Consider the following 56,261-nt stretch of genomic DNA (forward strand, 5'->3'; position numbering starts at 1 on the left):
AGGCTGAGTGGAGGGATTTATCCGGGGGTAGGCGCGTAGCGCCGTTCGACGAAGTCGAACACATCGAGAGGAGGTGCAGCGCAGCAAACCGTAGGCGATGCCCCCGGATGAATCCCGTAACGAAGGAACCCCGAGCCACAGCGAGGGGCCGTACGCCGGGGCCAAGCCTTTTGGGTTACCTTTTTGGCGTTTGAAAAAGGTGACTCGCCGTAAGGGCGAAACCACCAGCCAAAACACCCCAAAAAACGGATATTCACCCCACCCCCCCAAAGCCTGGTCGGCCCAGAGGCCGCCAAGGCACAAGCCAAACCCCACAAAGAAATGTTAGCTTGCTTGGCATATAGGAAATCGAATCCAGCCCAGAGCCGAGCCCAAAGCCAATGAAAAAAACCATCCTGGCCTTCAGCCGCATCACCCCACCCATGATCGAACGCCTGCAACAGGAATTCGACGTCATCGTCCCCAACCCCAAAACCGGTGACATCAACGCCCAATTCAACGAAGCCCTGCCACACGCCCACGGCCTGATCGGCGTCGGCCGCAAACTCGGCCGGGCACAACTGGAAAATGCCGCAAAACTCGAAGTCGTCTCCAGCGTCTCCGTCGGCTACGACAACTACGACCTCGACTACTTCAACGAACGCGGCATCATGCTCACCAACACCCCGGACGTGCTCACCGAAAGCACCGCCGACCTGGCCTTCGCGCTGATCATGAGCAGCGCCCGCCGCGTCGCCGAACTCGACGCCTGGACCAAGGCCGGCCAGTGGCAGGCCAGCGTCGGCGCCCCGCTGTTTGGCAGCGACGTCCACGGCAAGACCCTGGGCATCGTCGGCATGGGCAACATCGGCGCGGCCGTCGCCCGGCGTGGGCGCTTGGGTTTCAACATGCCGATCCTCTACAGCGGCAACAGCCGCAAGACCGAACTGGAAACGGAACTCGGCGCGCAATTTCGCAGCCTCGACCAATTGCTGGCCGAAGCCGATTTCGTCTGCCTGGTGGTGCCGCTCAGTGACAAGACCCGCCACCTGATCAGCCACCGTGAACTGGCGCTGATGAAACCGGGCGCGATCCTGGTGAACATCTCCCGTGGCCCGGTGGTCGACGAGCCGGCGCTGATCGAGGCGCTGCAAAACAACCGCATCCGTGGTGCCGGCCTCGATGTCTACGAAAAGGAACCGCTGGCCGAATCGCCGCTGTTCCAGCTGAAAAACGCCGTGACCCTGCCGCACATCGGCTCGGCCACCCACGAAACCCGCGAGGCCATGGCCAACCGGGCGCTGGCCAACCTGCGCAGCGCCTTGCTCGGCGAACGCCCGCAGGATCTGGTGAACCCGCAGGTCTGGCGCGGATAAACAAAACGGGCAAGTGCCTTGCAGCACTTGCCCGTTATCGGCCGAGCGGTTATTTGCACACAACTTGCAATTGAACCTGAAACCGAAACAAATACAACCGCTATAAACTCCCCGGAAATCAAACTCTCTGGAGAGTATTAATCTTGAAAGGCCTGACCACCAACCAACTTGTCCGTTACAGCAAAGTCATTCTCATGGCTTACATCAGTTTTTTCGGCCTGCTGGTGATGTACAGCAACTTCTCCGACTACCCGTCAAACTATGAATACGTCGGACATATCCTGAGCATGGACACCACCCAGATCAACGAGAACATCCGTTATCGGGCAATCACCTCACCCACGCTGCACCACCGGATTTACTGGCTGATCATCACACTGGAAGTGATTTACACTGTGTGCTGCCTGCTCGGCACTTATCACCTGTATCGCAAAATCAACGATTGCCCGGATACCTTTCACGAAGCCAAGAAGTTCTCGATCATCGGTCTGTTGATCGCCATGTTCGTTTATTACATATGCCTGCAAACCATCGGCGTCGAATGGTTCGACATGGATACTTCACAAGCATGGAATGCCAAGGACTGGGCCAGACATATTGTCGACTTCCTGTTTCCCTTATTGATTTACATCGTCATGAAAGTTGAGCGCTGAATATCCAGCGCTCACCGGTTCAGGCCAGTTTGCCGTGACCCGGCACGACCGGCGTGCGTGGTTTGCGGAATACCAGCACGTTGCCCAGCATCACCAGCGCCAGACCGATCAGTGCCGGCGCGGTCCATTGGTAACCCTCGACAAACGCCGAGACGTTCAGCGCCACCACCGGGAACAGCACCGTGCAATAGGCTGCGCGCTCAGGTCCCATGCGCCCGACCAGGGTCAGGTAGGCGGTGAAACCGATCACCGAACCGGGAATGACCAGATACAGCAGTGCGCCGATGTAACGCGGCGTCCATTCCATGTCGAACGGAATGCCTTTGACCAGGCACCACACCGACAGCATCGCCGCCCCGTAGGCCATGCCCCAGGCATTGGTGGTCAGCGGTTTGAGCCCGGCCTTCTGTTGCAGGCTGGAGAGCATGTTGCCGGCCGAAAAACACAGCGTCCCGCACAGCGCCAGGCCCAGGCCGAGCAAGGTCTGCGGACTGGCCTGATGCCCGGCCAGTTCCGGCCAGAACAGCAGCCCCAGGCCGCACAGGCCCAGCGCGCCGCCCATCAGTACATTGCGCGCGATGCGCTGGCCGAAGAACACCCGGGCATTGAGCGCGTTCCACAGGGTGGCAGTGGAGAACACCACGGCGACTAGGCCACTGGGAATCCACTGGCTGGCGGTCAGGAAGCACATGAAGTTGACGCAGAACAGACACAAACCCTGCGCCACGCAGATCAAGTGCCCGCGCCGGTTCATCGGTTGCAGGCGCCGGCTGAGCAGCAACAACGCAAACAGCACCAGCGCCGCGAGGCCGAAGCGATAGACGATCGACACCGGAATCGCCACCACCCCCAATTGCCATTTCAGGGCGATCCAGGTGGTGCCCCAGATCAGCACGGTCAACAGATACAGCGAAAGGTTCATGGCGGACACTCCTCAATTGGCTTTCAGTGTCCGCCCCGCCCCGCCCTTCGCGCTTGCAAAAACTTGCGCTTTTGTCGGGCCGCAGGCTGGCAGCACGACGGCTACGGAGTAGGATGCAAGGCGTTGGAGAGAACCGATCATGGCCGCAATCGATACCCTGCAAATCTTCAAGGCGCTCAACAGCTCGCCGAACTCGCGCCTGGTACACAGCGCCGAGCTGGGTGACGGCTTGTCCGCCGCCCTGTGGACCAATCATCACGACGCCCAGGAATACGAGGCGCCCAGCCACCACACCCTGTCCTGCTACATCGCCGGTGGCACCGGGACTTTTCGCCGGGATCAGCCGGGGCAAAAAGGTGGCCCCGACAAGCTGTGCATCCTGCCCGCCGAGCATGAGTCAGGCTGGGTCATCAATGGCGACATTCGCCTCGCTCACCTGTATTTCAGCGCCGAACAATTCGCCCTCGGCTGCGTCACGCTGCTCGACCGCGAACCCCGGGAATTGCAGTTGCGCGAGCAGACCTTTCTCGAAGACCCGCAACAGGCCCAGCGCTTTCGGCAGCTGCTGACGCTGAACTGGGACGAACCCGGCGAACGCCTGCTGACCAGCAGCCTCGCTCACGAATTGATCAGTCATACCCTGCTCAGCCAGGTCGGCGTGCGCCAGGGCTTGCGGTTGAAGGGCGGACTGGCGGCGCATCAGCGCCGGCAACTGGTGGAATTCATCGACGGGCATCTGGCCGACGCGATCAGCCTCGGGCAACTGGCCGGCTTGTGCGCGTTGTCGGAATACCACTTCGCGCGAATGTTCCGCACCAGTTTCGGCCTGCCGCCGCATCAGTACGTGCTGGCGCGACGTTTGAGCCGGGCGCGGGAATTGTTGCGCGGCACGGCGTTGCCGCTGGGGGAGATTGCACTGGCTTGCGGGTTTGCCAGTGCGAGTCATTTCACCAATCGTTTCAGGCAGGTATTGGGCGGGACGCCGGGGGAATATCGGTTAGCGTTTTTGCGGTAGTTTTGTGGTGAGCCCTTTTCCCCTCACCCCAGCCCTCTCCCGGAGGGAGAGGGGGCCGATTGGGGGATATTGAAGAAATACGCCGACCTGAACGATTGGCTATGAATCCATAATCGACTCGATCTTTCAGGTCGATGTATCGCCCAAGACGCCTCGGTCGGCCCCCTCTCCCTCTGGGAGAGGGCCGGGGTGAGGGCCGCTTTGGGCGCAGTCTCAGAACTCCAGCGTGCTCGACAAGGAAATCTGCCGCGAATCCCCCATCGACACAAAGAACCGGCTCGCCGCCGACGTGTAGTAAGTGCGATCAAACAGGTTCTTCACGTTGAGCTGGAACTTGACCTTCTGCCCTTCCACCTGGGTGTCGTAAGTGGCAAATGCATCGGCCACGGTGTAGCTCGGCAGGTCGAAATCATTGACCGCGTTCCCCGCCCGCTCACCGACATAGCGCGCCCCGGCGCCGACCCGCAACTGATCGCCGCCGATCACGCTGCCGAAGTCATACACCGCCGACAGCGAGCCGGTGTTCTTCGCTACGTTTTGCAGACGATTGCCTTTGTAGTCCGGATCTTCCGTGACCTCGGCGTCGGTGTAGGCGTAGCTGCCGATCATGCTCCAGCGGTCGCTGAGCTGACCGGTCAGGTCCAGTTCCAGACCACGGGAGCGCACCTCGCCGGCAGCGCTGTAGATCGTCGTCGGGCCTTCGGAATTGGCCACCAGCACGTTGCGTTTCTTGATGTCGAACAGCGCGATATTGCCGGTGACGCGCCCCGGAATATCCAGCCGCGCGCCCAGCTCCCAGGACTTGGCCTCTTCCGGCGCGATGCTGCCGTCGAGCACGGTGCTGCTTCCGCTCAGCGGAGCGATGGTCGAGTTCGGCTTGAACGATTCGGTGTAGCTGCCGTAGAACGACAGCGCGTCGGTGTAGCGATACACCAGGCCGGCGCGCGGCACCCACTTCTGGCCGTTGCTGTCGGTGTTGGCCTTGAACGGCACGCCTTTGCCGGCGTACTGGTCGTACTCCTGGAAGCGTCCACCGGCCACCAGGATCCACTGGTCGTTGAGGTGGATCGAGTCCTGCAGGAACACCGAATCGCTGCGCAGCAGATCGGTTTGTGCGCTGTCGGCCGGGCTGACCGTGGTGCCCTCGACCTCGCGACCGTACACCGGGTTGACGTAGCTGAAGGTGCTCAGGCTTTTCTGGCGGATCAGATCGGCACGGTAGATCTTGCGGTACTCGTCATCGACGCCGAACACCAGGTCATGCTGCATGCCCAGCACATTGACCTTGCCTTCGAGGCTGGCGGTGGTGAAACGGTCGGTGCTGATCGCGCCCTGAGTGCCGTCCATGCTACGGGTCAGAGTGCCTTTTTTGGTGTCGATCGCGGTCACGCGGACCTGGCTGGCGTCGTAGGTTTCGCGGTTCCAGCTGTAGCCGAAATGGGCTTTCCAGTCGTCGTTGAGTTCGTGGTCGGCTTCGAAGTGATACAGATCCGAACGCCCTTCCATGTCATTGAATTTTTCGTCGAGACGCTCGTTGCGCGAGATGTCCAGCGGATGGTTGGTGCGCGGATCGATTAGCGTGCCCCGGTCGAACGGCGTGAGGAATTCGCGATGCTCGTAGGCGAACAACAGCTTGGTGCGCTCGCCGAACCAGGCCAGCGACGGCGCGATCAGGCTTTCGCGATGAGTGCCGAAGTTGCGCCAGTAGTCCTCGTCTTCATGATCCAGCACCATGCGGTAGGCCAGCCCTGAATCGCCCAGCGCGCCGGTGCTGTCGAAGCTGCCGCCGCTGCCGTTCTTGCCGTCGCCGTAGGTCGAGCCGCGCAGGGTCAGGGCGTTGTACTGCTCAAGCTCGGGCTTCTTGCTGACCATGTTGACCACCCCGCCCGGGTCCTGAATCCCGTACAGCAGGGACGCCGGGCCTTTGAGCACTTCAACCCGGTCCACCGTGGCGTTCATCCCACGGCCCTGCACCACCGGCATGCCGTCGCGCATGATCGAACCGTTGCGGTTGTCACCGAAGCCCCGGGTCATCACCGAGTCCTGGGTACTGCCCAACGTGTTGCCCTGGGTGATGCCGCTGACGTTGGCCAGCGCATCGTCGAGATTGCGCGGTGCCTGGTCGCGGATGACCTGAGCGGGAATGACGTTGACGGTCTGCGGAATTTCCTGAAGCGACGCCGATGAGCGCATCACCGAACTGGTGGCCGGTGGCTGATAGCTCATCGGCTGATCCAGCACCGAGGTGATGTTGGTGGCGCCCAGGTTCAGCGCGCCTTCCGTGGGCTGCGGCTCGAGCGCCAGGGTGTGGCTGTCGGTACGGCGAAAGCTCAGGCCAGAACCGGTGAGCAAGCGTTGCAGCGCCTGTTCGGCAGTCATCTGGCCGTTGACCGCCGGGGCGGTGAGGCCGTACGGCGCTTCATCGGTGTAGACCACGCTCTGCCCGGTGACGCGACTGAAGTCGCTCAAGGCCTGGGGCAACGGCTTGGCGGCCAGGGCAAAACTGAACTGTTTCTGCGCTTGAGTGCTGACGGCTTCAGCACCGAGCGCGACGCTCAGCGGCAACAAGGCCAACGCCGAAATACTGAGTGCCGAAACGCCCAACCACTGTTTGACCGAACCCGATTTTGCCCTGGACTTCATTGCTCATGACCTGTGTAGAACCGCACTGGATGCGAATGGCTCGCAGTTTCAGTCACTACACGGATGGGCTTCGGATTTACCTCACACATTTTTTGAAAATATTTTTCGAGAGATGGGTTGCCCGCAAAGGAAGCGACCGCCTCAGCGCAAGATAATGAGCTGCCCCAAAAGCCGATGTTGTTCGAACCCCAACACCCCTTGCAGGGAATTCAGCACGGCCTGCGGGTCCTTGCTCGGAAAACTGCCACTGACCTTGCGCGCCGCCAGCTCATCGTTGAGCAACACAATCCGCCCCGGGTAATAACGCCGCAGATCCTCCACCACATCGGCCAGCGTCGACTTGTAGTACGTCAACCAACCCTGGCGCCAGGCCAGTTGCGCTTCGCTGTCCACGGCGTGAAGTTTTTCCGCCTGGCCATCGCCGTAAGCCACCTGCTGACCGGCGGTGAGAACCTGTTGCTCGGCGTCGCGCCGCGCCGTCACGCCGACCCGCCCGGACAACACCGTCACCTGCGCGCCACGGGGTTGCAGGCGCACTTCGAACTGGGTGCCGAGTACGCGCGCCTGGCCCTGCCCGGCCCCGACCACAAACGGCTCGCCAGTGTGGGTCACGCTGAAAAACCCGGCACCGCGACGCAGTTGCACATGCCGCTCGCCGTGGCTGAAATCCACGGCAATCGCGCTGTCGGCATCCAGTGTCACTTGTGATTGATCGGCCAGGGTCACGGTGCGGATTTCACCCGGCGCCGACACATAGTCCGCCCCCAGGTCATCGAGCCAGCGCTGGGGCTGCCAACCGCTGCCCAGGCTGATCATCAACAGCAGGCACGCCGCCATCGCCAACGCGCCCGACCAGCGTCGCAGTTGTGGGCGCCGAGGTCGGTCCATCGCATTCAGATAGCGCTGCATCGCCAATGCGTCTTCGTCGGCCAGGGTGCGCGCCGGTTCTTCGCTCAACTCCCACACCACTTGCGCCTGGGCATAGGCTTCGGCGTGGGCCGGATCGGCGCGCAGCCATTGGCTGAACGTGAGTTGATCGCCCGTGCTGGGGCGGTCGTGCAGCAGGCTCAGCCAGGCGAGCGCCTGCTGCTCCTGAGCGGGCGTCGGGATGACGCGGTCGGTGTGATTCACGGTGCTTTCCCTGGCGTGCGTGGCGCGGGTTCGCGCAGGCTGGCCTTGCAGGCCTCGAGGGCGCGCATCATATGTTTTTCCACAGCGCTTTGGGACAGGCCCATGGCCTTGGCGATGTCGGCGTACTTGCGTCCGTGGATGCGATTGAGCAAAAAAATCTGCCGGGTACGCTCGGGCAAAGCCCGCAATGCCGCCTCGACATGACGCAGATCGTTGCCCGCCTCCAGCGCGGCCTGCGGTTCGCTGCCGTGGCTGTCCGGCTCGTCTGCCTGCCAGCCTTCGTTGACCCGCACCCGCGCGCCCTCGCTGCGCAGATGATCGATAGCGATGTTGCCGGCGCAGCGCAGCAGATAAGTGCTCAGTTCCTCGACCTGCACCAGCGGCCTGCGCCAGAAACGCAGAAACAGATCCTGCACCAGATCCGCCGCCGTCGCCCGGCAGCCAACGCGGCGATTCACCAGCGCTTCCATCTGCGAACGCTGCGAGAGGAACACCTGAAGAAAATGCGCACGGGCGCCATGGGGTTCGTCGTCAGGGGATTTTGGCGGATGGCTGATCAGCATTTCAGTTCATGGCCCACGCAGCGACGGGGCTGCCCAGCAAGCTCACGCCAGCCAGCGCCAATGCCAGGCGCGGGCGATACGGCAGCAACAGCACCAGTGCCAATGCGCTGACCATCAGCACCGCGAACCAGTCCACCAGGCCCAGCCCCCAATCCTTGCTCGATACCGCCGCCCACAACGACAGGCCGAGCAGCAGCCACCCTGCGAGAACCAGACCTCGGCGCCGACGTCGCGACGGCTTGCCGCCGAGCAGTTCATCGTGATGCCGGGGCATCGCCAGACACAGCGCCGTGAACCCGGCGTAACAGAGCAGCAGCGCCAGCAGCATTCAGTTCGCCCCTTGCTCAAGCGTGATCGGTCGGGCGGTTTCCCGAGGTGTTTTTTTCAGCCTGGCGGTGGCACCGGCGCGCCACATTTTCCACGCGGCCCAGGTCAGAAACAGGCCAGTCGCCAGGCAGGTCAGGTCAAACCCGGCCAGTGCCCAATCGCCCTGGATCAGGGTCACGCCGAGGTGATACGGGGTGGTCAAACCGTTGAGCACCGGCAGTGCGGCGAACAGCGCGGCAGCCAGCGCCAGTTGCTCGATCCAGGCCTTGCGCCCCGGACGCAGCACCGCATGCACGACGCTCAAGCCCCAGGCCATGAAGAAGGCATTGATCTCCCAGTCCGCGCGCCCGGCCAGACTGACCGGCAACAGCCGATTGGCCCAGAAGAACACCGCCACAGCGCCGACCAGTCCGGCCATGCTGGCGATGTTCAGCACCTCCACCAGCCGCAGTTCGAACGGCATCACGCCACTCCTGGCGTGTTTGAGCTGGCGCTTGCCGAGCCAGATCACCAGCCCGGTGCCGATCATCGCCGTGCCCGCCAGACCAACGATGAAATACAGCCAACGCAGGACCGGACCGGCGAAATGGCCCATGTGCAAACCGTAGAAGCCACCGGCAATTGCCATGGCCAGCGGTTGCTGCGGGGACGCGGCGAGTATTTGCCCGCTGACACCGTTGAAGGTCACGGCGCTGCCGAAGTCATGCACCACCCGGTCCGATCCGCTGCGCGACACCACCACCGAGGCATTGGCATCACCCGGATTGTTCACCGACACCCAGCCGGCCTCGCCACCCGACCACTGTTCGCGGGCCTTGCCCAGCAGCGGTGCCATCGGTGCCAGGGCGGCCGCCTGATTGGCTTTTTCAGGGACGTTGGAGGCGGGAAACACTTCGTCATAAAACGCCCGAACGTTCGTGCCGTAGGAGGCCAGAATGCTCGCCGGCATCACCATCGACATGAAGATCACCAGGCTGCTGTAAGTAATCATCAAATGAAACGGCAGCACCAGCACGCCCAGTGCGTTATGTCCGTCGAGCCAGGAACGCTGGCCCTTGCGCGGACGGAAAGTGAAGAAGTCCTTGAAGATTTTTTTGTGGGTGATGATCCCGCTGATCAGCGCCACGAACATCACCATGGCGGCGATGGTCGAGAGCCAGCGGCCCCACGGGTAAGGCATTTGCAGCTGGAAGTGGAAACGGTAGAAAAACTCGCCGCCCATGCTTTCCCGAAGCTGCAATTCGGCGCCGGTTTGCGCGTCGAGGATCTTGCTGGTGAACTGCCCGCGCTCGCCGGGTTTGGCCGCAGACTGCTGCCAGCGCACTTTCAGGCCGGGGTCGCGAGCGTCGGGCAGGCCGATGATCCAGCGCGAGGCGTCGGGAGCATGTTGTTGCAGATAGTGCTGGGCCAGGGTCAGGCTCGCCTCGGCATTCAGCGCGCGGGCAGGGATTTCCGGCTGCATCCAGTGATTGGTTTCGTCCTTGAAATAGGCCAGCGTCCCCGTCAGGAAAATCGCGAACAGCAGCCAGCCGAACAGCAGTCCGGCCCAGGTATGCAACCAGGCCATCGCCTGGCGAAATCCCTCTTTCATGCGTAACCCAATCCACGGGCGACGCCGGAGACGGTCGCCATGATCACGCTCGGCACCAGCAGCCCGACCCAGGCCGACCATGCGCTGCGGCAGGCGAAGCACCAGAGTACCGCCACCAGGTAGACCAGGAACGAGACGGTCATGCCGGTCACCACCGCTTCGGCGCGGTTCAACGGCAACCACACGGTCAGCGTGACGCTGGCGAGCGCCGCAACCAGATAACCGCCGAAAACCGCCGCCAACACCCGCGACGTGACGGCCAGACGATAGGACATGGGAAGTGCGGCGAGTTTGGCTTTCATGTTTCGACCTTGAAACGGGAGCGTCCGACAGACGAGTCAGACTGATGGGTGTCGATATTAATGATAAATATTCTCATGTGCAAAAGAGGTTGATTGCCGGTAGCCACCTATCGCCCCTACAATGCGAACAATTCTTGTTTGCTGACGCATGCCCTTTGCGCTCGGAGTGATGCCGTTGTCGTCCGCCCATCCCGTCGAATCGCTCTACCAGGCCCACCACAGCTGGCTCACCGGCTGGTTGCGGCGCAAACTCGGCTGCCCGGAAAGCGCCGCCGATCTGGCACAGGACACTTTCATCCGGGTACTCACCGCTCGCGAACCGCCGGTGATCATCGAGCCACGGGCATTTCTCACCACCCTGGCCAAGCGCGTGCTGTTCAATCACTACCGCCGGCAGGACATCGAACGGGCCTACCTCGAAACCCTGGCGCAGATGCCGGAGGTGGTCGCTCCGTCGGAAGAAGAAAAAGCCATCATCCTGCAGACCCTGATCGAGCTCGACGAACTGCTCGATGGCCTGCCCGGCCCGGTCAAACGAGCCTTTTTGCTGGCGCAGGTCGACGGCCTGACCTACCCGCAGATCGCCACGGAACTGGGCATTTCCGTCGCCACGGTCAAGCGTCATCTGAACAAGGCAGCCATGCGCTGCTACTTCGCCCTGTGAATCCGCCGATGGATTTTTCCGCCCAGGTCGCCGAACAGGCAGTCCATTGGTTGCTGGAAATGCAGCAAGGCCCGCTGAACCCGCGCCAGCAACAGGCGTGGCAGCAATGGATCGACGCCCACAGCGAACATCGCCGAGCCTGGGAACACATTCAGCGGGTCAATTCGCGGCTGCGCGGCTTGTCCTCGCCGTTGGCCCATGCCGCATTGAATGCGCCGAAGTCGAGCAACCGGCGCCAGGCGCTCAAACTGTTGCTGCTGCTCGGCGCCGGCTCGGCGGTCACCTGGGGACTGCGCGAACACACGCCGCTTCCTGCGTTGCTCGCCGATTACCGCAGCCCGGTCGGCCAGCGCCGCAAGATCGCCCTCGGCAACGGTGGCCAGTTGCAGCTCAACACCGCCAGCGCGGCTGACGTGCGGGGCGACGGACCACAACGGCTGATTCGCCTGCTCGAAGGCGAAATGCTCCTGACCGTCACCCAGCCTTTCGAAGTGCAGACCGCCCAAGGCCTGCTGCGCACTCAAGGCGCGCGGCTCAACGTGCGCCAGTTTGCCGATCACACCCAGGTCGCGCTGTTCGCAGGGCGGGTCGAACTCAGTGCCAATGGCCGCGCGCCCATGCTGCTGCCGGTGGCCCGGCAATTGAGCTTCAGCGCCAACACCCTCGGCGAAGCGAAACCTCTGGATGCCAACAGTGGCGCCTGGGCCGACGGCATGCTGGTGGCCGCGCACATGCGCCTGGGGGATTTCCTCGACGAACTCGGCCGTTACCGGCGCGGGCAACTCAAATGCGATGCCAAGGTCGCCGACCTGCTGATCTCCGGGACTTATCCACTGGACGACAGCGAGCGGATTCTCGATTTGCTGGAAATCAGTCTGCCGGTGCGGGTCAAGCGTTTTACTCGTTATTGGGTCAGCGTCGAAGCCAAGGCCTGAGCAGCAGTGCAACCACTGAAAAATATTTAAATAAACATGAGCCGTTTTTCAGATCTGACGTGACAGAGAAGGAAAGCCCCCCTTGATTCAACCTTCTCAGGATCACCGTCCATGCACCCCACCCGCCTCACCCCCCTGGCCCGCAGCCTGCGCAATCTCGTCCTCGGCGCCAGCCTGAGCTTCAGCGCGCTGCCACTTGCGCAAGCCGCCGACGCCAAGGCCTATCACATCGCCCCTTCGTCGCTGGAGAACGCCCTCAACCAGTTCGGCCGTGAAGCCGGTGTGTTGATTTCGTTCGGTTCGCAAGTCACCAGCGGAGTGAAAAGCCAGGGCCTGGAAGGCAATTACACGCCGGAACAAGGGCTGACTGCGCTGCTCGAAGGCACCGGCCTGCAAGCCCGCGCCGAAGGTGGCAACGCGTTCAGCCTGCAACCGGTGAGCGACGGCGCGCTGGAGCTGGACACCTCGAAAGTGGTCGGCGACTGGCTCGGTGAAGCGGCGCAGGTCAACGTCTTCGAACATCCCGGCGCACGCGACGTGATCCGCCGCGAAGAATTCGAACGCCAGGGCGCGACCCAGGCCCGTGATGTGCTCAATCGCATTCCCGGCGTCAACGCCCCGGAAAACAACGGCACCGGCAGCCACGACATGGCGCTGAACTTCGGCATCCGTGGCCTCAACCCGCGTTTGGCTGCACGCTCGACCGTGCTGATGGATGGCATTCCGGTGCCTTTCGCCCCGTATGGTCAGCCGCAACTGTCGTTCGCGCCGATCAGCATGGGCAACATGGATGCGGTCGACGTGGTGCGCGGCGGTGGTGCGGTGCGTTACGGCCCGCAGAACGTAGGCGGTGTGGTCAATTTCGTGACCCGGGCGATTCCCGACGAGCCGACGGTCAAGGGCGGTTTCCAGACGGAAACCAGCCCGTCTTCGAGCCACGACGGCTTCAAGACCAGCGCCAACCTGCTGGCGGGCGGCACCAACGACAATGGCCTTGGCGGCGCGTTGCTGTACTCCGGCACCCGGGGTGGCGACTGGCGTGAACACAGCGACACCGAGATCGACGACCTGATCCTCAAGGGCAAATACCAGCTCGACGAAGCCAACAGTTTCAACGCCATGGCCCAGTATTACGAAGGCAAGGCCGATATGCCGGGTGGCCTGAACGTCGCCGACTACGACGCCGATCCGTATCAGTCGACACGGCCTAAGGACCAGTTCTGGGGTCGGCGCACGATGTTCAACTTCGGCTATCGCTACCAGGAAGATCGCCGCGAGTTCACCGCCAACACCTTCTTCACCAAGACCTTGCGCAGCGGCTACCTCGATCAAGGCACCTTCCTCTCGCTGTCGCCGCGCGAGTATTGGGTTCGCGGCCTGGAAACCCGCTTCGCCCAGGGCTTCGACCTGGGCGCGACCAGCCACGAAGTCGGCGTCGGCTACCGCTACATCAACGAGGCCGGTCACGAACTGCGCTATCGCACGCCGATCGCCAGCAACGAATATCCGACCACCAACAGCCGCAATGACCGCGACACCCGTGGCGGCACCGAGGCCAATGCGTTCTTCGTCGACGACCGGATCGATATCGGCAAATGGACGATCACCCCGGGTGTGCGCTACGAGATGATCGAGTCGCAGCAGACCAACAACCTGACCAACGTCAAATACAAAGGCGACTACAACACCGCGCTGCCGGCGCTGAACGTGCTTTATCACCTGACCGACAGCTGGAATCTGTACGCCAATACCGAAGGCTCGTTCGGCAGCGTGCAATACAGCCAGATGCCCAACCGCGTGACCAGCGGCGAAGTGAAACCGGAGAAGGCCCGCACCTGGGAGCTCGGCACCCGCTACGACAACGGCGCGTTGCGCGCGGAAATCGGTGCGTTCCTGATCAACTTCGACAACCAGTATGAAAGCAACCAGACCAACGACTCGGTGATCGCCCGGGGCGAAACCCGTCATCAGGGCATCGAGACCAGCGTCAACTACGCCCTCGACGACTTGAGCCCGGCGCTGGCCGGTTTCGATGTGTACGCCACTTATGCCTATGTCGACGCGACCATCCGCGAAGACGGGCCGAACAAGGGCAATCGCGTGCCGTTCTCGTCGAAGCACAAGGGCACCATCGGCGTCGGCTACACCGAAGGGCCGTGGAAGCTCAACCTCGACAGCAGCTTCCAGAGCGATCAGTTCGCCGACAACGCCAACACCTCGAAGGAAAGCGCCGACGGCAGCACCGGCAAAATCCCCGGCTACATGCTGTTCAGCAGCCGCGCCGGCTATGACTTCGGCCCGCAACTGTCGGACCTGAACGTGGCGGTGGGAGTGAAGAACATCTTCAACACCCAGTACTTCACCCGCTCGTTCGATGACAACAACAAAGGGAAATATGTGGGTGAGCCAAGGACGGTGTATGTGCAGACGTCCGTGGCGTTCTGAGGATTCTTCCTCACCACCCACACCACAAAACAAAACGGGCCTGCAATCGCAGGCCCGTCTTCATTGGGGGGATTAAATCAGCGTATCAACTATTGATCGCTGCCTGTTCATTCTCGAGAAATTCTTCCTCCAGCAGCCGGTCGTTGGCTTTGCTCTGAAGTGGCACCACAGTGGCTCGTGGTTTGCCGCGCAATCTGCCGAACTTGTGTTCCAGCGCGTGTTCGAGTTTTTCCGCCGCACCGTCGAGCGCCTGCTCCAGCGTATCGGCCTTGTGGGTCACGGAAATTGGTGGCTGGCCTTTCGGCCGCGCTTCCAGTTGGCAGCGCAAGTCATGGGGACCCGGTTTGTCACCGTTCTCGTCGCTCAGATGGACTTCGACACGGGTCAGGTCTTCCTCATAACGGTCGAGCGTGCTCTCAATGGTTGTACGTACCCACTCCTCCAGTCGTTTGCTGCTTTGAATATGGTTGTCGCTGTTGACTTGGATTTGCATAGTTCATCCCTTATTTCAGCTAGCTCGCAAGAGGCCTTGAACAGATTTTCGTGACCTCTTGGTTACAACAATCGGCCCGCTTGCCAAACATTTCAACCCCTGAAAAAAGATAAATATTCATACGCAAAAAAAGCCGGACAACCGGGCAAAGCACTGGTAAGGTCGGGAATTGCCTCGGCCCCTCTCGCTGAAAAATCTGCTCACAATTGCCCGTCATTCAGCGGGTGCAGCGTGCGAAAAATCCCCGCTTCCTCCACCAGCCAGTCATGCACCGCGCGCACGCCCGGATGGCTCAGAGCACCCGGCGCATAGAGCAATACATAGCGTTTGTGATTGGGCACCGACAGTCCGAACGGCACGATCAGCGCACCCCGCTCCAGCTCATCGTTGAGCAACGTGCGCCGGGCGATCGCCACGCCCATGCCGGCAATCGCCGCCTCGATGGTCAGGTGATTGCGATTGAACGTGTGCCCGCGCCGCACGTCGGCACCTTCGAAGCCGATGGCATCGAGATAGAACTCCCACTCCGCATGTTCATAACTGCCGCGCCAGGCGGTGATGTCATGCAGCAACGGAAAATGCACCAGATCCGCCGGCCCGTGCAGCGGTGGACGCCCGCGCAACAGGCTCGGCGCGCACACCGGAAAAATCTGCTCGTCGAGCAAGGCTGTGGATAACAATCCCGGATAACTGCCGTCGTTCAAGTCGATGGCCAGATCGAAATCCCCTTCATGCAGCGGCACGCTGCTGTCCTCGGCCACCAGGCGCAACTGGATGTCCGGGTAACGCTGCTGCAAACGCGGCAGGCGCGGGGTCAGCCATTTGCTGAGGAACGACGGAATCGAACGCACCCGCAGCGTCCCGCTGATCATCCCGGCGTCGAGGCGACGCAGTTCAGCGTCGATGCTGCCATAGGCCTCGTTGACCGTAATCGCCAGTCGCTGGCCTTCCGCACTCAGCTCCACTCCACGCGCCCGGCGATGAAACAGACGAAGGCCCAGGCGCTCTTCCAGCTGTCGGATTTGTTGGCTGACCGCACCGGGGGTGATGTGCAATTCCTCGGCGCAGCGGGTGAACGACAGGTGCCGCGCGGCACAGGAAAACACCTGCAGCCAGACGTAGGTCTGGGCGTGCAATTGACGACTCATTGTTTAGTCCTGCTAAAGGCTTTCTTAGGAGGTTTCGTTGGTCACGTCGGACTCAGGACGTCAGTATCGCCGACATTGCGCTTGTCCGACAAAAAATGGCGGCGATTCCTACTCCATTGCTTGTAAGGCTTTAGCATGGCTATCAGTGTTTTTGATCTATTCAAGGTTGGCATCGGCCCGTCCAGTTCCCACACCGTCGGCCCGATGCGCGCCGCCGCGACCTTCGCTCAGGCGCTGATCGAGCAGCATCTTTTGCTCGACGTGCAGCGTGTGGAAATCCGTTTATACGGCTCACTCTCGGCCACCGGTGTCGGCCACGCCACCGACCGCGCCTGCGTCATGGGCCTGATGGGCGAGTGGCCGGACAGCATCGACCCGACCACCATCGATCCGCGTATCAAGCAGCTGCGCGAGAGCGGTGAACTGTCCCTTGCCGGGCAACGTACGATTGCCTTCAGTTGGCCGCACGATGTCCTGCTGCTCGACGAGAACCTGCCCTACCACCCCAATGCCATGTCGCTGACAGCCTTTGGCGCCAGCGGCCTGTTGTTCGAGCAGACCTACTACTCGATCGGTGGCGGTTTCATCGTCGAAGCGGCGGAAGTCGAGTCCGGCGTAGCGGCGACGGGCGATGTCACCCTGCCCTACGATTTTTCCAGCGCTGCCGAGCTGCTGGCCCTGTGCGAGCGGCACAACCTGCGCGTGTCCGAATTGATGATGGCCAACGAGCGGGCCTGGCGCAGCGACGACGAGATCCGTAAAGGCTTGCTGCATATCTGGTCAGTGATGCGCGAGTGCGTCGAGCACGGCCTGCGTCACGAAGGTGTCCTGCCCGGCGGCCTGAATGTGCCGCGTCGTGCGGCGAAACTGCACCGCAGCCTGTTGGAAATCGGCAAGCCGAACGTCATCAGCTCAACCCTGTCAGCGATGGAGTGGGTCAACCTGTACGCCCTCGCCGTCAACGAAGAAAACGCCGCCGGCGGGCGCATGGTCACCGCGCCGACCAACGGTGCGGCCGGGATCATTCCGGCGGTGCTGCACTACTACATGAAGTTCAACCCGCAGGCGTCGGACGATGACGTCGTCGCGTTCTTCATGGGCGCCGCCGCCGTCGGCATCCTGTGCAAGAAAAACGCCTCGATCTCCGGCGCCGAAGTCGGCTGCCAGGGCGAAGTCGGCTCGGCCTGCGCCATGGCCGCCGCCGGTCTGGCGGAAGTGCTCGGCGCCACCCCTGAGCAACTGGAGAACGCCGCCGAAATCGGCCTGGAACACAACCTCGGCCTGACCTGCGACCCGGTCGGCGGCCTGGTGCAAGTGCCGTGCATCGAGCGCAATGCCATCGCCGCCGTGAAAGCGATCAACGCCACGCAAATGGCCCTGCGCGGCGACGGCAAGCACTTCATTTCCCTCGACCGGGTGATCCGCACCATGCGCGACACCGGCGCCGACATGCACGACAAATACAAGGAAACGTCACGGGGCGGCCTCGCCGTGAGCTGGGTGGAATGCTGACCGGCCTGACTGCACCGTCAACGATCAGCCGCCCTGAAACAGGCCACAAATGAACAAGGCGAGCCATGGCTTGCCTTTGTTTTTGCCGGATCCATTGTTCGACAATTTTCCCGGCATGCGCCTTGCTACGTCCGATGCAGCGGCCAGGGAAAAGCCGATGGTCAGGTCTGGCGAACCAACCCGATCACGGCCGGTCAACAACTGCACGTTCAATCAGGCGGTGACGCATCATGGACAATCCTTTTCAGCTCATTACCGATGCCTTCGCGCCGGACTATCAGATCAACCTGAGCATTCAGGGCCTGGACGGCAGCATCATGCTGACCCTCTCCAGAAGCGGCCGGATCGTGGCCAAACGCATGATCAGCGCTGAACAGCGCAATGATCCCAAACGTCTGAAACGACTGGTGCAAAGCATCCAGTTCGGCATTGCCATCGAGCAGGGCCACAGTGCCGTGGCCATCCTCGAAGCCATGACCAGCGGCGACGGGCAAAACCCGCCACCGCCCCGGATCGTCGGCCTGCCGCGCCACTCGATCGCGCTTTAAAGCTCGCCCTTCTCCACCTCGGGATGTTCACCGGAACCCGCGCCGGTCTTGCGGTGCGGGTTTTCGATCTTCACCGAGGGGAATTGCGACGAGGCGTAACGCACCACCAGGATCGAGAACGCCAGCAACAGAATCCCGCCGCACAGGTAGATGATGCCCATGTCCGGCGGATTGTGGTGCGACACGTTGGAGATCAGCAGACGGGTCAGTGCGGTGATCGCTACGTAGATCAGGAAACGCACCGGCATGTGGTTGGTCTTGAAGTAAATCCCGACCATCGCCCCCAGTTCGAGATAGATGAACAGCAGCAGAATGTCATCGATCTTGATATGGCCCTCTTCGAGCATCCCGAGAAATTCCATCACCGCCGCCCAGGCGGTCACCGCACCAATGGCGAACAGCGCCAGGTAGTGGAAGGTCTCGACGAACAGGTTGCCCAGGGACTCGGCCAGTTGATGCACGTTTTGCCGCAGTTTCTCGGCCCAGTTGATTTTCACGATGAGGTTCCTTAGCCCGGTTCGAGCGGATGATGCGTGTTGGACGTGACGGTTTTTCTGTAGAACGGTGTGCCCGCATGCAGAATCAGGGCCACGCCATCATGGCGAGCCGCCGCAGAACACGCGCCGTGGCGTTTAGCCGCACCCGGGCGCCAGCGCGACGCGCTCGACCTGACAAACCCCGAATCCGGTCTACATTAAAAAGCCACTACCCATGGCGCAGGGATTCGCTTATCCTTTTCGCTGTATATGGATACAGTAGTCGTCAAGACAACTTAACGTGAAGGCATGTGAGGTGGTGAATGGCCGTCGAAGTGGTATACCGCAGCAGCCGAGATCTGGAGCGCTTGTTCATGGATAAAGCCGAAGCTGACCGTCATGACAAAATGCTCGAACTGGCCGAATTGCTGGCCGATGTGTTGCAAAAAGCCGTTCCATCGCTGAACGAGCAGCAAGTGGAAGAAGTCGGGATCTACATGGCGAAGAATCGCGATGTGTTCGCCAAGGCGTTCAAGAGCCAGCCCGATGCCCTGTCGGAGCTGATCAACGCACCGGCCGAGCCGAGTGTCGCCAAGGCCGAAGTCGCCGAAGTGGCGGAACCGGCAGAAGCCCCGGCCAAACCGGCCAAGGCGAAAGCCGCGAAATAATCGATGCCCAATTGAACAGGCCCTGAGTCAATGACTCAGGGCCTTTTTCATGCCTGGCGAATGGGCCTATCGGTACAGGACTTTCTCCGCCAACTCGTCCGCCACCCGTGCCGGTGAACGTTTTTCCGCCTGGGCGTGGGCGAAGACCTCGGTCAGCCGCGAGCTGATCTTCGACAGATGCGCGGTGATCGTCGCCAGTTCCTCGCCCCGGTGCTTGAGCGACACATAGATCAAGCCACCGGCATTGATCACATAGTCCGGCGCGTAGAGGATGCCGCGCCGCTCCAGTTGATCGGCGACGTCGAGGTGGGTCAGTTGATTGTTCGCCGAACCCGCCACCGCCGAGCAGCGCAGTTGCGTCACGGTATGGCTGTTGAGCACGCCACCCAGGCCACACGGCGCGAGAATGTCGCAAGGCGTGCTCAGCAACGCATCGTTGGCGATCGGATGGGCATTGAGCTGTTCCATCGCCAGTTGCACCTTGCCGTGGTCGATATCGCTGACCAGCAATTCGGCTCCGGCGGCGTGCAGTTGTTCAGCCAGCGCATATCCGACGTTGCCCAAGCCCTGGATCGCCACCCGCAAGCCTTCGAGGTTATCGCTGCCCAGACGCGCCATGGCGGTGGCACGAATACCGGTGAACACCCCCATCGCCGCATGCGGCGCCGGATCGCCGGCCGAAGTGGTGCTGGTGACATGCCGGGTCTGCTGGGCGATGCAATCCATGTCCGCCACCGAGGTGCCGCTGTCGATGGCGGTGATGTAGCGGCCGTCGAGCTGTTCGATGCAGCGCCCGAAGGCCTCGAACAGCGCGGCGCGGTTTTCCACATGGGCCGGACGGACGATCACCGCAACGCCGCCGCCTTGTTCCAGACCGGCCAGCGCGGCCTTGTAGCTCATGCCTTGGGCCAGACGTATGGCGTCCTCGACAGCGGATTCGTCGTTCGGGTAGGCAAGATAACGACACCCCCCCAGGGCTGGTCCCAGGCGACTGTTATGAATGGCAACGACCGCCTTCAATCCGCTAACCGGATCGACGCTGAGGTGCAGCGATTCCAGGCGAGTGCTTTGCATGAGAGCAAACATCGTAAGGCTCCCGAATCACTTCCGGTAAGTCGCCAGTATAGGCTTGCGCCTGAAAATTGCAGAAACGCACCGGAATAACCCGCGCCCTCTACCGCGCTTTGCGGAATAACCTGATTGCAGAGCGGCGCGGCACTGGACGAAAGCCGAAGACGGGGCTAAAAACGAGGCATCCCCCGGAGATTTCGATGACCCCGCGCCAACGCTTTTTCGACTGCCTGCACCGCTCGCCGCCCGCGCTGTTCGAAGCCGCGCTGTGGATGGCGGCCGAGCACGACAAAGACGTCGATCCCGAGGCGGTGTTGCAGGACTTCAAGGAACTGCAATTGAAGGTCAGCTACGGCTTGCCGATGCTGCCGGTCAGCGAGCTGGCGCAACCGTTATTGCGGCGGCTGAACGATCTGGGTTTTGCCAAGGACGACTTCACCCCGCTGCGCCCGCAAGCCGCGCTGCTGCCCAAGGTGTTGCAGACCCGGCGCGGCCAACCGCTGGCACTGGCGCTGATTACCCTGGAACTGGCCCGGGGCCTTGAGATTCCATTGGTTGGCGTCAACTTCCCGGGGCATTTCCTGTTGCGCGTGCCCGGCGCCGATCATTTGCTCGATCCCTGTGGCGGGCGGCGTCTGTACCCCAACGACTGGCGCGAACTGCTGCAACGCCAGTACGGCCCGCAGATGAAGCTCAACGCCGATCACCTGCTGACCGCCACGCCGGTGCAGATGCTCCAGCGCCTGTCACGCAACCTGCGCCAATTGCACCTGACCCACGACGACTTCATCGCCGCGCTGATCGACGCCGAACGCGTGCTCGAACTCGGTGACGCAAACGCCGCCGACTACCTCGCCCGCGCCAGCCTGTACCAACGCCTCGACTGCCCGAACGCCGAACGCTTCGATCTCGAACACGCGTTGCTGCTCAGCGACGATCCGATCCAGCGGCTGCGCCTGACCGAACGGCTGGGTCACCTCCCCCCAAATTCAGTGGTTCACTGACAGCCTCCAACGGTGAGCGCACCTGGATAATCAGCAGCGCCGCGATCACCGCTGGAATCGCGCAGAAGAAGAAAATCTGCTGCACCGGAATGTGCATCGCCAGCAGCAGGCTGCCGAACAGCGGCCCGAGAATCGAGCCGAACCGCCCCACGCCCAGCGCCCAGCCGGTGCCGGTGGCGCGCACGTGGGCCGGATAGAAATTGCTCGCGAACGCATTGAGCGTCAGTTGCCCGCCGATGATGCAGAACCCGGTCGCGATCACGCAGGCCACCAGGTAACGCGGGTTGTCGTGGTTCAGACCGAGCAGGATGGTGCACAAGGCGGCGCCAGCCAGCACACCAGACAACAGGCGCACCTTGCGCTTGAGCCGGTCGGCGAACCAGGCCATGCAGATCGCGCCCAGGGTGCCGGCGAACAGGAACATCGAGGTCACCAGATTCGCTTCATTGAGCTTCAGGCCACTTTCGAGCAACAGCGATGGCAGCCAACTGATCATGAAATACAGCAGGATCAGGCTGACAAAAAACGTCGCCCAGATCAGCAGGGTCGGCTTCGCATAACCGTTGCGGAACAGTTCGACGACCGTCAGCTTGCTGCCCTGCTCGCGCTGATTCTGCTCGACCGTCGCGGCGGGTGGTTGCCAGTCCGGCAGCATGCGCGCGGTGACCTTGCGCAAACGCGCATAAGGCGGCGCATCACGCAGCAGGCGCGGCAGGGATTCGGGCAGCAGCCACCAGAGGAACGGGAACAGCAGCAACGGCGTGACGCCTCCGGCGAGGAACACCGCTTGCCAGCCGAAACGGTCGATGAATCCCGCCGCGACAAACCCACCCGCCGCCCCACCGAACGAGAACCCGCACGCGGCCAGCGTCACCATCAGCGTCCGCAGGCGCGGCGGCGAATATTCGGACATCAGCGCCATGGCGCTGGGCATCGCGCCACCCATGCCGATGCCGCAGATGAAACGCGCGATCATCAGAGTATTCAGGGAATCGGCGAAGACCATCAGCACGGTGAGGCTGGCGTAGATCAGCACACAGGCGAGCAGAATCCGTCTGACACCGAAGCGGTCGGCCAACGGCGTCACCGCGAGGGAACCCAAGGTCAGGCCCAGCAGGTTGGCGCTGAACACCGGGCCGAACGCGGCTTTTTCCAGACCCCAGTCCTGGGCCAGCGCCGGCACCACATAACCGAGCACCTGGGCATCGTAGCCGTCGGTGACCAGCAGCAAGGCGAGCAGGATCAAGAGCAACCACTGATAACGGGACACAGGACGGGCGTCGAGTGCCGCCCGAAAGCTGGCAATCTGGTTGTGCATCGCAAGTTACCTGTTTTGTTTTTATGTTTTGAGGTGCTGCATGAAGCGTTTGGGGGAGCGGGCTTGCTCGCGAAGCCCGCTCCCACCGGTGTTACGGGGTATCCGGCTGATTCGCCGGGTGAGCCTTGATGAACGCCGGATACCCGGCCGCCAGCGCAGCGACCCGGCGAATCCGTGGGTAAGCCTGCAGCGAGACATTGAACCGTTCGGCCGCGTACAACTGAGGAATCAGGTACACGTCCGCCACGCCCGGCGCTTCGCCGAAACAGAAGCCGCTGTCGCCGATCAGCTGCTCCACCGTCGCCAGCCCCTGGCTGATCCAGTGGCCGATCCACTCCGTCACTTGTGGCTCATCGTGGCCCGACTGACGCAGTCGATTGAGCACGCTGACGTTGTGCAACGGATGCACATCGCAGCCGATCACCGCCGCCACACCACGAACCCGCGCACGGGCAACGAGGTCGTCAGGCAGCAACGGCAGCTGTGGATAACGTTCCTCCAGGTACTCGATGATCGCCGGCGACTGAATCAGCAACGCGCCGTCATCCGTGCGCAACGCCGGCACCCGGCCCTGCGGGTTGAGCGCCAGGTACGCCGGTTGCCGATGCTCGCCACCCGGCGGCGCGATCAGGTTGACCGGCAACGCCTGATAATCGAGGCCCTTGAGCGCCAGGGCGATGCGCACCCGATAGGACGAGGTGGAACGGTAATAGGTGTAGAGATCCATGAGCCGCTCCTGTCAGCGCGCCGCCAGCACTTTGCCACGGCATTCGCCGAAGCCGATCGAGGCAAAACCGTCGCGGGCGCAGCGGGCGCGCAGGATGATTTCGTCACCGTCCTCAAGGAACTTGCGCACTTCGCCGGAGGCCAGTTCGATCGGCTTTTTGCCGCCCTCGGTGATTTCCAGCAGGCTGCCGAACTGACCGTTTTCCGGGCCGGACAAGGTGCCCGAACCGAACAGGTCACCGGCCTGCAACTGGCAACCGTTGACGCTGTGGTGCGCGACCATTTGCGCAACGGTCCAGTACATGTAGCGGGTGTTGCTCAGGGTCAGGCGATGGGCCGGCAGGTTCTGCTCGCGCATGGCTTCGGTGAGCAGCAGCACTTCCAGTTCGATGTCGAAGGCACCGCCGGCCTGATCGCGTTTGTCGAACAGGTACGGCAGCGGCTGCGGATCGCCTTCCGGGCGGGCCGGTTGCGCCGCGCGGAACGGCTCCAGCGCCTCGGCGGTCACCACCCACGGCGACACACTGGTGATGAAGCTCTTGGACAGAAACGGCCCCAGCGGCTGGTATTCCCAGGCCTGGATATCACGGGCCGACCAGTCGTTGAGCAGGCAGAAACCGGCGATGTGTTCGGCGGCGTCGCCAATGGCGATCGACTCGCCCATCTCGTTGCCCTGACCGATCCAGATCCCCAGTTCCAGTTCATAGTCCAGACGCGCGCACGGGCCGAAGGTCGGCTCGCTCGCCCCGGCCGGCAGGGTCTGGCCTTTCGGACGACGCACATCGGCGCCGGAAGCACGCACGGTGGACGCGCGACCGTGGTAACCGATCGGCACATGCTTGTAGTTGGGCAGCAACGGGTTGTCCGGACGGAACAGTTTGCCGACGTTCTGCGCGTGCTCGATGCCGACGTAGAAGTCGGTGTAGTCACTGATCCGCGCCGGCAGATGCAGCTGGCAATCGGCGGCCAGCGGCAGCAGTTTCGCGCCCTGGGCTTCGATCTTGCCGCGCAGGCTCGAACCTTCGCTGAACAGTTCCAGCAGGCGCTCGCGCAGGGCGACACGGGCCTCGCGGCCGAGTTCGAAGAATGCGTTCAGTTGACCGCCACGGGTGGCCTCGACCGCCGCGCACGCGGTGCCGTCGAACAGTCCGGCCTCCAGCGCCGCTTGCAGATCGAAGATGTGTTCGCCAATGGCCACGCCGCTGCGCGGTGCCGAGCCGCCGACGCTGAACACGCCCAGCGGCAGGTTCTGCAACGGGAAGTCCGCATGGCCGTTGGCCGAAGCAACCCAGCTGCGGGTGATGGAAGTCTGAGTCATGGGTTATCTCCGGGTCGGGTCGAACGTGGCGGGCAGCGTGGCCCAGCAGGCGTCGTAAGTGGATTGCAGTTGTGGGCAGTCGAGGGCGAAGCGGCTCGGACGCAACACCTGGCTGGTCTCGAACATGAAGGCCATGGTGTTGTCGATCTTGGCCGGTTTCAGATCGGCATTGATCGCCTTTGTGCAGGTCTCGCCGTCCGGGCCGTGGGCGCTCATGCAGCTGTGCAGGGACGCGCCGCCGGGCAGGAAGCCTTCGGCCTTGGCGTCGTACTCGCCCTGGATCAGGCCCATGAATTCGTTCATCAGGTTGCGGTGGAACCATGGCGGACGGAAGGTGTTCTCGGCCACCATCCAGCGCGGCGGGAAGATCACGAAGTCGAGGTTGGCCAGGCCGTGGACGCTGGTCGGCGAGGTCAGCACGGTGAAGATCGACGGGTCCGGGTGATCGAAACTGACAGTGCCGATAGTGTTGAAACGGCGCAGGTCATATTTGTACGGCACGTTGTTGCCGTGCCAGGCGACCACATTCAGCGGCGAATGATTGAGCTCGGTGCCCCACAACTGGCCGAGGAATTTCTGCACCAGGGTGGTCGGTTGCTGCAGGTTTTCGTAAGCGGCGACCGGGGTCAGGAAATCCCGTGGATTGGCCAGGCCGTTGCTGCCGATCGGCCCCAGATCCGGCAGACGCAGCGGTGCGCCGTGGTTCTCGGCGATATAACCGCGCGCCTGCGAGTCGAGCAGTTCGACGCGGAATTTCAGACCGCGCGGCAGCACGGCGATTTCCAGCGGCTCGACATCCAGCACACCCAGTTCGGTGGCGATGCGCAGGCGCCCCAGTTGTGGCACCAGCAGCATTTCGCCGTCGGCGTTGAAGAACACCCGCTCCATCGAACGGTTGGCAAGGTAGGTATAGATGCTGATGCCGGCCGGTTTTTCTGCAGCGGAGTTGGCGGCCATGCTCACCAGGCCGTCAATGAAGTCGGTGGGCTCGCCGGGGATGTCCAGTGGATTCCAGCGCAGGCGATTGGGCGTCACGTCACCCAACGGGCCGCCGGCCAGTTGCCGTTCCAGTTTGACGAAGGCCGGGTGGTTGGCCGATGGCTGGATCCGGTACATCCAGGTGCGCCGCGCTTCGCTGCGGGTCATGGTGAACGCGGTGCCGGAGAACAGTTCGGTGTACAGGCCGTAGGGGGCTTTTTGCGGGGAGTTCTGGCCGACGGGCAGCGCGCCGGGCAACGCTTCGCTGCTGAATTCGTTGCCGAAACCGGACTGATAAACCAGATCCGACGCGTTTGAATCGAGGTTCATGGAGCCTCCTGAACAGGGAGTCGGCATGGCCGAACGCTCTGGGACAGAGGTCTTGGCACGCCGGGGTTATTTTTATCGTAATTCAATTACGCATAACGTAATTTGCTCGCTATTCAGCGTCAAGCTATAAAGACGCCCATTCGTTCCGGGATACCGCCTCACCATGGAAAAAACCAGCGACAGCAACGGCAAACAGAAAGTCCGCTCCGCCGAAGTCGGCACCGACATCCTCAAGGCCCTCGCCGAGTTGTCACCCGCCACCTCGCTGTCGCGCCTGGCCGAACATGTGCAGATGCCGGCGAGCAAGGTGCACCGTTACCTGCAAGCGCTGATCGCCTCGGGGTTCGCCGAGCAGAACGCCGCCACCAACCATTACGGTCTCGGCCGTGAGGCGTTGCGGGTCGGCCTCGCCGCTCTGAACAGTATGGACGTGCTGAAAGTCGCCGCCCTGCCGCTGGCCGAGTTGCGCGACGAACTCAACGAAACCTGCTTCCTCGCGGTGTGGGGCAATCAGGGCGCCACCGTGGTGCATATCGAACCGGCGGTGCGCGCGGTGACGGTGGTCACGCAATTGGGCTCGGTGTTGCCGCTGCTCAGTTCCTCGACAGGACTGGTGTTCAGCGCCTACCTGCCGCATCGGGAAACCGATGAATTGCGCGAACAGGAAACCGCCGTCGACCGCCATCCGCTGGCAGATGAAAAGGCCTACGCGACCCTGTGTGAACAGATCCGCGAACGCGGCCTGCATCATGTGCATGGCTTGCTGATGCCGGGGGTGGACGCCTTGTCCGCACCGGTGTTCAACGCGGTCGGGCAGATCGCCGCCGTGTTGACCATCGTCGGCCCGACCTCGCTGTTCCACGCCGACGAAAACGGCCCGGCGGCGCAGCGACTGCTGGCGGCGGCGCGGGCCGTGAGCTGGCGGATGGGCTATCAACCCGCCGACCTGACCTGAGCGTTACCTCAGGTACGTCTTGCTGGTGAAGGACTCCGGGTCATCGAGAACCGACTGAATGATCGCCAGGGCCTGCAGCGGCAAACGCTTCTGCCCTGTGGCCTGAGAGAAGAATTTCTCGATGCTGTATATATCCCCGAGCAGGCCAATGACGTCCTTCTGCAACTTCGTCGGGCGTAGCTTGCTGATACCGGCCTTGCCCAGCGAGGCCAATTCAACCAATGCCGACAGGAAGTGAACCTGCGCCGTGGCACGGTCGCCATCCTGATAAGCCTCGGCCGCTTCCCACAGGCTTTTTGTCAGCAGCACCACGCTCATCGCAATGCCCACTGGCGGTACGACCACACTGATCACCGTAGCCGCCGCCTCCACCGCGTTGAAGACCAGTTTGAACATGATCTCGTTGAGACTTTCAGTCTTCTCATCGACATCGGAGACGGTCCGCGCGATCAAACCATCGAAGTCACCGCTGAAGTCCGTAACTCGCGCATATTGCTGTATCACCGGCATCTCGGTGAAGTTGCTCAGTTGCTCAAGATCGGTGATATAGGTTCCAACGACCCGCTGATCCTTGTATGCCACCCGTTGGTAAAAATACTGGCCAAGCCCCAGCGACTTGACTGACGAAACGAATTCCGAAAACGGACGGATCCAGCGCCCGTCAGGTGCATCCGGGGTAAACAGATAACTTTCAACTTTGCCCTCGTTCACACAGCGTAAAACAAACACCCCCACGACCAGTCGATCCCTGATTTGCAGATGGAACAACCCTGGGTCATCCAGCGCGACAGTGAACACCGAGCGGTTATCAACGTTCTCGCTGGCATCGATAATCCGCATGAGCTCCTTGAACTGCGCGGTCTGCAGACGCCCATGAAAATGCTCTTGCAGAACGCCGATCTGCATTTGCCGCCGCGCAACCTGTTTGTGAACAAGGCGCTTGAGAACACCTTCGGCATGGGTGCGATCCAGGTACTTCGCACGCAGCATGGCGATGTATTTCTCACCCGGACGCAAGGTTCGCGACCAACCGGCAATGTGGCGGATATCCAGATTTTTCACTGCGGGATGATCCTGGGCCAATGTGAAGCGCGGATAACTCCAGGCCGACCCTGCGTCGTTTGCATAGAAATGGGTTTCAGTGACGATCAGCCGGGTCAACGTCATATGAGCGTCCGGACTGACATCAACCAGTATCCGGTCAGGATTGACCGCAACCTGCTCGCCTTTCTCGCGTAAAACCTGCTCGACCCTTTGCTTGATCAAGTCAAAGCAGAACCGCTCATACGAGATGAATCCGCCCTCACGCGCCGCCAGTGTCTGCAACGCCCTGAGCTCGCAATTGATCCTGGCGAAACTCTGGCGCTGCGGCATCGGCGCGTTTCGAAAGCCATAGGGGCGCAAGCTTTCCTCTTCGGAAATGCGCCAGGCGCGGGCATTTTCGACGATGCCATTCAACACCTGATCGCCCATGTGCGGAGTGGTCGCCAGGGTGATGCCCCTCCAGAGCGTGGGCATCTGCTCAAGCCCTTTGAGATAGCCGACAATCTGCACACGATTCAACGCATGCGCACGGGACGCAATGAAATCGCGCCCAGCCGGCTTCTGGGTCCATTCGATGACGGTGCTGTCAACCTGCCGCAGGCTTCGACATTCGTACCAGGTCTGGTCACCGGGGGATCCCGGCGCATACAGGAACATGAGTTCGCCATCGCCCTTGCGGGCTCCGATCACCAGCATCTGCGCCAGGGGCCGGGTGTTGTGGAGAAAACGAATGCCATCGATCACAAAAGCGCTATCGCCAGTCACGGCACGCTGGATGCGCGCCAGATGTTCGTCGTTGCTGATGTGCCCCTGATGGCGAGCCGCCAATGCCGTCAACAGAAGCTTTTCCCGCAGGGCATTCTTCATCGCGGCGATAACCTCAGCACGCAGGAACAACCGACCGAGTTCGGCGCTGTGGGCCCACTGGCCGTCAAAAGAAAGAGTCGCCTCCAACCATGGCTGATTCAGGCTCGCCGGCAGATCCCGGCCTTTGAACGAGAACTCAGCCCTGTGCCCTTCGTCGTGCACACCGGCGATCATCTGTTCGGTCAGTGACCGGCTCTCTTCCTGCACGACTTGCCGCCCGCCCACCATGAAGGAGTACCGCGAGTTGCACAGGATTTCATCCGGATCCAGTTCCAGCCCGAACTTAAATCGCAGAATCTCTTTCCCCCTCTGTCGGGCAAAGTTTTGCAGCGAACCAAAAGGCGCCAACAGTTCTTCAAGCCTGGCGTCAGTGGCTTCGGATGCACGTTGCTGATCGAAGTAAGTATTTCGCTGCGTCTGATCAAGCCGTTCAAGCCATACAGGGCGGCTGTCGAGCAGATGTCGTTGATTCAATGCGATGTTCATTTCAATTACCTTGGATTTTATTTAAACAATTCAGGCATCCACCCGGTGTTTATAAAAACTATCCAAAGTAAAAAAACGCCGACAGCCGACAATCAACACAAAGCATTTAGAGTCTTGCCTATTTATTACCAGCCCCTAAAAAGCCACTCCCCCTCAACCACATAAACCAAGCATTCTTGCCCGTGCCACCGCATGAGTCCTGCGTTCCACGCCCAACTTTGCGTGAATCCGCCGGACATGAGTTTTAACCGTATGCAACGAGATGAATAATTTCTCGGCTATTTGCTGATTGGAATTCCCTGAAGCAACCAGTTCGAGGACTTGTGACTCTCTGAAACTCAGCGAACTTTCCTGATCATTCTTTTCCGTCAGTTCATTTCCCGCATCGAGCATCATCTGCGGACAACTCTTTTCAAACTGCATGATCAGCCATGGCAATTCACAGGCAGTGGCCAGGGTCTTGCCGCGATTGAGCAACGACCAGGCCGTATCCCGTTCATTGAGCAGATAAGCCGCCGCAGCACTCGCCAGCAGCAGTTCGGCTTCGAGGCTGACCATTTGCCGGGCACGCGCCTGATCGAGCAGCACCTGCAGTTGCTCCAGAGGCTTGTGCGCCTGCTGAAGATGGATTTCAGCGAGGATCAGCAAATACTCGATACGCGGAACCAGCTCCAGCGAGGCCGGTGGCGCCTGCCGCGCAAGCGGCCCGTGAAAGTGCTTGAGCACCCGGCTCAGGGCTTCCCGCGCCAACTCCGGGCGGCCCTGCTGCAAGCGCAATTGACTGCTGACCTGCAACAGCACGGCGCGATAGACCGTATCCGGGATCTGCCGCTGCTGCATCAGGCGTTCAGCCTCGCGCAAACGCACGAATGCCTGGGCATAGTCGCCACCGTCGGCCGCCAGTTGCGCCAGCCCGAGATAGCCATACAGCACCCGTTTGTCGTGGCTGCGCAGGCAATCGTCGAGACCGCGCTGAAAGAACCCGGCCGCCGCCGCTGCCTGCCCCATGCCCAGCGCCAGCCGTCCCCGGCGCAGGGCAATGCGACCGAGCAATGGCACGGGGCGCTGGGGCCGCTGGCACAGCAACTCGTGCATATCGGCCAGCACGACGTCGGCCCGTGCGGGAGCGCCGCGCTGTTCGAGCAATTGCGCGTGGTCCAGCTCAAGCAATCCCTCGAACAACAGCGAATCCCGAGCCCGGGCCAGGCACAGCGCCTCCCGGTTGATGAGGTGGGCCTGTTCCAGTTCGCCGCACAACAGCGCTTGTTGAGTCTGCCCGGACAGGCACAGCAACCGGACCGCCCAGGCCTCGCCATCCAGCTCGGCCAGGGCCTCGCGAAAATGTTCACGGGCCGGCTCCATACGGCCCTGCAAATGCAGCAGCCAACCCTGATGCGCCTGCCAGCGGGCGATCAACTGACGCTGCAAAGACGCCGACGGTTGCGGCACAAAACGTGAAAGGTGTCCGATACACGTCTCCACCTGCTCGAAACGCCCGGCGAACATCAGCGCCGCGCTGATCAGCCCCACCAGTTGCGGCGAGCCGAGGGTCAGTTCCCCGCCCTGCTGCTCATGCAGGCGCAACAGCAACACGACCATTTGGTCCTCGAACAGATGCTCGATGCTCAAGTGCTGCAACAGGCTGACCGCCACTTCGTACTCTTCGGCGAGCAACGCCTGTTCGAACGCCGGCTTCCAGTCCTCGCGGGCGGAAAACCACTGGCACGCGCGCCGATGCCAGGAGCGGCCCTCCGGCCAGCGCTCGGCCTGCATCAGACGCGACAGCGCCGGGTACACCTGCAACCAGTCCGGCGAATCCTGCCAGGGCTCGATGAAGCAACCCAACGTCTGCAACGTGAGCAGCAGTTGCGCGCCTTCGCCGGTGCCGAACAGATGTTCGCAGAGTTCGCCATTGAAGCGCGGCATGTGCGCCAACACTCGCCAGACTTCGGCCAATTCGGCGGAAAGGCTGCTGAACAACTCGTGATCCAGATAATCGAGAAAGGTGCCGACGCGCTGCTGCAACTGATGCTTCTGCGCCCAATCGCACTTTTGCAGCAACGCCATGCGCACTCCGGCGCACCAGCCACCGGTGCCACGCACCAGCCGCCCCGCCACGCTGCCGGCCTGCTCGGCGGGCAAGTGATGCAACAGCCGGACAATCTCGTCGGCCGTGAGCGCCAGGGTCGCGGCTTCACATTCGTACAATTCGTCGTCGAGCAACAGCCGTGGCCAGTTGCATTGCGGACGGCGGCGCGTGCCGACCCACCAGGTCAGCGTCGGATTGCCAAGCGCCAACAGCCGATCGAGCAGCGCATCGAGAAACGAATCCGGCGTGCGGCAGTAGTCATCGATAAACAGCCAGGTGGGGACCGAGCGAGTCGCCAGCGCAGCCATCAGCGCCGCCTCATCGACGCCGTCCGCACCCACCGCGTGTGCCAGACGCCGACAGAACTCATCGACACTCAATGGCGTGCCTGCCAACGGCAGCCAGCTCACCGCGATGTCCTCGGGGGCCAGGGACAGGCACTCGGCCAACAGCGCGCTCTTGCCGCTGCCGGCAGGTGCGCAGAGCAATTTCACCCGGGCGGGAGATGCCAGCAACGGTTCGCTCAAACGACTGCGCAACACGTGATGGGAGGACAGTCGGGGCAAACATCCGGATCGATCCAGACCTGGCGTCTTGGCAGTCATTGCAGTGGCCTTCTTATCGTTATGCGCCCACCCTAGCCCTCTCCCGCGCCCTTGTTGACGAGTATTCAGCACGCTGATTGACGCCCATAAAAAAGGCGACCGAGCGGTCGCCTTTTGTCCTGCGAATGTATCGAAACCCTTACCGAACGCCCTCCGCGCGCAGTGCCGACGGGGTGTAATCGGCAGCCCGTGCTTCGAAGCCGAACTCGAAGCTGTGCTTCTCTTCGTTCTTCATCCCCAGGGCAATGTAGCGACCGGCGATGATGTCGTAGAGCGCTTCAAGGGTGTAGGCCTGGGCCTGGTGATCGTAGTAGTACTGGGCATGACCTTCGCCCACCCGCCACAACTGCCCGCGACCGTCGTAGTGGTCGGCCAGCGCCACTTGCCAGCTGTCCTCGTCGAGGTAGAAATGGCGCTTGGCGTAGATGTGCCGCTCGCTCGGCTTGACCGTCCCGATCACCTCCCAGACCCGGTGCAACTCGTAACGAGTCAGGTCCTGATTGATGTGCCCGGCCTTGACGATGTCGTCGTACTTGAGACTCGGCGAGTCGAGTTTGTAGCTGTTGTACGGGATGTACATTTCCTTCTTGCCGACCAGTTTCCAGTCGTAGCGATCCGGTGCCCCGGAGAACATGTCGAAGTTGTCCGAGGTACGCAGGCCGTCGGCGGCGGTGCCCGGCCCGTCATACGCCACTTGCGGCGCGCGGCGCACCCGGCGCTGGCCGGCGTTGTAGATCCACGCCAGACGCGGCTCTTTCACCTGATCGAGGGTTTCGTGTACCAGCAACACGTTACCGGCCAGACGCGCGGGCGCCGTCACCGACTGCTTGAAGAAGGTCAGCACGTTGGCGGCTTTTTCCGCGTCCAGATCCTTGATCAACTGCGGTACGGCGATCTCTTCCTCGAAGCGGATCGGCGTGTAGCTGCCGTTGGTCTGCGGGGTCACCTGGGTGATGATCCGCCGCAGATTGCCGCCGTGGTAACGGGTGATGTGGTTCCACAACACTTCCACGCCGGTCTTCGGAATCGGGAACGCGTAGTAGCGGTTGCCGGTGAAATTCGCCAGGCCGTTACCGTCGTTGATGCTGGTGACGTTGAGCGCGCTGCGCTTGGCCGACTCGTAGATTTCCGGCGGCACGGCCACGGTGCGATGGGTCGGGTAGACCGGGATCTTGTAGGTTTCCGGATAGCGCTTGAACATCGCCACCTGGCCGTCGGAGAGCTTGTCCTTGTACTTGTCGACGTTCGCGGCAGTGATGGTGAACAACGGTTTTTCATTGGCGAACGGGTCGGCGAGGAAGCCTTTGCTGTCCACCGCCCCGGCGTTTTTCGGGATGCCGCCGGTCCAGGCCGGGATCGAGCCGTCGGCGTTGCCGGCCTTCTCGGCGCCCAGCGGCGTCAGACTGGTGCCGAGCTTGTTGGCTTCCTCCGGCGACACCGCCGCCATCACGTTGGCGGCCAGCAGGCTGAGGGCCAGAACACCGCATTGCAGAATCATCTTGCGCATTGATTTCATCCTTCTCGGGCAGATCAGAAGTTCACGCCGAAGCTGAGCGCCACGAAGTCACGGTCTTCGAGGGTGTTGTAGTCGCCACCGAAAAAGTCGGTGTAACTCAGGCTCGCGGTGTAGGTGTTGCGGTAGTCGGCATCGACCCCGACGCTGATTGCCTTGGCGCCTTCGTTGAACAGGCCGTTGGGGCCGTAGCCGGAAACGTCGTGGGACCAGGACAGGTTGGGCTTGAGGTTGATCCCGCCGATCACGTTGGCGTAATCGAGGATCGCCCGGGCGCGGTAGCCCCAGGAGGTCGAGGTGACGAAGCCGTCGGTGTCGCCCCCGAAACCGTACTGGCCGTACACCGAATCGCGGCCATAACGCAGCTTGCTGCGCGCCTCCAGACCACCGACATGCACCACCGCCGCTTCACCCACCACGGTCAGGCGTTCGGCCCCCAGCACCTGATCGAAGAAGTGCGTCAGGGTGCTCTGGATCTGCGTCACTTCCTTGCGCCGGTAGCCCTTGTTGTCGGCACCGGGGGACGTGGTCAGCGGTGATGCCGCACCGCCGGCAATCGGGTTGAGCAGCGCCAGGGTCAGGTCGTTGGTGTTGACCTGCACCGGGGCGTTGGGCCGGTAGCTGACTTCGCCGGTCCATGCGGTGCCGGTCGGCAGCGTGGTGGAGAAACTCGCGCCGTAGAGGCGAATGTCTTCCGGGTATTCCAGGTAGTACTGGCCGCGTCCGAGCATCACGCTTTGCGCCAGCCCCGAGCCGCTGCCGGGAGCCAGTCCATTGGCAATGCCGACCATCCCCGGCAATGCCGCCAGGGTCGACAGGCCGGCGGTGGTGGTGCCGACCGTTGGCGTGCGGCTGTGGTAGTTCATGAAGTAGAGGCCGTACTCGGTGTCGTCGCCGAGCCAGCGCAGTGCCGTGCCCCATTGCCCGGAGTCCCGCGCATCACGGTCGCCGCCACGGGGCACGACCACGCCTTCACGAGTCACCTGAATCGGTTGCCCGAACGCTGCCGCCAACGGCGCCAGCGGGGCAATCGCCGGACTGCCGACGGTGTAGCCGTTATTGCAGCCATCCGCCGCCACGTCGACGCCGAAGAAAGTGCCGCAGTTGTCGAGAACGGTCTGATCCCACTCCAGTTGGTAGAAGCCTTCGACGGTCAATCTGTCGGTGAGGCCCTGGGAGGCGAACAGCATGTTCACCGGAATCAGGCCTTCCTTGATCTCCGCGCCTGGGCGGCGGAACGCCGAGACGTCGATCGGGTTGATGCTGTTGATCGAGTTGCCGATGAAGGTACTTTCGCCCCAACTGACCACCTGCTTGCCGGCGCGCACGGTGCCGGGCAGATCGGCGATGTTGTAGTTGTGATAGATGAAGGCGTCGAGAATCTGCGCACCGGACGACTTGGCGCCCTCCTTGCGACCCTTGTCGCTGATCGGCTTGAACTCGCGGTCTTCGTCCTTGAGCTCGAAGTCGTACCAGTACTTGCCACGCACGAACACGCCGGTGTCGCCGTACTTCAACTCAAGGTCATGGATACCCTTGAAGATCTTGGAGAACGTCTCGCCTTTCTTGAAGTTGAGGCGCCCGTCATCACCGGTCGAAGACTGGCCCGTACCGCCATTGACCGTACCGACCAGCGACTTGTCGGCATCGCGCATGCCCCAACTGGCGCCGACCGACAGCGACGAGTCGAACGTGCCTTCGATTTCCCCGATATTGAACGAAACCGCGTGCGCCTGGGCACAGCAACCCAAGGCCACCGCAGCCGCCAGCGCTTGCGGTGTGAAGATGGCGCGCATTGTTGTTTTTGTCATGCGTCTTCCCCGGTGAGTGACAGAAGGCCCCACCCTACTGCCGCCACACCGGGACGATAAGCGCACCAAGGAGGTATTCGCGCTGTCGCTCCAAAGGATGAATGCCCGCCTGCGACGGGGCCTGGCGCGGGCCATCGACAGGCTGGATGACGCAGGATCAACGCGACGGATAATGCCCGCGCCAGCGCACCGCAACTGTTACACGCACCGTAACAGTGCATGTCCGGAATCGGTATTTTTCTGTAGGCCTCAAGCCCTTATTCTGAGCGGGCTTTCACGGCAGACCGCGAGAAAGCACGAAGCCCCGGCCGTGAGTCATTCACGCCAGCGGCGACAGATTTCAGATGAGTCGAAGCATTTTCGGCTGATCGCCCCGGTGTTCACTGACGTTGATTTGTAGCTCCTTGATCCAACGTCTTACCTTGGCCGCTGCGTTTGCAGCGGCCTTTTTTATGGGCGGTGTTTTTTGTCGTGCATGCGGGCAGCAGCGGACAGGCAGGATGAAAGCAGTACGTCTGGCGGGAAGTCGGGCCACCGGGCATTGGCTGGGTGGCCCGCCTCGCTTACAACGAATACTTCTGCAGATTCCCCATCATTTCCTTCAGTGCCTCGATGTTGTCCTTCGGATGCGCCGCACCTTCGAAATCACAGATCTGCTGCCAGTGCGCCGCGACGTCTTCCGGGGAAAAACCGACGCGAGGATCGAACCCGGCGCCCAGGCTGCGCTCCCAACGCACCTTGCCCATCCAGCCGCCACCGACCTCGAACAGGCCTGAGGTTTCCTGGCATTGCTCGCTGCCGAGAAACACCACCAGCGGGCTGACCAGTTCCGGCTTGAGTTGTTCGAAAACCTGCGGCGGGATCAGGCCTTCGGTCATGCGCGTGCCGCCAGTGGGGGCGATGGCGTTGACCAGGATGTTGTTCTTGCGACCTTCGATCGCCAGTGTCCGGGTCAGGCCGTAGAGGCCGAGTTTGGCCATGCCGTAGTTGGACTGGCCGAAGTTGCCGTAGATGCCCGAGGTCGACGCGGTGAAGATCACCCGGCCGTAGTTTTGCTCGCGCAGATGCGGCCATGCGGCGCGGGTGACTTTGTAGGCGCCTTCGACATGGACGCGGTAAACCAGGTCCCAGTCGGCGTCTTCCATCTTGTGGAACGTCTTGTCACGCAGGATGCCGGCGTTGTTGACCACCACGTCGACGCGACCGAATGCATCGAGGGCGTTCTGCACCAGTTTGTCGCCGTCGGTGACGGAGTCGTGGTTGGCTTCGGCGATACCGCCGGCCGCGCGGATCTCGGCCACCACGCGGTCAGCGGCCGACGCGTTGGCGCCCTCACCCTGAGTCGAGCCGCCGAGGTCGTTGACCAGCACTTTGGCGCCCTGCCGGGCGAACAGCAGCGCGTGCGCCCGCCCCAGGCCGCCGCCGGCTCCAGTCACGATCACGACTTTATCTTCGAAACGCACAGACTCATTCATCGGGGAACTCCAGCAGGCCTGAGGGGGACAGTGATCCCGAGTGTCAGGCACGGCGCTTTCGGTCACAACGAACACGGCTGAGGCTGAATGGTGCGCAATAAGGCAGGGGGATGATGCGGATGGAAATCCAAAGATCGCAGCCGGCGGGCTGCGATCCGTTCAGGAACACGCCACTTTGAGCGGCGGTAAAGCCTGGCGCTCGCGAAATGCCAGGTAGTGCTTGAGCACCTGCATCGGCGCTTCGGTCTGCGGATAGTGGCCGATGCCCGACAACAGCACGGTGTCCGCGTCCGCAATCAACTCGCGAAAACGCTCGACCATGTGCGCGCCGGAAATCGGATCGACCTCGCCGTCGATCACCCGCATCGGAATCTCGCCACGTTGCATCGCCGCGACCCAACGATCCCGCTGCACCCGGCGCTCCGGGATATAGCTGATCAGTTTGTGCATGATGCGCGGGCCGTGATGGGTTTCGATCAGGCTCCAGAAATCATCCATCTCGCTTTCGCTCGGGCGGGTCTGCGGGCCGAACACCTGGCGGAAACTTTTCACCAGCCTGTCCCGGGTGAACGCGCGGCCGATCATCCAGCCCAACGGGCTCAGCAAGAGCTTCTGCATCAGCACCGGCCGGTGGGTTTCGGGAAACAGGCCACCGTTGAGGAACACGCAACTGGCGACGTCGATCAGGCCTTCGTAATGCCGCGCGAGCAACTCCTGAGCGACGCTGTCGCCGTAATCGTGCGCCAGCACATGCACCGATTGTTCGACTTGCAGATGCGCGAGCAACGCCTGTTGCAGGTCGGCCTGTTCCAGCAGGCTGTAGGTGTGGTTCAGCGGTTTGGCCGAATCGCCGAAACCGAGCATGTCGCAGGCAATGACCCGATAGCGCTGCGTCAGCGGCTGCCAGAGGTAATGCCAGTCCCAACTGGCGGTCGGGAAGCCATGGATCAACAACAGCGGCTCGCCCTGCCCGGCGGTCCAGTAACGGATCGACTGACCACGGAAGACAAACGTCTGACTGCGTTTGCGCCAGACACTCAGAGGAATCTCGGAGAGAGGCATTAGAGTTTATAACCCGCGTCTTGTTGATCGAGTTTGCGCAGCAACGCAGGCCAGGCCAGCGCACCGCCCATGCCTTGAGCGCTCTTGGTGACGCCGGCGATCATCGCTTTGGCCCCGGCCAGAATCTGCGGCTCGATGGCGATCAGTTCGGCATTGCCGGTCTGCGCCATGACCTGAATGTCGCAGGCACGCTGGAAGGTGAACATCATCAGGAAGGTGTCGGCGATGGTGCCGCCGCAGGTCAGCAGACCATGGTTGTGCAGCATCAGGAAGTTGCTCTCGCCGAGGTCGGCCTGCAACCGCGCCTTTTCTTCGTGATTCAGCGCCACCCCTTCGTAGGCGTGATAACCCAGACTCGACAGCACGAACAACGACTGCTGGCTGATCGGCAGCACGCCCTGTTTCTGCGCCGACACCGCGACACCCGAGGCCGTATGCGTGTGCAGTACGCACGCTACATCGTGCCGTACTTCATGCACGGCGCTGTGGATGGTGTAGCCGGCGGGATTGATCTCGTAGGGGCTGTCCATGAGTTTGTGGCCGGCCTGATCGACCTTCACCAGGCTCGACGCGGTGATCTCGTGAAACATCAGGCCGAACGGATTGATCAGGAAATCTTCGGTGCCCGGCACCTTGGCGGAGATGTGGGTGAAGATCAGGTCATCCCAGCCATGCAAGGCAACCAGGCGATAACAGGCGGCAAGATCGACACGGGTCTGCCATTCCGCGGCACTGACCTGATTTTTGACATTCGGGGGGGACTGGACGGGGGCTACGCTCACTGTATGCACCTCTGCTTTCTTATTGTTTTGCACTTCTCAGCAGTCTAGTCAGCCCCGGGAGTTCACGTAGTTGCGTTCGCAGCCAGCTTGATGACTGAACGAGTCAGCAACGTAAACCCTTTGGATCCATGTCAAAGCAACGACGCCAACAAAGGGGCGGCGAACAGGTTGAGCAGCCCGGTCAGCACCATCACCAGCCCCGCCACCGAGCCTTCTTCGCCCCCCACTTCATGGGCACGACTCACCCCGGCGCCATGGGCGCCAACCCCGAACAACGCGCCGCGCGCCAGGGCGCTGCGCAGGGGCAGCCACTTGAGCAGCACACCGCCGAGCATCGCGCCGAACACCCCGGTGAACATCACGAAAACCGCTGTCAGTTCAGGCACGCCACCCAGGTCCTGCGCCAGTGGCATGGCGAAGGGCGTGGTGATCGAACGCGGCACCAGCGACAGCGTTACCGAACTGTCCAGCGCCAACAGTTTCGCCAGACCGAACGAAGTACCGATCGACGCTGCGCTGCCCGCCAGCATGCCCAGCAACAACGCCGACCAGTGCCGGACCAGCAACCGCCGCTGCTGCCAGATCGGCACGGCAAACGCCACAGTCACCGGGCCGAGTACCAGCATCAGCCAATGGGTGTTGCTGGAGTATTCGGCATACGCGGTGTGCAACGGCACCGCCACGGCCAGCAGCAGCGCCGGCACCAGGATCAATGGAGAGAGCAGATAGCGTCCGGTCCGACGATACAGCCAGCGGCTGAACAGATAAGCCAGCAAGGTGAAGGACAGCCAGAACATCGGCATCAGTTCAAGCTTCATGGGACCGCCTCAGGCGCACCGCCAGTTCTACCGTGAAGGCCGTCACCAGCATCACCATCAGCGTGCTGGCGCCGATCACCAGGGCGATCCGCCAGCCGTCGTTGCGCAACATCGCGCCGTAGTCGAGCAGGCTCATCAAGGCCGGGATGAAAAACAGCAGCATCTCGGCCATCAACAACCCCGCCCCCAATTGCAGCGCCGCCGGTTTCACCCAGCCGGCGGCGAACGCCAGCAGCAACAGCGCCATGCCGATCACCCCGCCAGGAATCGGCCACCCCAGCCACGCGCCAATCTGGCACCCGAGCAGGTAAAGACCAAGCAGCACGGCCAGTTCGGCGAGCAGACGGGAAAGGTGTTTGAGCGTTGAAGATTTCATGGGGGGACTCCTGACAGGCGTCCATTTTACGAAGCGCGCTGCCATCCCCGAAGCGAATTGTTAGACTCGAAGCCATTCCAATCTGGAATTACCCACATGGATTTCAAACAACTGCGCAGCTTCGTCGAAGTCATGCATCAAGGCGGCTTCACCCAAGCGGCGAAAACCCTGCACATCAGTCAGTCGGCGGTGAGCAAACAGGTCGCGCAACTGGAGCAGAGCCTGGGCACGCCGCTGCTCGAACGGCTCGGCTCGCAACTGCGCCTGACGGCCGCCGGCAGCGTGGTGCTGCAACGGGCCGAGGGCATGCTGCGCCTGCGCAATGAATTGCTCAGCGAGCTGGACGATCTCAGCCACCTGGCGCGGGGCGAGCTGCGACTCGGGCTGCCATTGCTGGGCAGCGATGCGTTGTTTGCCGGGCTGTTCGCCGAATACCGCCGACGCTATCCGAACATCAGCATCCAGTTGCTCGAAGGCGGCAGCCGCAATATCGAGCAGGCGGTGTTGAGTGGCGAACTGGAACTGGGCGGCGGCCTGTTGCCGAAAGATCCGCAGTTCGACTGCCAGCCGTTCTGCGACGAACCGCTGGATGCGTTGCTGCCGGTGGATCATCCGTTGGCGGGGAAAGGTGAAATCGGCCTGGAGGAACTGGCCGACACGCCCTTCCTGCTGTATCAGCGCAGCTTCGTCCTCAACGACCGCTTGCTCCAGGCCTGCCAGCAACTGGGCTTCACCCCGAAGGAAGGCGGGCGCAGCGGCCAGGCTGATTTCCTCGCGGCGCTGGTGGCCGCCGGCCAAGGCGTGGTGCTGCTGCCCAGCGTGGTCGCGCGTGGCCTGGTGCGACCGGGCGTTGTGCGCCTGACCTTGCGCGCGCCGGATTACCTGCGCTGGGACATCGCCTTCATCTGGCGCCACGGTGCCTATCTGTCGAAGGCGGCGCAGGCCTGGCTGGCGTTGCTGCGTGAACCCGCGATCAGCCCTTGAGTGCGGCGATCAACTGCGCCAGCCATGGCTCGGCGTCGGTTTCCGGGGTGACACTTTCGCTGGCGTCCAGACGCAGCATGTCCTGGACTTCGCGCAGGCCCAGTTCGCCGAACAGTTCGCGCATTTGCTCGCCACCGCCGCAGAAGGTGTCGCCGTAGCTGGCATCACCCAGCGCGATGACCGCACCCGGCATGCCACGCCAGGCAGCCGGCAATTGATCGCGCAGGGTCGAGTACAGCGGTTGCAGATTGTCCGGCAGCTCACCCATGCCAGTGGTCGAGGTCACCGCGAGAAACGCTTCGGGGCCGAAAGCCTGGATGTCCGCCAGACTCGCGCGGGCGTTGTAGAAGGTTTCGAAACCGGCGGCTTTCAACAGGCTCTGGGCATGACGGGCGACTTCTTCGGCCGTGCCGTAGACCGAGCCGGAAAGGATGGCGACTTTCATCAATCTGATCCTGAAACTGAAAAAAAGAGCGGCGATATTAACAGCCGTAACGACAAAGTTGCGATTGGCTCTCAACTGACGCTGATAGCCAGTAGACAGCACCGGGCGATCTTCTAGAATGCCTGTCACCGCCCACCTTGAACGGATTCAGAGATGATTAATGCCAGCCTGCTGCAAATGGTGATCAACGCGTCGAACGATGGAATCGTGGTCGCTGAAAAGGAAGGCGACCAGGACAACATCCTGATTTACGTGAACCCGGCGTTCGAACGTCTGACCGGTTACACCAGCGAGGAAATCCTCTATCAGGACTGCCGTTTTCTCCAGGCCGGAGATCGCGATCAGGCAAACCTGGGGCTGATTCGTGACACACTGCAGAACGGCGGATCGTGCCGCGAGATCCTGCGCAACTATCGCAAGGACGGCACGCCGTTCTGGAATGAACTGTCGCTGTCGACGGTGAACGCAGACGACGGCCAGACTTATTTCGTCGGCGTACAAAAGGACGTCACGGTGCAGGTCAAGGCGCAGCAGCGGGTGGTACAGCTTGAGGCGCAGGTGGCGGCACTGGAAGCCGAACTCGCCGCCCTCAAAGCGACGAACGGCGCAAACAAAACTGCGAACTAATGGTCATTAACTACAATCACCAATAGCTTTGTAACTATTTCTTTCGAGTTGACCATGCAACGCGACGCCCTCCTTACCCAGGACGAGCTGGATTTCATCCAGACCATGCAGCACAACCCGCAACTCAATGTGCGGGATGCGACGTCGAGTCTGCTGGTCAACGGCGGTTCGCAGATCCGCGACCTGCTCACGCGCCTCGCCGCCCATGAAGGCGTGACGATCCAGGCCAACTTCGACAATCACAAAATGACCTTCCCGCTGTCGCTGGTCGAGGACGAGTTCCACGCCATGCATTTGCGCCTGGGCGTGCCGAGCATTTACGAAGATGGCCCGATGGTTCGCCCATGGCGCCTGGCACTGGAAGAGCCGGTGGCTCTGGAAAACGCCAAGGGGCAGCCGGGGACGTTATGGGTGCATGAGGTTTCGCACAAAGGTGTGCTGCTGGAAGTGCGCAACAAGACCAAGGCACCGAAGCATTTCGCCCTGTGGTTCAGCCCGTCGGGTTATGAGCGGATTTCCCTGCGCGGTACGTTCGAACGGGAAACCGAAAACGGCTTCTACGCCTATGAACTGAGCCAGACCGACGCCGATGAAACCGAGCGTCTGCGCCAGTTCATCCTGCAGCAACACCGCCTGACCCATCCTGCCCTGCACACCTGAGTTTCAGGTATCGAGGGCACCCGCCAGAAACTGCACCATGCGCTGGCGCATGGTCGCGCCTTCATTGCCCAGGCAAGCCACTGACGATCCGGCCAGGCTGTCCTGCACCAGGTCGGACGCATCGCCTGCCAGCATCAGCTGACAATCCAGACTCAACGCCAGCCGGTTCAGACGCCGTGGCAGTTCAGGGCCGGGTGCGTGATTGGAAAACAGCACCAGCGCCTGTGGCTTGATCTTTTCGCAGACCAGTGTCAGCTCGTCGAACGGCTGGCCGGTGGTCAGCACGCGAACACCCGAGTCGTTGTCGCTCAGAAACAGCGCCGCCACCAGCAGCTCCAGCTCACGGCATTGCCCGGACAGGGCACTGACAATCACCCGGCGCGGCTGCGAGCCACGCAGCATGATGATCCGGTGCAGCACCCGCGCCCGCAGGAAGCCGTCGAAGAACAACCATTCGCTGGTCTGTCCGAACGCCTCCTGGCGTTGCAGCAATTGCAGCCACAACGGCATCAGGATGTCCTGGAACACTACGGGCAAGGGATAGGAAGAAAAAATCTGTCCGTAGACCCGGTCCAGTTCCTGATCGTCGAACGAACTGACCGCCCGCTGGATCTGTTCCTGCCATTGCAGGTAATCCGCCTGCACCTGGTCGTCGGAAATGATGTTCGCCAGGACCTTGCGCGGTTCGGTCTTCGCCAGGATCTTGCCGACCTTGCTCACCGCCACACCGCGATCGATCCAGTCGACAATGCTGCGCACGTGCTCGATATCGGTCATCGAATACAACCTGTGCCCACTTTCGGTGCGCGTCGGCTGGATCAGACCATAGCGTCGTTCCCAGGCACGTAACGTCACCGGGTTCACGCCAGTGAGCCGGGCCACTTCGCGGATGGGGAAAAGATCGACGCGATCAAGCGCAACAGGAGCCTCGGAATCAGGACGGATATCGGCAATGACAGGCATATGTACGTACACGTCCACTCGGCGTATTTGGATCCCATTCTACTCCTGATGCCCCATACCGATTCAAGCGCTGAACGGGTGCGGACGTCTGGAATTCGATCACCGGAATCAGGAATAATCCTTGCTTGTCAAAAAGCGCAGCCCAGCACCCCGGCGCTGCGTCAGGCGAAACTCTTATCCGGAGCGACGCCCCCGAAATACGGAGATACACAATGTCTACTTCCCCCGTCACGCTGATGGTTGCGCGTCGCGTCGCCGACGGCCGCTATCAGGACCTGATTGCCTGGCTGCGCGAAGGCGAGCAACTGGCGACCGACTTCCCCGGTTATCTCGGCTCCGGCGTGCTGGCACCGCCGCCCGGCGATAACGAATTCCAGATCATTTTCCGCTTCGTCGACGAACACACATTGCACGCCTGGGAACACTCCGCGTCACGCACGGCCTGGCTGGCCCGCGGCAGTGACCTGTTCGCCCATCCCAAAGAGCATCGCGTCAGCGGCATCGAAGGCTGGTTCGGCGCAGCCGGTCAACGTCCGCCACGCTGGAAACAGGCCGTGGCGATCTGGCTGGCGTTCTTCCCGGTGTCCCTGCTGTTCAACTTCGTCCTCGGCCCGCTGCTCGCAGAGATGAGCCTGCTGCCACGGGTGTTCGTCAGTACCCTGTGCCTGACACCGTTGATGGTTTACTTCTTCATTCCGCTGTCGACCCGGTTGCTGGCCAACTGGCTGAACGGCACGCCTGTACGTCAGTTGCCGGCCGCGCCTTCGGCACAGAACCGGTAAAGCGATCGCCGGCGCGTTTGACGCGACAGCTCCTGCGGGTTCTACATCACCTGATGCAGGAGCTGTCGGCAATCTTTTGAAGCGTCTCGCTGTTATAGTTTTTGCACCCACCGCGACGCGAGCCGTTCATGACCACATCCTCCGCCCCGATCCTGATCACCGGCGCCGGCCAGCGTGTCGGCCTGCATTGCGCGCAGCGCTTGCTCGAGGACGGCCATCGAGTGATCTTCACCTATCGCAGCGAGCGCCCCGGTGTGCAGGCGTTACGCGATCTCGGCGCTATCGGCGTGTTCGCCGACTTCTCCAGCGAAGCGACGATCCTGGCCTTCATCACCGAATTGAAGACCCGCACCGACAGCCTGCGGGCCATCATCCACAACGCGTCCGAATGGCTGGAGGAAACCCCGGGCGGTGAAGCCGAGGCCTTCACCCGCATGGTCAACATTCACATGCTGGCGCCGTATCTGATCAACCTGCACTGCGCCGAGCTGCTGCAACATTCAAACCCGGCCGACATCATCCACATCAGCGATGACGTCACACGCAAGGGCAGCAGCAAACACATCGGTTATTGCGCCAGCAAGGCCGGGCTCGACAGCCTGACCCTGTCCTTCGCCGCGCGCTATGCGCCGGCAATCAAGGTCAACGGCATCGCGCCGGCCCTGCTATTGTTCAATCCCGACGACGACGCGGCATACCGCGCCAAGGCACTGGCAAAGTCGGCGCTGGGCATCGAGCCCGGCAGCGACGTGATCTACCAGAGCCTGCGTTATCTGCTCGACAACCCTTATGTCACCGGCACCACCCTGACCGTCAACGGCGGGCGGCACGTCAAGTAAAACCGCCCAGCGAGGATGTTCCATGAGCCTGTCCCTGCCCGAGAACTATCGTGAAATCCTGATCGGCCTCGGCGAAAATCCCGACCGCGAAGGTTTGCTCGACACGCCGCTGCGTGCAGCCAAGGCCATGCAATACCTGTGTCACGGTTATGGGCAGAGCGTCGACGACATCGTCAATGGCGCGCTGTTTGCCTCCGACTCCGACGAGATGATCATCGTCGCCGACATCGAGCTGTACTCGTTGTGCGAGCATCACCTGCTGCCCTTCATCGGCAAGGCCCATGTGGCTTATATTCCGACGGGCAAGGTGTTGGGGCTGTCGAAGATCGCACGGCTGGTGGACATGTTCGCCCGCCGCCTGCAGATTCAGGAAAACCTCACCCGCCAGATCGCCGACGCGATCCAGCAAGTCACCGAGGCCGCCGGAGTCGCGGTGGTCATCGAAGCCCGGCACATGTGCATGATGATGCGCGGTGTCGAGAAACAGAATTCGACCATGAACACCTCGGTCATGCTCGGCGCCTTTCGCGAGTCGAGCAACACCCGCCAGGAGTTCCTGCAATTGATTGGACGGAGCAAGTAAATGCCACAACTTCAACCGGGAATGGCGCGCATCCGGGTCAAGGATCTGCGCCTGCGCACCTTTATCGGGATCAACGAAGACGAGATCCTCAACAAGCAGGACGTGCTGATCAACCTGACCATCCTGTACGCCGCGCAAGAGGCGGTGCGGGACAACGACATCGACCACGCCCTCAATTACCGCACCATCACCAAGGCGATCATCGCCCACGTAGAGGGCAACCGCTTCGCCCTGCTCGAACGCCTGACCCAGGAGCTGCTGGATCGGGTGATGGCCAATGAGTCGGTGCTGTACGCCGAGGTCGAAGTCGACAAGCCACACGCCTTGCGCTTTGCCGAGTCGGTGTCGATTACGCTGGCGGCGAGCCGCTGAACGAGTCTGGCGCATCAGCCGCCAGGCTTTTATCATCCGCGCCACGATTTGACTGCACAGAGCCCATCATGACCGAGCAACAACGCCTCGAACTCGAAGCCGCCGCTTTCCGCCGGCTGGTCGCCCATCTGGACAGCCGCAAGGACGTGCAGAACATCGACCTGATGAACCTCTCCGGGTTCTGCCGCAACTGCCTGTCCAAGTGGTACAAAGCGGCGGCCGACGAGCGCCAGATCGAGGTCAGCCTTGATGACGCCCGTGAAGTGGTTTACGGCATGCCGTACGCCGACTGGAAAGCCCAATTTCAGCAAGAAGCCAGCGCCGAACAACAAGCGGCGTTCGCCAAAGGAAAACCCAATGAGTGATCTGAACACCCTGCGCGCCAGCCTCAAGAGCGGCGAACATGCCTTCGCCGATACCCTGGCATTCATTGCCGCCGGCTACGACTACCAGCCTCAGGCGTTCAACAACGGCGGCGTGGAAAACGCGGCCGGGCAGAACGAAGGCTCGTGCAAGACCCTCGGCCTGGCCCTGCTGGAAGGCCTGAGCGATGAAGAAGCCTTGCTGGCATTCGGCGAGCACTACCGTTCGGTGGTTGCGACGCCTGAAGGCAGCGACCATGGCAATATCCGCGCGTTGATCCAGCACGGGCTGGCCGGTGTGAAATTCACCGCACAACCGCTGACCCGCCGCTGAGTTTCATCTCCCGCAGGCATCTGCGGGCACAAAAAAACCGGCCGAAGCCGGTTTTTTTGTGCCTGGGATCTTAGAACGAAGCGTTCTGCAGACCGTCCAGGTAACGCTCGGTGTCCAGTGCCGCCATGCAGCCGGCGCCGGCCGAGGTGATGGCCTGACGGTAAACGTGGTCGGCCACGTCACCGGCGGCGAAGATGCCTTCGACGTTGGTCGCGGTGGCGTTGCCTTCACGGCCGCCCTGAACCACCAGGTAACCATCCTTCAATTCCAGCTGACCTTCGAACAGCGACGTGTTCGGGGTGTGGCCGATGGCGATGAACACGCCGTCAACCTTGATTTCATCGAAGCTGCCGTCGTTGTTCTTCAGGCGCGCACCGGTCACGCCCATGTTGTCGCCCAGCACTTCGTCCAGGGTCGCGTTCAGCTTCAGCTCGATCTTGCCTTCGGCAACGCGGGCGTTGAGCTTGTCGATCAGGATCTTCTCGGCGCGGAACGTTTCGCGACGGTGAATCAGAGTGACCTTGCTGGCGATGTTGGCCAGGTACAGGGCTTCTTCAACAGCGGTGTTGCCGCCGCCTACCACAGCCACTGGCTTGTTGCGGTAGAAGAAACCGTCGCAGGTCGCGCAGGCCGAAACGCCTTTGCCCATGAACGCTTCTTCCGACGGCAGGCCCAGGTAACGGGCGCTGGCGCCAGTGGCGATGATCAGCGCGTCGCAGGTGTAGGTGCCGCTGTCGCCGGTCAGGCTGTACGGTTTGGAAGCGAAGTCCACGGCGTTGATGTGATCGAAGACGATCTCGGTTTCAAAGCGCTCGGCGTGCTCGCGCATCCGCTCCATCAGCACCGGACCGGTCAGGCCATGGACGTCGCCCGGCCAGTTATCGACTTCGGTGGTGGTGGTCAGTTGACCACCAGCCTGCATGCCGGTGATCAGCAGTGGCTTGAGGTTGGCACGGGCCGCGTAGACCGCTGCGCTGTAACCGGCAGGACCGGAACCGAGAATGATCACTCGCGAATGACGGACTTCAGACATGAATCTGCTCCTGTTGACCGACCAGGACACCTGGCGCGGACGCCGGACGGCCGGCGGAATAAAAAAGGACTGTTGAAAGCCTTGGGGAAGGCTTGGGCACGACAGTCCTGTAAAAAGTTGGGTGCAGCGTATCGAGGGGGGCAAGATTAAGGAAATACGGTTTAACAATCCAGCTCATAGGTGGTCTCTATGCGGACACACTGACGAGATGGACGTCTTTGTTACAGTGAATGTCGATCCCGCCGCCACGCTTTCACAGGCCTGGCAAAGTCGGTAAGGTCGGCGCGTTTTCCCTTGTTCGGAGCACCTTATGCCCGCCCCTGTCCTGTCCGGCCCGCAATACCTGCGCGAAGGCCTCAAACTGGTTCTCAGCCCCGGCCTGCGCCTGTTCGTGCTGCTGCCGCTGGCAATCAACCTGGTGCTGTTCGTCGGATTGATCTATCTGGCCGGCCACCAGTTCAGCCTGTGGGTCGACACCCTGATGCCATCGCTGCCCGACTGGCTGAGTTTCCTCAGCTACATCCTGTGGCCACTGTTTGTGGTGCTGGTGCTGTTGATGGTGTTTTTCACCTTCACCCTGCTCGCGAATGTCATCGCTGCACCGTTCAACGGTTTCCTCGCGGAAAAAGTCGAGGTTGTGGTACGCGGCACGGACGATTTCCCGGCTTTCAGCTGGGGCGAACTGATCGCCATGATCCCGCGCACGCTGACCCGGGAGATGCGCAAGCTCGGCTACTTCCTGCCTCGGGCGATCGGCCTGTTCATCCTGTCGTTCATCCCGATGGTGAACATCGTCGCCGCACCGCTGTGGCTGCTGTTCGGCGTGTGGATGATGGCAATCCAGTACATCGACTACCCGGCGGACAACCACAAGCTGGGCTGGAACGAGATGCTCGCCTGGCTGCGGCAGAAACGCTGGCAGAGCATGAGCTTCGGCGGGATCGTTTATCTGGCGCTGCTGATTCCGGTGGTCAACATCCTGATGATGCCCGCTGCCGTTGCCGGCGCGACCTTGTTCTGGGTGCGCGAGCGCGGGGCCGAGAATCTGGTGACCACTGCGTGATCCGGCGCTGAGCCGGTCACAAATCCATCATCCCGACGTCACAAGCGCGACATGGCCTCAGCCGACACTGAGGTCATGACGACAGCTCTGCATATCACTCTGATCAGCGAAACCTTCCCACCGGAAATCAACGGCGTGGCCAATACCCTTGGCCGCTTGTGCGACGGTTTGCGCGCGCGCGGACATCGGGTGGAACTGGTGCGGCCCCGTCAGGGCGACGATCCGCAGCGCAGTGAAGACGACGCGCTGCTGTTGTGTCGCGGCTGGCCGTTGCCGGGTTATCCGGGGCTGCAATGGGGCCAGTCGTCGATGCACAAGCTGCTGCGCCGCTGGAAGCGTCAGCGTCCGGACGTGCTGTACATCGCCACCGAAGGCCCGCTGGGATTGTCGGCATTGCGCGCGGCACGTCGCCTGGGGATTGCGGTGGTCAGCGGCTTTCACACCAACTTCCAGCAATACACCCATCAGTACGGCCTCAGCCTGCTGACCCGTTTGCTCACCCATTACCTGCGCTGGTTTCACAATCGCTCGGCCCTGACTCTGGTGCCGAGCGCCAGCCAGCGCATGGAACTGGAGCGCCGACACTTCGAGCGTCTGGCGTTGCTGTCGCGTGGGGTCGACAGCCAGTTGTTCCATCCGGCCAAACGCCTGAACGCCCTGCGTGAGCAATGGGGTCTGGGCGAGCAGGACATTGCGGTGATTCACGTAGGACGCCTGGCCCCGGAGAAGAATCTCGGCCTGCTCAAGCGCTGCTTCGACACACTGCGCAGCACTTATCCACAGCACAATCTGAAACTGATCGTGGTCGGCGACGGCCCGCAGCGCACGACGCTGGAAAAGCAATTGCCCGAAGCGATCTTCTGCGGTTCGCAGCGCGGCGAAGCGCTGGCGGCGCACTATGCGTCGGGGGATGTGTTTCTGTTTCCGAGCCTGACCGAAACCTTCGGCAACGTCGTGCTGGAAGCGCTGGCCTCAGGCCTTGGCGTGGTGGCTTACGATCAGGCTGCAGCGGCTCAGCACATTCGCCATGGCTACAACGGCGTGCTGGCGATGCCGGGGGACGAAGAAGCGTTCTGCGATGCGGCGGCGTGGTTGCTGGAAGAGCAGGAAACCCTGCGTTGCGTGCGACTGAATGCGCGCCAGCATGCGAGCCGCCAGGGTTGGGCGACGATCATCGAGCAGTTTGAAAGTCATCTGCGCGGAGCATGCGTGGGGGAGCAGGTGCTGCCGAATGCGCCGACGCTGCGCTGATGTTTCGCGGAGTCTGGAATAGCCTTCGCGGGCAAGCCCGCGAAGGGGTCGATGCCGATGTCGCTTAAACCAGCGTCATCAGCGCGTCACGGCTGAACGGCAGAATGTCCTGCTCGCGGCCTTCACGGACTTTCTGCGCCCAGTCCGGATCCACCAGCAGCGCACGCCCCACCGCCACCAGATCGAACTCGTCGTTGTTCAGCCGCTCCAGCAGTTTTTCCAGGCTGGCCGGCTGCGCCACCTTGTCGGTGTTGACCATGAATTGCAGGAACTCGCCATCCAGGCCAACGCTGCCGACGGTGATGGTCGGTTTGCCGGTCAGCTTGCGGGTCCAGCCCGCCAGGTTCAGCTCGGAACCGTCGAACTCCGGCTCCCAGAAACGGCGGGTCGAGCAGTGGAAAATATCGACGCCAGCGTCAGACAGCGGCTTGAGGAACTCGCCCAGCGCCTCCGGGGTTTGCACCAGACGCGCGGTGTAGTCCTGCTGCTTCCACTGCGAGAAACGGAAAATGATCGGGAAACCTTCGCCGACCGCAGCCCGTACGGCCTGGATCAGTTCGATGGCGAAACGCGAACGGTTGGCCAGGCTGCCACCGTATTCGTCAGTGCGCTGGTTGCTGCCTTCCCAGAAGAACTGGTCAATCAGGTAACCGTGGGCGCCGTGGATTTCCACGCCGTCCATGCCGATGCTCTGGGCATCCCTGGCCGCTTGGGCGAAAGCGCCGATCACGTCCTGGATATCCTGTTTGGTCATGCCGTGGACCACGACCTGACCGTCCTTGAGTTTTTCCGACGGGCCATAACCCGGCACGCTGGCGTCCGGCTCGGTGCCGATACGGCGAACGCTGCCGACGTGCCACAGTTGCGGAACGATCTTGCCACCCTCGGCATGTACCGCGTCGACGACTTTCTTCCAGCCGGCCAGCGCGGCTTCACCGTAGAAGTGCGGCACGTTCGGATAACCGTTGGACGCCTGGTGACCGACCGTGGTGCCTTCCGTGACGATCAGGCCGACTCCGGCGGCCGCGCGACGACGGTAGTACTCGATCACTTTGGAATTCGGCACGCCGCCCGGAGAAAACGAGCGGGTCATCGGCGCCATGACCACGCGGGTCGGCAGTTCGAGGGCACCGAGATGAAACGGTTTGAACAAGGCTTGAACGGGCATCGGAAAGCTCCACGAAAAGGTTATCGACGGGCAAAAGACATATGACGGCGATAATATGCGCGACGCAGCCGATCCGATAGCACTATTGATCTGAATGATTAAGGGTCAAAAGGCAGGCGAAAAAAATCGCAGCTCGATGGCTGCGATTTTTGCGGTTTCAGCCCAGGGCTTTTTCGATCGCGGCAATCACGCTCGGATCGTCCGGCGCCGTGCGCGGCGAGAATCGGGCCAACACGCGGCCGTCCTTGCCGAGCAGGAACTTCTCGAAATTCCAGGTGATGTCACCGGGAAACTCAGCGCCCTCGCCCGCCAACAGACGGTAGAGCTGATGACGTTCGTGGCCGTTGACTTCGAGCTTGCTGGACAACGGGAAGCTCACGCCATAGTTCAGACTGCAGAACTCCTGGATCTCCTGCTCCGAGCCCGGTTCCTGGCCGGCAAACTGATTGCACGGCAGGCCCAGCACGCTGAAGCCTTTGCCCTTGTATTGCTGATAGAGGTTTTCCAGCGCCGCGTACTGGGGCGTCAGGCCGCATTTGGAGGCGACGTTGACCACCAGCACGACTTGGCCCTTGAAGGGCGCCAGCGGTAGCTCCTGACCATCCAGGGCCTTCAACTTAAGGTCGTGAAAAGCACTCATGACGAACTCCAAGATTCCCGTGTTCTACTCGAAAACAGCCACCTGGCGAGAGTAGCAAGGATAGCCGCAGACTAAAAAGGCGCCCTCGGGCGCCTCTCCAGTTCTCTGAGCTTAGCGCAGAAAATCAGTGGTGATGGCCACCTTCGCCATGGACGTGACCATGAGCGATTTCTTCCTGGCTGGCGTCACGAATGTCGACGACCTTCACTTTGAAGTTCAGGCGCTGACCGGCCAGTGGGTGGTTGCCGTCGACGGTGACGTCGTCGCCGTCCAGGTCACGAATGGTGACGATCTGCATCTGGCCATCCGGCGCCGAAGCGTGGAACTGCATGCCGACTTCCAGCTCGTCGACGCCTTCGAACATGCTGCGGCTCAGGGTGCTGACCAGCTCGGCGGAGTATTCGCCGTAGGCGTCTTCCGGCTCGACGGCGACGCTCAGTTCGTCACCCTGGGTTTTGCCTTCCAGCGCCTTTTCCAGGCCCGGGATGATGTTGCCTGCGCCGTGCAGGTAAACCAGCGGAGCGCCGCCGGCGGAACTGTCGATGACCTCACCAGCGTCGTTGGTCAGGGTATAGTCGATGGAGACAGCCTTATTGGCGGCGATCAGCATGGGGCGAGACCTTTTGCATAAGAATGAAGAACGGACAAGTCTAAACAAGGATTTGCCCGAAAGCGAACACAACCCGGACAGACGGGATCAATTGGCCAGCGTGACAATCACCGGTTTCCATCAGGACGAGGACGGACACTGGGTCGCCGAGCTGTCCTGCGGCCACACCCAGCACCTGCGCCACCTGCCGCCGTGGCAATCCCGGGCCTGGGTCCTGGACCCTGTGCAACGCATTGAAAAAATAGGCCAACCCTTTGATTGCGGTTGGTGCGCACAAGGCTCGGTTAGCGATAACCTTGGCCCCTGAAAATCGGTAAAAGGCCAGCCATAGGGCCAATGCCGTTGCCATGCACCCTTAGAGAATCCGCATGCAGACTTTTTTTATCGCGCCCACCGATTTTGGTGTGGGTCTGACCTCCATCAGCCTCGGGCTGGTGCGTACCCTGGAGCGGGCCGGGCTGAAAGTCGGCTTCTTCAAACCGATCGCCCAGCCGCATCCGGGCGACACCGGCCCCGAGCGCTCCACCGAACTGGTGGCCCGCACCCACGGCCTGAAACCACCCAAGCCGCTGGGCCTGGCTCATGTCGAGCGGATGCTCGGCGACGGTCAACTCGATGAGCTGCTCGAAGAAATCATCACCCTCTACCAGCAGGCCGCCGTCGGCAAAGACGTGCTGATCGTCGAAGGCATGGTGCCGACCCGCGCCGCCAGTTACGCCGCGCGGGTCAACCTGCACCTGGCAAAAAGCCTAGATGCCGAGGTGATTTTGGTCTCGGCCCCGGAAAACGAAGTGCTGACCGAATTGTCCGGGCGCGTCGAGTTGCAGGCGCAACTGTTCGGTGGCCCGAAAGACCCGAAAGTGCTCGGTGTGATTCTCAACAAGGTCAAGACCGACGAGAGCATGGACGCCTTCGCCACGCGCCTGAAGGAACATTCGCCGTTGCTGCGCAGCGGCGATTTCCGCCTGCTCGGCTGCATTCCGTATCAGCCGGAGCTCAACGCCCCGCGCACCCGCGATGTGGCCGACCTGATGGGCGCGCAAGTGCTCAACGCCGGCGACTATGAAACCCGGCGCATGACCAAGATCATCATTTGCGCGCGCACCATGCGCAACACGGTCGAACTGCTCAAGCCCGGCGTGCTGGTGGTGACCCCGGGCGACCGCGACGACATCATCCTCGCCGTCAGCCTCGCGGCCATCAACGGCGTGCCGCTGGCCGGCCTGTTGCTGACCAGCGACACCCTGCCGGATCCACGCATCATGGACCTGTGCCGTGGCGCATTGCAGGCCGGGTTGCCGGTGCTGTCGGTGAGCACCGGTTCCTACGACACCGCCAACCTGCTCAACGGCCTGAACAAGGAAATCCCCGTCGATGACCGCGAGCGTGCGGAAATCATCACCGATTTCGTTGCCAGCCACCTCGACGCCAACTGGCTGCACCAGCGCTGCGGCACGCCACGGGAAATGCGCCTGTCGCCAGCGGTCTTCCGCTATCAACTGATCCAGCGTGCCCAGGCCGCCAACAAGCGCATCGTCCTGCCCGAAGGCAGCGAACCGTTCACCGTGCAAGCGGCGGCGATCTGCCAGGAACGCGGGATCGCCCGTTGCGTGTTGCTGGCCAAACCGGCGGACGTCGAAGCCGTGGCCCGCGCCCAAGGCATCGAGTTGCCGCCGGGACTGGAAATCCTCGATCCGGATCTGATCCGCGAGCGTTACGTCGAGCCGATGGTGGCTCTGCGCAAGAGCAAAAGCCTCAACGCGCCGATGGCCGAGCAGCAACTGGAAGACACTGTGGTGATCGGCACCATGATGCTGGCTCTGGATGAAGTCGACGGGCTGGTGTCGGGTGTCATCAACACCACCGCCAACACCATTCGCCCGGCCCTGCAACTGATCAAGACCGCGCCGGGCTGCACGCTCGTGTCATCGGTGTTCTTCATGCTGTTTGCCGAGGAGGTGCTGGTCTACGGCGACTGCGTGATGAACCCGCACCCGAGCGCCAGCGAACTGGCGGAGATTGCCCTGCAAAGCGCCGACTCGGCCGCTGCGTTCGGCATCACCCCGCGCGTGGCGATGATCAGTTACTCCAGCGGCGAGTCGGGCACTGACGAGGAAGTCGAGAAAGTCCGCGAGGCCACCCTGCTCGCCCACGAACAGCAACGTGCACTGCTGATCGACGGGCCGTTGCAGTACGACGCCGCCGCCAACGAAACCGTGGCCCGGCAACTGGCGCCGAACAGCCCGGTGGCCGGTCGCGCCACGGTGTTCGTGTTCCCCGACCTGAACACCGGCAACACCACCCACAAGGCCGTGCAACGCAGCGCCGATTGCGTGAGCCTTGGCCCGATGCTGCAAGGCCTGCGCAAACCGGTGAACGACTTGCCGCGCGGCGCGCAGGTCGATGACATCGTCTACACCATCGCCCTGACCGCCATTCAGGCCGCCAACCGACCTATGGATCTTTAAATGCTGGATTTTCTACCTGCACCGCTGCGGGGTGTGATCGCCTCGCTGCTGTTGGCGCTGAACACGATATTGCTGTGCTCGTTCCTGTTCTGTGTCGCGCTCGTCAAAGCGCTGCCGTTCGCCTTCACCCAACGAATCGCCGGCTGGCTGATGAGCCACACCCACGAAGCCTGGATCAGCAACAACAAGGGCTGGATGAATCTGGTGCGCCGCACCCGCTGGCACATCAGCGGCTTGCAGGGTCTGGACTACCGGCATTCGTACCTGATCACCAGCAACCACCAGAGCTGGGTCGACATTCTGGTGCTGCAATATGTGCTCAACCGGCGCATCCAGCCGCTGAAGTTTTTTCTCAAGCAGGAGTTGATCTGGGTGCCGGTCATTGGCCTGGCCTGGTGGGCGCTGGGCTTTCCGTTCATGAAGCGCTACTCCAAGGCGTACCTGGAAAAGCACCCGGAGAAGAAAGGCAAGGACCTGGAAACCACCCGCAAGACCTGTGCGAAGTTTCGTGACAACCCGGTGGGCATTTTCAACTTCGTCGAAGGCACGCGCTTCACCAAGGGCAAGCATGCCCAGCAGCAATCGCCGTTCAAATACCTGCTCAAGCCCAAGGCCGGCGGCATCGCGTTCGTGCTCGATGCCATGGGCGAGCAACTGGAGTCGATCGTCAACGTGACCATCCACTATCCGGGTGGACGTCCGGGGTTCTGGGACTTGTTGTGCGGCAACGTGCGCGATGTGGTGGTGCACTTCGAAGAACTGAAAATCCCGCCGGCGTTCATTGGCAAGAACTACGATCAGGACGGCGAATATCGCCTGCAGTTCCAGGGCTGGATCAATCAGCTGTGGCATGACAAGGATGCGCTGCTTGCGCAGATGCACCGGGAGTTCCCGGATCGCCACTGATCCGACAGTCGATCAAACAAAAAGCCCGCCGATGATTGCTCATCGGCGGGCTTTTTTGTCGGCCGCCAGCGCTTAGATCATGCCGCGCTTGCGCAACAGATCCAGCACTTGCCTGACGCTTTCTTCCAGCGACAACGACTGGGTGTCGACCA

55 protein-coding genes and 1 pseudogene (1 of these 56 running past the window's edge) are annotated in these 56,261 nt (G+C 61.9%); 25 read left to right on the top strand and 31 right to left on the bottom strand.

The features are described 5' to 3' along the window. The first annotated feature begins 380 nt into the window (after positions 1-380). Positions 381-1,355 (top strand): 2-hydroxyacid dehydrogenase, encoded by a 975-nt coding sequence (locus KVQ74_RS09900; RefSeq protein ID WP_217830892.1) that lies wholly within the window; start codon positions 381-383, stop codon positions 1,353-1,355. Between the two features lie 143 nt (positions 1,356-1,498). Next, the gene (locus KVQ74_RS09905) at positions 1,499-2,008 is read left to right on the top strand and encodes a DUF2165 domain-containing protein (protein WP_217830893.1); all 510 of its coding nucleotides are present in this window, start codon (positions 1,499-1,501) and stop codon (positions 2,006-2,008) included. A gap of 19 nt (positions 2,009-2,027) precedes the next feature. Here KVQ74_RS09905 and KVQ74_RS09910 read toward each other — a convergent pair whose 3' ends face one another. Beyond that, complete coding sequence (locus KVQ74_RS09910; RefSeq protein ID WP_217830894.1) at positions 2,028-2,930, bottom strand: DMT family transporter; 903 nt, start codon at positions 2,928-2,930, stop codon at positions 2,028-2,030. A 139-nt stretch (positions 2,931-3,069) separates the two neighbouring features. On the opposite strand from KVQ74_RS09910, the gene KVQ74_RS09915 reads away from it, so the two are divergent. After that, on the top strand, positions 3,070-3,945 hold the full coding sequence (locus KVQ74_RS09915; protein WP_217830895.1) for an AraC family transcriptional regulator: 876 nt from the start codon (positions 3,070-3,072) through the stop codon (positions 3,943-3,945). Positions 3,946-4,158: 213 nt separating this feature from the next. Here the strand turns inward: KVQ74_RS09915 and KVQ74_RS09920 are convergent, their stop codons facing one another. The 6 genes from KVQ74_RS09920 to KVQ74_RS09945 all read right to left on the bottom strand — a co-directional run bounded on the left by KVQ74_RS09920 (position 4,159) and on the right by KVQ74_RS09945 (position 10,502). Continuing rightward, on the bottom strand, positions 4,159-6,588 hold the full coding sequence (locus KVQ74_RS09920; RefSeq protein ID WP_217830896.1) for a TonB-dependent siderophore receptor: 2,430 nt from the start codon (positions 6,586-6,588) through the stop codon (positions 4,159-4,161). Positions 6,589-6,729: 141 nt separating this feature from the next. Then, positions 6,730-7,719, bottom strand: a complete 990-nt coding sequence (locus KVQ74_RS09925; RefSeq protein ID WP_217830897.1) for a FecR family protein — start codon at positions 7,717-7,719, stop codon at positions 6,730-6,732. Next, positions 7,716-8,282: an RNA polymerase sigma factor gene (locus tag KVQ74_RS09930; RefSeq protein WP_217830898.1), complete on the bottom strand. Its 567-nt coding sequence runs from the start codon at positions 8,280-8,282 to the stop codon at positions 7,716-7,718. The genes KVQ74_RS09925 and KVQ74_RS09930 overlap by 4 nt, the downstream gene beginning before the upstream one ends. A gap of 1 nt (position 8,283) precedes the next feature. Then, positions 8,284-8,610 carry a DUF3325 domain-containing protein gene (locus KVQ74_RS09935; RefSeq protein WP_217830899.1) on the bottom strand — a complete coding sequence of 109 codons (327 nt, stop codon included), beginning with the start codon at positions 8,608-8,610 and terminating at the stop codon, positions 8,284-8,286. After that, the gene (locus KVQ74_RS09940) at positions 8,611-10,200 is read right to left on the bottom strand and encodes a PepSY-associated TM helix domain-containing protein (protein WP_217830900.1); all 1,590 of its coding nucleotides are present in this window, start codon (positions 10,198-10,200) and stop codon (positions 8,611-8,613) included. Then, a complete protein-coding gene (locus KVQ74_RS09945) occupies positions 10,197-10,502 on the bottom strand; it encodes a DUF3649 domain-containing protein (protein ID WP_217830901.1) in 306 nt (101 codons plus the stop codon). Before KVQ74_RS09945 ends, KVQ74_RS09940 begins: the two co-directional genes overlap by 4 nt. A gap of 175 nt (positions 10,503-10,677) precedes the next feature. On the opposite strand from KVQ74_RS09945, the gene KVQ74_RS09950 reads away from it, so the two are divergent. From KVQ74_RS09950 to fecA, 3 genes are all read left to right on the top strand, one after another. Continuing rightward, positions 10,678-11,166, top strand: coding sequence for a sigma-70 family RNA polymerase sigma factor (locus KVQ74_RS09950; protein ID WP_217831113.1), 489 nt, complete (start codon positions 10,678-10,680; stop codon positions 11,164-11,166). Next, positions 11,163-12,101, top strand: coding sequence for a FecR domain-containing protein (locus KVQ74_RS09955; RefSeq protein WP_217830902.1), 939 nt, complete (start codon positions 11,163-11,165; stop codon positions 12,099-12,101). The genes KVQ74_RS09950 and KVQ74_RS09955 overlap by 4 nt, the downstream gene beginning before the upstream one ends. A 111-nt stretch (positions 12,102-12,212) precedes the next feature. Then, complete coding sequence (gene fecA, locus KVQ74_RS09960) at positions 12,213-14,546, top strand: TonB-dependent Fe(3+) dicitrate receptor FecA (RefSeq protein ID WP_217830903.1); 2,334 nt, start codon at positions 12,213-12,215, stop codon at positions 14,544-14,546. An 85-nt stretch (positions 14,547-14,631) separates the two neighbouring features. Here the strand turns inward: fecA and KVQ74_RS09965 are convergent, their stop codons facing one another. Both KVQ74_RS09965 and KVQ74_RS09970 read right to left on the bottom strand, forming a co-directional pair. After that, positions 14,632-15,039, bottom strand: a complete 408-nt coding sequence (locus tag KVQ74_RS09965) for an HPF/RaiA family ribosome-associated protein (protein WP_217830904.1) — start codon at positions 15,037-15,039, stop codon at positions 14,632-14,634. Positions 15,040-15,239: 200 nt separating this feature from the next. Next, positions 15,240-16,187 (bottom strand): LysR substrate-binding domain-containing protein, encoded by a 948-nt coding sequence (locus KVQ74_RS09970; protein ID WP_217830905.1) that lies wholly within the window; start codon positions 16,185-16,187, stop codon positions 15,240-15,242. Between the two features lie 135 nt (positions 16,188-16,322). Between KVQ74_RS09970 and KVQ74_RS09975 the strand changes: the two genes are divergently transcribed. Continuing rightward, a complete protein-coding gene (locus KVQ74_RS09975; RefSeq protein WP_217830906.1) occupies positions 16,323-17,699 on the top strand; it encodes an L-serine ammonia-lyase in 1,377 nt (458 codons plus the stop codon). A 230-nt stretch (positions 17,700-17,929) separates the two neighbouring features. After that, entirely contained in the window at positions 17,930-18,247 is a 318-nt protein-coding gene (locus tag KVQ74_RS09980; protein ID WP_217830907.1) for a DUF3509 domain-containing protein, read from the top strand. On the opposite strand, the gene KVQ74_RS09985 is transcribed toward KVQ74_RS09980, so the two are convergent. After that, complete coding sequence (locus KVQ74_RS09985) at positions 18,244-18,744, bottom strand: phosphate-starvation-inducible protein PsiE (RefSeq protein ID WP_217830908.1); 501 nt, start codon at positions 18,742-18,744, stop codon at positions 18,244-18,246. The genes KVQ74_RS09980 and KVQ74_RS09985 overlap by 4 nt on opposite strands. 302 nt (positions 18,745-19,046) lie before the next feature. On the opposite strand from KVQ74_RS09985, the pseudogene KVQ74_RS09990 reads away from it, so the two are divergent. After that, positions 19,047-19,301 (top strand): annotated as a pseudogene (locus tag KVQ74_RS09990) (YebG family protein); the annotation flags it as partial. 156 nt (positions 19,302-19,457) lie between these two features. Here the strand turns inward: KVQ74_RS09990 and KVQ74_RS09995 are convergent. Beyond that, entirely contained in the window at positions 19,458-20,477 is a 1,020-nt protein-coding gene (locus KVQ74_RS09995; RefSeq protein WP_217830910.1) for a Glu/Leu/Phe/Val dehydrogenase family protein, read from the bottom strand. Positions 20,478-20,662: 185 nt separating this feature from the next. On the opposite strand from KVQ74_RS09995, the gene KVQ74_RS10000 reads away from it, so the two are divergent. Next, on the top strand, positions 20,663-21,466 hold the full coding sequence (locus tag KVQ74_RS10000; protein WP_217830911.1) for a SirB1 family protein: 804 nt from the start codon (positions 20,663-20,665) through the stop codon (positions 21,464-21,466). On the opposite strand, the gene KVQ74_RS10005 is transcribed toward KVQ74_RS10000, so the two are convergent. The 4 genes from KVQ74_RS10005 to hmgA form a co-directional block, all read right to left on the bottom strand. After that, on the bottom strand, positions 21,390-22,784 hold the full coding sequence (locus tag KVQ74_RS10005; RefSeq protein WP_217830912.1) for an MFS transporter: 1,395 nt from the start codon (positions 22,782-22,784) through the stop codon (positions 21,390-21,392). The genes KVQ74_RS10000 and KVQ74_RS10005 overlap by 77 nt on opposite strands. 91 nt (positions 22,785-22,875) lie before the next feature. Next, positions 22,876-23,511 (bottom strand): maleylacetoacetate isomerase, encoded by a 636-nt coding sequence (gene maiA, locus KVQ74_RS10010; protein WP_217830913.1) that lies wholly within the window; start codon positions 23,509-23,511, stop codon positions 22,876-22,878. 12 nt (positions 23,512-23,523) lie between these two features. Further along, entirely contained in the window at positions 23,524-24,828 is a 1,305-nt protein-coding gene (gene fahA / locus KVQ74_RS10015; RefSeq protein ID WP_217830914.1) for a fumarylacetoacetase, read from the bottom strand. Between the two features lie 3 nt (positions 24,829-24,831). Next, positions 24,832-26,136: a homogentisate 1,2-dioxygenase gene (gene hmgA / locus KVQ74_RS10020; RefSeq protein ID WP_217830915.1), complete on the bottom strand. Its 1,305-nt coding sequence runs from the start codon at positions 26,134-26,136 to the stop codon at positions 24,832-24,834. Between the two features lie 163 nt (positions 26,137-26,299). On the opposite strand from hmgA, the gene KVQ74_RS10025 reads away from it, so the two are divergent. Continuing rightward, positions 26,300-27,091 (top strand): IclR family transcriptional regulator, encoded by a 792-nt coding sequence (locus tag KVQ74_RS10025; RefSeq protein WP_217830916.1) that lies wholly within the window; start codon positions 26,300-26,302, stop codon positions 27,089-27,091. 3 nt (positions 27,092-27,094) lie between these two features. Here the strand turns inward: KVQ74_RS10025 and KVQ74_RS10030 are convergent, their stop codons facing one another. The 9 genes from KVQ74_RS10030 to KVQ74_RS10070 form a co-directional block, all read right to left on the bottom strand. Beyond that, entirely contained in the window at positions 27,095-29,488 is a 2,394-nt protein-coding gene (locus KVQ74_RS10030; RefSeq protein WP_217830917.1) for a dermonecrotic toxin domain-containing protein, read from the bottom strand. Positions 29,489-29,641: 153 nt separating this feature from the next. After that, complete coding sequence (locus KVQ74_RS10035) at positions 29,642-32,182, bottom strand: LuxR C-terminal-related transcriptional regulator (protein WP_217830918.1); 2,541 nt, start codon at positions 32,180-32,182, stop codon at positions 29,642-29,644. A 139-nt stretch (positions 32,183-32,321) separates the two neighbouring features. Beyond that, on the bottom strand, positions 32,322-33,689 hold the full coding sequence (locus KVQ74_RS10040; RefSeq protein ID WP_404822667.1) for a DUF1329 domain-containing protein: 1,368 nt from the start codon (positions 33,687-33,689) through the stop codon (positions 32,322-32,324). Between the two features lie 23 nt (positions 33,690-33,712). Next, complete coding sequence (locus tag KVQ74_RS10045) at positions 33,713-35,506, bottom strand: DUF1302 domain-containing protein (RefSeq protein WP_217830920.1); 1,794 nt, start codon at positions 35,504-35,506, stop codon at positions 33,713-33,715. A gap of 563 nt (positions 35,507-36,069) precedes the next feature. Further along, on the bottom strand, positions 36,070-36,981 hold the full coding sequence (locus KVQ74_RS10050) for an SDR family oxidoreductase (RefSeq protein ID WP_217830921.1): 912 nt from the start codon (positions 36,979-36,981) through the stop codon (positions 36,070-36,072). Between the two features lie 159 nt (positions 36,982-37,140). Next, the gene (locus KVQ74_RS10055) at positions 37,141-38,043 is read right to left on the bottom strand and encodes an alpha/beta fold hydrolase (RefSeq protein ID WP_217830922.1); all 903 of its coding nucleotides are present in this window, start codon (positions 38,041-38,043) and stop codon (positions 37,141-37,143) included. Continuing rightward, entirely contained in the window at positions 38,043-38,825 is a 783-nt protein-coding gene (locus KVQ74_RS10060; RefSeq protein ID WP_217830923.1) for a class II aldolase/adducin family protein, read from the bottom strand. Before KVQ74_RS10060 ends, KVQ74_RS10055 begins: the two co-directional genes overlap by 1 nt. A 131-nt stretch (positions 38,826-38,956) precedes the next feature. Next, positions 38,957-39,643 (bottom strand): LrgB family protein, encoded by a 687-nt coding sequence (locus KVQ74_RS10065; RefSeq protein WP_217830924.1) that lies wholly within the window; start codon positions 39,641-39,643, stop codon positions 38,957-38,959. Then, on the bottom strand, positions 39,633-40,019 hold the full coding sequence (locus tag KVQ74_RS10070) for a CidA/LrgA family protein (RefSeq protein WP_217830925.1): 387 nt from the start codon (positions 40,017-40,019) through the stop codon (positions 39,633-39,635). The genes KVQ74_RS10065 and KVQ74_RS10070 overlap by 11 nt, the downstream gene beginning before the upstream one ends. Positions 40,020-40,115: 96 nt before the next feature. Between KVQ74_RS10070 and KVQ74_RS10075 the strand changes: the two genes are divergently transcribed. Further along, positions 40,116-41,003, top strand: coding sequence for a LysR family transcriptional regulator (locus KVQ74_RS10075; RefSeq protein WP_217830926.1), 888 nt, complete (start codon positions 40,116-40,118; stop codon positions 41,001-41,003). On the opposite strand, the gene KVQ74_RS10080 is transcribed toward KVQ74_RS10075, so the two are convergent. Then, the gene (locus KVQ74_RS10080) at positions 40,993-41,448 is read right to left on the bottom strand and encodes a flavodoxin (RefSeq protein WP_217830927.1); all 456 of its coding nucleotides are present in this window, start codon (positions 41,446-41,448) and stop codon (positions 40,993-40,995) included. The genes KVQ74_RS10075 and KVQ74_RS10080 overlap by 11 nt on opposite strands. 153 nt (positions 41,449-41,601) lie before the next feature. On the opposite strand from KVQ74_RS10080, the gene KVQ74_RS10085 reads away from it, so the two are divergent. Then, positions 41,602-42,075: a PAS domain-containing protein gene (locus KVQ74_RS10085; RefSeq protein ID WP_217830928.1), complete on the top strand. Its 474-nt coding sequence runs from the start codon at positions 41,602-41,604 to the stop codon at positions 42,073-42,075. 54 nt (positions 42,076-42,129) lie between these two features. Next, positions 42,130-42,735 carry a hypothetical protein gene (locus KVQ74_RS10090; RefSeq protein WP_217830929.1) on the top strand — a complete coding sequence of 202 codons (606 nt, stop codon included), beginning with the start codon at positions 42,130-42,132 and terminating at the stop codon, positions 42,733-42,735. A 3-nt stretch (positions 42,736-42,738) separates the two neighbouring features. On the opposite strand, the gene KVQ74_RS10095 is transcribed toward KVQ74_RS10090, so the two are convergent. Further along, a complete protein-coding gene (locus KVQ74_RS10095) occupies positions 42,739-43,698 on the bottom strand; it encodes a MerR family transcriptional regulator (protein WP_217830930.1) in 960 nt (319 codons plus the stop codon). Between the two features lie 212 nt (positions 43,699-43,910). Here KVQ74_RS10095 and KVQ74_RS10100 point away from each other — a divergent pair, with 212 nt between their 5' ends. The 6 genes from KVQ74_RS10100 (at position 43,911) to KVQ74_RS10125 (ending at position 46,970) form a co-directional block, all read left to right on the top strand. Beyond that, entirely contained in the window at positions 43,911-44,480 is a 570-nt protein-coding gene (locus tag KVQ74_RS10100; RefSeq protein WP_217830931.1) for an antibiotic biosynthesis monooxygenase, read from the top strand. A 128-nt stretch (positions 44,481-44,608) separates the two neighbouring features. After that, positions 44,609-45,319 (top strand): dihydromonapterin reductase, encoded by a 711-nt coding sequence (gene folM / locus KVQ74_RS10105; RefSeq protein ID WP_217830932.1) that lies wholly within the window; start codon positions 44,609-44,611, stop codon positions 45,317-45,319. Between the two features lie 22 nt (positions 45,320-45,341). Next, the gene (folE, locus tag KVQ74_RS10110; protein WP_217830933.1) at positions 45,342-45,902 is read left to right on the top strand and encodes a GTP cyclohydrolase I FolE; all 561 of its coding nucleotides are present in this window, start codon (positions 45,342-45,344) and stop codon (positions 45,900-45,902) included. Beyond that, positions 45,903-46,274: a dihydroneopterin triphosphate 2'-epimerase gene (gene folX, locus KVQ74_RS10115; protein ID WP_217830934.1), complete on the top strand. Its 372-nt coding sequence runs from the start codon at positions 45,903-45,905 to the stop codon at positions 46,272-46,274. A gap of 68 nt (positions 46,275-46,342) precedes the next feature. Beyond that, positions 46,343-46,639: a DUF1244 domain-containing protein gene (locus tag KVQ74_RS10120; protein ID WP_217830935.1), complete on the top strand. Its 297-nt coding sequence runs from the start codon at positions 46,343-46,345 to the stop codon at positions 46,637-46,639. Continuing rightward, positions 46,632-46,970: a HopJ type III effector protein gene (locus tag KVQ74_RS10125; protein WP_047299789.1), complete on the top strand. Its 339-nt coding sequence runs from the start codon at positions 46,632-46,634 to the stop codon at positions 46,968-46,970. Before KVQ74_RS10120 ends, KVQ74_RS10125 begins: the two co-directional genes overlap by 8 nt. 70 nt (positions 46,971-47,040) lie before the next feature. On the opposite strand, the gene trxB is transcribed toward KVQ74_RS10125, so the two are convergent. Beyond that, positions 47,041-48,003 carry a thioredoxin-disulfide reductase gene (gene trxB / locus KVQ74_RS10130; protein WP_217830936.1) on the bottom strand — a complete coding sequence of 321 codons (963 nt, stop codon included), beginning with the start codon at positions 48,001-48,003 and terminating at the stop codon, positions 47,041-47,043. Between the two features lie 310 nt (positions 48,004-48,313). Between trxB and cysZ the strand changes: the two genes are divergently transcribed. Further along, complete coding sequence (gene cysZ / locus KVQ74_RS10135) at positions 48,314-49,066, top strand: sulfate transporter CysZ (protein ID WP_217830937.1); 753 nt, start codon at positions 48,314-48,316, stop codon at positions 49,064-49,066. Positions 49,067-49,117: 51 nt separating this feature from the next. Then, the gene (locus KVQ74_RS10140; RefSeq protein WP_217830938.1) at positions 49,118-50,317 is read left to right on the top strand and encodes a glycosyltransferase family 4 protein; all 1,200 of its coding nucleotides are present in this window, start codon (positions 49,118-49,120) and stop codon (positions 50,315-50,317) included. A gap of 64 nt (positions 50,318-50,381) precedes the next feature. Here the strand turns inward: KVQ74_RS10140 and KVQ74_RS10145 are convergent, their stop codons facing one another. The 3 genes from KVQ74_RS10145 to KVQ74_RS10155 form a co-directional block, all read right to left on the bottom strand. After that, positions 50,382-51,485, bottom strand: coding sequence for an NADH:flavin oxidoreductase (locus KVQ74_RS10145; RefSeq protein ID WP_217830939.1), 1,104 nt, complete (start codon positions 51,483-51,485; stop codon positions 50,382-50,384). Positions 51,486-51,642: 157 nt separating this feature from the next. Further along, positions 51,643-52,125, bottom strand: a complete 483-nt coding sequence (locus KVQ74_RS10150) for a glutathione peroxidase (protein ID WP_217830940.1) — start codon at positions 52,123-52,125, stop codon at positions 51,643-51,645. A gap of 124 nt (positions 52,126-52,249) precedes the next feature. Continuing rightward, positions 52,250-52,735: an FKBP-type peptidyl-prolyl cis-trans isomerase gene (locus KVQ74_RS10155; protein WP_217830941.1), complete on the bottom strand. Its 486-nt coding sequence runs from the start codon at positions 52,733-52,735 to the stop codon at positions 52,250-52,252. Here KVQ74_RS10155 and KVQ74_RS10160 point away from each other — a divergent pair. The 3 genes from KVQ74_RS10160 to KVQ74_RS10170 all read left to right on the top strand — a co-directional run bounded on the left by KVQ74_RS10160 (position 52,734) and on the right by KVQ74_RS10170 (position 56,109). Continuing rightward, the gene (locus KVQ74_RS10160) at positions 52,734-53,042 is read left to right on the top strand and encodes a DUF3565 domain-containing protein (RefSeq protein WP_217831114.1); all 309 of its coding nucleotides are present in this window, start codon (positions 52,734-52,736) and stop codon (positions 53,040-53,042) included. The two genes, KVQ74_RS10155 and KVQ74_RS10160, sit on opposite strands and share 2 nt — an antisense overlap. A 61-nt stretch (positions 53,043-53,103) precedes the next feature. After that, complete coding sequence (gene pta / locus KVQ74_RS10165; protein WP_217830942.1) at positions 53,104-55,203, top strand: phosphate acetyltransferase; 2,100 nt, start codon at positions 53,104-53,106, stop codon at positions 55,201-55,203. After that, a complete protein-coding gene (locus KVQ74_RS10170; protein WP_217830943.1) occupies positions 55,204-56,109 on the top strand; it encodes an acyltransferase in 906 nt (301 codons plus the stop codon). Positions 56,110-56,181: 72 nt separating this feature from the next. Here the strand turns inward: KVQ74_RS10170 and cysN are convergent, their stop codons facing one another. Further along, positions 56,182-56,261, bottom strand: the 3' end of a protein-coding gene (cysN, locus tag KVQ74_RS10175; RefSeq protein WP_217830944.1) for a sulfate adenylyltransferase subunit CysN. The gene runs 1,819 nt beyond the window's last position; only the last 80 of its 1,899 coding nucleotides appear in the window; the start codon falls outside the window, past its right edge; it ends in the stop codon at positions 56,182-56,184.

The organism is Pseudomonas botevensis, assembly GCF_019145475.1.
GTDB classification, from domain to species: Bacteria; Pseudomonadota; Gammaproteobacteria; order Pseudomonadales; family Pseudomonadaceae; genus Aquipseudomonas; species Aquipseudomonas botevensis.

Coding starts and splice junctions, on each gene's coding strand:
- KVQ74_RS09900 (WP_217830892.1), top strand. CDS start 381: ATGAAAAAAACCATCCTGGCCTTCAGCCGCATCACCCCACCCATGATC.
- KVQ74_RS09910 (WP_217830894.1), bottom strand. CDS start 2,930: ATGAACCTTTCGCTGTATCTGTTGACCGTGCTGATCTGGGGCACCACC.
- KVQ74_RS09915 (WP_217830895.1), top strand. CDS start 3,070: ATGGCCGCAATCGATACCCTGCAAATCTTCAAGGCGCTCAACAGCTCG.
- KVQ74_RS09920 (WP_217830896.1), bottom strand. CDS start 6,588: ATGAAGTCCAGGGCAAAATCGGGTTCGGTCAAACAGTGGTTGGGCGTT.
- KVQ74_RS09930 (WP_217830898.1), bottom strand. CDS start 8,282: ATGCTGATCAGCCATCCGCCAAAATCCCCTGACGACGAACCCCATGGC.
- KVQ74_RS09935 (WP_217830899.1), bottom strand. CDS start 8,610: ATGCTGCTGGCGCTGCTGCTCTGTTACGCCGGGTTCACGGCGCTGTGT.
- KVQ74_RS09940 (WP_217830900.1), bottom strand. CDS start 10,200: ATGAAAGAGGGATTTCGCCAGGCGATGGCCTGGTTGCATACCTGGGCC.
- KVQ74_RS09945 (WP_217830901.1), bottom strand. CDS start 10,502: ATGAAAGCCAAACTCGCCGCACTTCCCATGTCCTATCGTCTGGCCGTC.
- fecA (WP_217830903.1), top strand. CDS start 12,213: ATGCACCCCACCCGCCTCACCCCCCTGGCCCGCAGCCTGCGCAATCTC.
- KVQ74_RS09965 (WP_217830904.1), bottom strand. CDS start 15,039: ATGCAAATCCAAGTCAACAGCGACAACCATATTCAAAGCAGCAAACGA.
- KVQ74_RS09970 (WP_217830905.1), bottom strand. CDS start 16,187: ATGAGTCGTCAATTGCACGCCCAGACCTACGTCTGGCTGCAGGTGTTT.
- KVQ74_RS09975 (WP_217830906.1), top strand. CDS start 16,323: ATGGCTATCAGTGTTTTTGATCTATTCAAGGTTGGCATCGGCCCGTCC.
- KVQ74_RS09980 (WP_217830907.1), top strand. CDS start 17,930: ATGGACAATCCTTTTCAGCTCATTACCGATGCCTTCGCGCCGGACTAT.
- KVQ74_RS09995 (WP_217830910.1), bottom strand. CDS start 20,477: ATGTTTGCTCTCATGCAAAGCACTCGCCTGGAATCGCTGCACCTCAGC.
- KVQ74_RS10000 (WP_217830911.1), top strand. CDS start 20,663: ATGACCCCGCGCCAACGCTTTTTCGACTGCCTGCACCGCTCGCCGCCC.
- KVQ74_RS10005 (WP_217830912.1), bottom strand. CDS start 22,784: ATGCACAACCAGATTGCCAGCTTTCGGGCGGCACTCGACGCCCGTCCT.
- maiA (WP_217830913.1), bottom strand. CDS start 23,511: ATGGATCTCTACACCTATTACCGTTCCACCTCGTCCTATCGGGTGCGC.
- fahA (WP_217830914.1), bottom strand. CDS start 24,828: ATGACTCAGACTTCCATCACCCGCAGCTGGGTTGCTTCGGCCAACGGC.
- hmgA (WP_217830915.1), bottom strand. CDS start 26,136: ATGAACCTCGATTCAAACGCGTCGGATCTGGTTTATCAGTCCGGTTTC.
- KVQ74_RS10025 (WP_217830916.1), top strand. CDS start 26,300: ATGGAAAAAACCAGCGACAGCAACGGCAAACAGAAAGTCCGCTCCGCC.
- KVQ74_RS10030 (WP_217830917.1), bottom strand. CDS start 29,488: ATGAACATCGCATTGAATCAACGACATCTGCTCGACAGCCGCCCTGTA.
- KVQ74_RS10035 (WP_217830918.1), bottom strand. CDS start 32,182: ATGACTGCCAAGACGCCAGGTCTGGATCGATCCGGATGTTTGCCCCGA.
- KVQ74_RS10040 (WP_404822667.1), bottom strand. CDS start 33,689: ATGCGCAAGATGATTCTGCAATGCGGTGTTCTGGCCCTCAGCCTGCTG.
- KVQ74_RS10045 (WP_217830920.1), bottom strand. CDS start 35,506: ATGACAAAAACAACAATGCGCGCCATCTTCACACCGCAAGCGCTGGCG.
- KVQ74_RS10050 (WP_217830921.1), bottom strand. CDS start 36,981: ATGAATGAGTCTGTGCGTTTCGAAGATAAAGTCGTGATCGTGACTGGA.
- KVQ74_RS10055 (WP_217830922.1), bottom strand. CDS start 38,043: ATGCCTCTCTCCGAGATTCCTCTGAGTGTCTGGCGCAAACGCAGTCAG.
- KVQ74_RS10065 (WP_217830924.1), bottom strand. CDS start 39,643: ATGAAGCTTGAACTGATGCCGATGTTCTGGCTGTCCTTCACCTTGCTG.
- KVQ74_RS10070 (WP_217830925.1), bottom strand. CDS start 40,019: ATGAAATCTTCAACGCTCAAACACCTTTCCCGTCTGCTCGCCGAACTG.
- KVQ74_RS10075 (WP_217830926.1), top strand. CDS start 40,116: ATGGATTTCAAACAACTGCGCAGCTTCGTCGAAGTCATGCATCAAGGC.
- KVQ74_RS10080 (WP_217830927.1), bottom strand. CDS start 41,448: ATGAAAGTCGCCATCCTTTCCGGCTCGGTCTACGGCACGGCCGAAGAA.
- KVQ74_RS10085 (WP_217830928.1), top strand. CDS start 41,602: ATGATTAATGCCAGCCTGCTGCAAATGGTGATCAACGCGTCGAACGAT.
- KVQ74_RS10090 (WP_217830929.1), top strand. CDS start 42,130: ATGCAACGCGACGCCCTCCTTACCCAGGACGAGCTGGATTTCATCCAG.
- KVQ74_RS10095 (WP_217830930.1), bottom strand. CDS start 43,698: ATGCCTGTCATTGCCGATATCCGTCCTGATTCCGAGGCTCCTGTTGCG.
- KVQ74_RS10100 (WP_217830931.1), top strand. CDS start 43,911: ATGTCTACTTCCCCCGTCACGCTGATGGTTGCGCGTCGCGTCGCCGAC.
- folM (WP_217830932.1), top strand. CDS start 44,609: ATGACCACATCCTCCGCCCCGATCCTGATCACCGGCGCCGGCCAGCGT.
- folE (WP_217830933.1), top strand. CDS start 45,342: ATGAGCCTGTCCCTGCCCGAGAACTATCGTGAAATCCTGATCGGCCTC.
- folX (WP_217830934.1), top strand. CDS start 45,903: ATGCCACAACTTCAACCGGGAATGGCGCGCATCCGGGTCAAGGATCTG.
- KVQ74_RS10120 (WP_217830935.1), top strand. CDS start 46,343: ATGACCGAGCAACAACGCCTCGAACTCGAAGCCGCCGCTTTCCGCCGG.
- KVQ74_RS10125 (WP_047299789.1), top strand. CDS start 46,632: ATGAGTGATCTGAACACCCTGCGCGCCAGCCTCAAGAGCGGCGAACAT.
- trxB (WP_217830936.1), bottom strand. CDS start 48,003: ATGTCTGAAGTCCGTCATTCGCGAGTGATCATTCTCGGTTCCGGTCCT.
- cysZ (WP_217830937.1), top strand. CDS start 48,314: ATGCCCGCCCCTGTCCTGTCCGGCCCGCAATACCTGCGCGAAGGCCTC.
- KVQ74_RS10140 (WP_217830938.1), top strand. CDS start 49,118: ATGGCCTCAGCCGACACTGAGGTCATGACGACAGCTCTGCATATCACT.
- KVQ74_RS10145 (WP_217830939.1), bottom strand. CDS start 51,485: ATGCCCGTTCAAGCCTTGTTCAAACCGTTTCATCTCGGTGCCCTCGAA.
- KVQ74_RS10150 (WP_217830940.1), bottom strand. CDS start 52,125: ATGAGTGCTTTTCACGACCTTAAGTTGAAGGCCCTGGATGGTCAGGAG.
- KVQ74_RS10160 (WP_217831114.1), top strand. CDS start 52,734: ATGGGGCGAGACCTTTTGCATAAGAATGAAGAACGGACAAGTCTAAAC.
- KVQ74_RS10155 (WP_217830941.1), bottom strand. CDS start 52,735: ATGCTGATCGCCGCCAATAAGGCTGTCTCCATCGACTATACCCTGACC.
- pta (WP_217830942.1), top strand. CDS start 53,104: ATGCAGACTTTTTTTATCGCGCCCACCGATTTTGGTGTGGGTCTGACC.
- KVQ74_RS10170 (WP_217830943.1), top strand. CDS start 55,204: ATGCTGGATTTTCTACCTGCACCGCTGCGGGGTGTGATCGCCTCGCTG.